The sequence below is a fragment of the Aquamicrobium sp. genome, from assembly GCF_023954335.1.
Taxonomy (GTDB): domain Bacteria; phylum Pseudomonadota; class Alphaproteobacteria; order Rhizobiales; family Rhizobiaceae; genus Aerobium.
Map to the genome: position 1 here is coordinate 220070 of NZ_JAMLIE010000001.1, position 54786 is coordinate 274855.

The window sequence follows — 54786 nt, forward strand, 5'->3', positions numbered from 1 at the left end:
CAGGCCTGATGGCGGTGGGCGAGGCCGGCTGCGCTTCCGTCCACGGCGCCAACCGTCTCGGCTCCAACTCGCTGATCGACCTCGTGGTCTTCGGCCGCGCCGCCGCCATCCGCGCCGGCGAGGTCATCGACCGCGAAAGCGCCATCCCGGCGATCAACGAACAGGCGGTCGAGAAGATCATGGACCGCTTCGACCGGCTGCGCCATGCCGACGGCGGCACGCCGACCGCCAGCTTGCGCGAAAAGATGCAGCGCGCCATGCAGGAGGACGCCGCCGTCTTCCGCACGCAGGATTCGCTCGCGCAGGGCTGCAAGCGCGTCTCCGCCATCTGGGGCGAATTGAAGGACATCAAGGTCCACGACCGCTCGATGATCTGGAACTCCGACCTCGTCGAGACGCTGGAGCTGGAGAACCTGATGGCCTGCGCCATCACCACGGTCCACGGCGCCGAGGCGCGCAAGGAAAGCCGCGGCGCGCACGCGCGCGAGGACTTCTCCGAGCGCGACGACAAGAACTGGCGCAAGCACACGCTGGCCTGGGTCGACGAGGCGGGCAAGGTCACGCTCGACTATCGCCCCGTCCACACCGACACCATGCTGCCGGTGGACGAGGGCGGCATCGATCCGGCCAGGATCGCGCCCAAGAAGCGCGTTTATTGAGGTTGTGGTAGAATGGCGATTAAAGGAACCTCGCCATGAACGTTATGTTTGGTCACAACAGAGGGCGTCGGGGGGCGATGTACGCGATAACGTTCGATCTAGACACTGACACTCTTAAGAAGAGTTACCATAATGCGTCGTGGCAGAATGCCTACAACGACATTGCCAAGTTTCTGCGAAATCACGGGTTTGATAGGCAGCAGGGAAGCGTTTACTTCGGCAACGACGATGTCGACACGGTCCGCTGCCAAATCGCCGTGCAGCGGCTCACTTTAGAGTACGACTGGTTCGCTCCCTCGGTGCGCGACATCCGAATGCTTCGTATCGAGGACAACAACGATCTGACGCCAGCGATAGAACTTGCGTTGGAAGCAAAGAAGATGGCGCGCTAATGGTTGAAATCACCCTTCCCGAGAATTCGCGCATCCACGAGGGCAAGACCTGGCCGAAGCCGGAAGGCGCGACCAATCTGCGCGAGTACCGCATCTATCGCTGGTCGCCCGACGACGACGACAATCCGCGTGTCGACACCTATTACGTCGACAGCGACGATTGCGGGCCGATGGTGCTCGACGGGCTGCTCTACATCAAGAACAAGATCGACCCGACGCTGACGCTGCGCCGCTCCTGCCGCGAGGGCATCTGCGGCTCATGCGCCATGAACATCGACGGCACCAACACGCTGGCCTGCACCAAGGGCACCGACGAGATCAAGGGCGCGGTCCGCGTCTACCCGCTGCCGCACATGCCGGTGGTCAAGGACCTCGTGCCGGACCTGACGGTTCCCTACGCCCAGCTCTCCTCGATCCAGCCCTGGCTCCAGACCGTGTCGCCGGAGCCGGAAAAGGAATGGAAGCAGAGCCACGAGGACCGCGCCAAGCTCGACGGCCTCTACGAGTGCATCCTGTGCTTCTGCTGCCAGACCTCGTGCCCGTCCTACTGGTGGAACGGCGAGCGCTATCTCGGCCCGGCCATCCTGCTGCAAGCCTATCGCTGGCTGATCGATTCCCGCGATGAAGCAACCGGCGAACGCCTCGACAACCTCGAGGACCCGTTCCGCCTCTATCGCTGCCACACCATCATGAACTGCACGCAGGCCTGCCCGAAGGGGCTGAACCCGGCCAAGGCCATCGCCGAGATCAAGAAGATGATGGTGGCGCGCCGGACCTGACGCATTGACTGTCGGCGCCGCATTTATCCCTTCACCCCGCTTGCGGGGGGAAGGAGGCTCGAAGGGTCGGATGAGGGGCGGCCACCGACGGTCGAAAGCCGGGCCTGACGATATCAATCCCTCGGGATTATCGTGACCACGCACTCGTCATTCGTATCGAGCCCAGCCTTGTCGCATTGAGGCGCGGTCAAATTGAAGAAGAATACGTCCGAGCCCTTGCCCCACGGGCGAATGTTTCGCCTGAACGGTCCCGCATCGTTCAATATCACATCGGCAGGAAAGGCGTGCACGCGGCCCACCGCATATTCCGATTTTACGACAACATACCGGGGAAGAAATTCCTCCTTGCGGAGAACCCTCGCGGGGAAGGAGACGGGTGCCTTGTTCATCCGGCCATGTCCTTGCTCATGAAACCCGTCCCGCCGCTCCACTACTCGGCAGGCTTTTCATCCAGCGAATGGCGCATGATCAGCGGCATCTGGGTGAAGGTGAAGAGAATCGTGATCGGCATGATCGCCCAGACCTTGAAAGCCACCCAGAAATCGGTCGAGAAATTGCGCCACACCACCTCGTTGGCGACGGCGAGGAAGAAGAAGAACAGGCCCCAGCGGAAGGTCAGCTTGCGCCACCCTTCGGCGTCGAGCCGGAAGGCGGATTCGAAGACGTAGCCGAGCAGCGCCTTGCCGAAGAACAGGCCGCCGAGCAGCACCGCCCCGAACAGCGAATTGACGATGGTCGGCTTCATCTTGATGAACAGCTCGTCCTGAAGCCACAGCGTCAGCGCGCCGAAGATGAACACGACCACGCCCGAGACGAGCGGCATGATCGGCAGCGTGCGGGTCAGCGCCCACGACACGGAAAGCGCGATGGCCGTGGCGATCATGAACAGGCCCGTGGCGAGGAAGAGCGGCCCGCCGAACGAGCCCAGCGCCGGCCATTTCTCGACCAGCCACTCGCCGCGCGAATTGGCGAAGAAGAAGACGAGCAGCGGCCCGAGCTCCAGCGCCAGCTTGAGCAGCGGCGCGACCTCCTTCTTCTTGGGGTCGGACGGATCGCGCTCGAAGACGGGTTCGCTCATCAATTCACTCCCGCGATGGCTTTCGCGAAATCCTGCGCCGCGAAGGGCTCCAAGTCGTCGACGCCCTCGCCGACGCCGATGAAGTAGACCGGCAGCTTGTGCTTGGCCGCTATGGCGACGAGGATGCCGCCGCGCGCCGTGCCGTCGAGCTTGGTCATCACCAGCCCGTTGACCCCGGCGACGTTGCGGAAGATCTCGACCTGGTTGAGCGCGTTCTGCCCCGTGGTGGCGTCGACCGTCTGGAGGACGGTGTGCGGCGCGTCCGCGTCGTGCTTGCCGAGCACGCGCACGATCTTCTCCAGCTCCGCCATCAGCTCGGTCCGGTTCTGGAGCCGCCCCGCGGTGTCGATGACGAGCACGTCGGAGCCGTTGGCCTTCGCCTTCTCGTAGGCGTCGAAGGCGAGGCCGGCCGCGTCCGCGCCGAGCTTCGAGGCCACAACCTCGGACCCGGTGCGCTCGCCCCAGATCTTCAGCTGCTCGATGGCCGCGGCGCGGAACGTGTCGCCGGCGGCGAGCGTCACCTTCAGCCCGCCCGCCGTCAGCTTGGCGGCGAGCTTGCCGATGGTGGTGGTCTTGCCGGTGCCGTTGACGCCGACGACGAGCACGACATGCGGCTTGTGGGCGAGGTCGAGCTCGAGCGGCAGCGCCACCGGCCGGAGCACCTTCTCGACCTCCTGCGCCATGACGGTGCGCACCTCCTCGTCCGACACCTCCTTGCCGTAGCGGCCGGACGCCAGCGCGTCGGTGATGCGGATCGCCGTCTCCATGCCGAGATCGGCGCGGATCAGCACGTCCTCGAGGTCCTGCAGCGTGTCATCGTCGAGCTTGCGCCTGGTGAAGACGCCGGAGATCGAATCCGTCAGCTCGCGCGACGAGCGCGACAGGCCCTCGCGCAGCCGCTGGAACCATGTCGGACGCGGCGCGGGGGCCGGGGCGGGCGCCGCGACCGGCTCCGCCTTCTTCTCCACCGCCTTCGCCACCGTCACCTTGGAGGGCGGCGGGGCCTTCTCCCCTTCATCCTTGCCCTCTTCGCGTGAAGGAGCGACGGGCGGCGGCGTCACCGCGTCGACCTGCTCCTCGCGCGGCGGGGAGGTATCGGCAGACGGACGATCGGGCTCGGGCTCGGGCTCGGGCTCGGGCTCGGGCTCGGGCTCGGGCTCGGGCTCGGGCTCGGGCTCGGGCTCGGGCTCGGGCTCGGGCTCGGGCTCGGGCTCGGGCTCGGGCTCGGGAAATGGATCGCGCGGCGGCTCCGGGACTTCAAGCGGAACTTCCGGCACCGGGCGCGGCTGCGCGACGGGCGCGCTCGCAAGGTCCGGCGCGGCGGCCGGCGGCTCGGTGGGTTCCGCGACGTCCTCCTCCGGCCGGCGCAGGAAATCCGGGACCGGGCCTTCCACCGGCGGCTCGGGCGACGGGGCCGGCGGCGCCTCGGCAGCGGGCAGGGCGGCGGCATCCGCCGGCGCGTCCTCGGCCGGGCGCTCCCCGGCCTGCCCTTCCTCGACCACCTTCTTGTCGCCGAAGGAGAAGATTTTCTTGATGAAGCCGAAAGCCATGAATTGCCGTTCCTCGCCTCAGGCTGCCCGCACGGCGCTGTCGCCCGCGATCAGCCTGTCGCCGTCATGGCCGGAAACCGTGACATCCACGATCTCGCCCGGCCGCCCCTCACCGAGCGAGGCCATGACAAAGCCTTCGGTGCGGCCGATGCCGTCCTGCTCGACCAGCACGCGCTGGCGGGTGCCGACGAGGCCGTCGAGATGCCGGCGATAGGCGCGCTCGCCCACTGCCCGCAGCCTCGCCGCGCGCGCCTTGACGATGCCGCGGTCGACCTGCGGCATGCGCGCCGCCGGCGTGCCTTCGCGTGGGCTGAACGGGAAGACGTGGAGATGCGTCAGCCCGCACTCCTCGACGATGCGAAGCGAGTTCTGAAACATGCCTTCCGTCTCGGTCGGGAAGCCGGCGATGATGTCGGCTCCGAAGACGATGTCGGGCCGCAGCCGCCGCACCTCGGCGCAGAAGCGGATCGAATCGTCGCGCAAATGCCGGCGCTTCATGCGCTTCAGCACCATGTCGTCGCCGGCCTGCAGCGAAAGGTGAAGATGCGGCATCAGACGCATCTCGGTGGCCAGCGCCTCCATCAGCGCCTCGTCGGCCTCGATCGAATCGATGGAAGACAGGCGCAGGCGGGCCAGATCCGGCACCTGACGCAGGATCGTCTTCACCAGACGCCCGAGTCGCGGGCTTGCGGGCAGGTCGCCGCCATAGCTCGTCAGGTCGACGCCCGTCAGCACCACTTCCCTGTAGCCGTTGCCGACGAGGCGCTTGACCTGCTCGACCACGCCGCCCATCGGCACCGAACGCGAACTGCCGCGGCCGTAGGGGATGATGCAGAAGGTGCAGCGATGGTCGCAGCCGTTCTGCACCTGCACGAAGGCGCGCGCCCGCCCCTCGATGGCGTCGACCATGTGCGAGGCGGTCTCGCGGACCTCCATGATGTCGTTGACGCGCACTTTCTCGTAAAGGTTGACGCCGAAATCGGGCAGCGCCCGGTAGGACTGGCTTTTCAGCTTCTCCTCGTTGCCGAGGACGAGGTCCACCTCGTCCATGGCGGCGAAGCCGGACGGGTCGGTCTGCGCCGCGCAGCCGGTGACGATGATGCGCGCTTCCGGGTTGTCGCGCCGCGCCTTGCGGATCGCCTGCCGCGCCTGCCGCACCGCCTCGCCGGTGACCGCGCAGGTGTTGACGATGATCGCCCCGCCCTCGAGCCCGTCGAGGCCGGCGGCGTGCGCCTCGCGCCGCATCACCTCCGACTCGTAGGCGTTGAGCCGGCAGCCGAAGGTGACGATGTCGATGCCGCTCTTCGCCTCGCCCGCCCCGCTCATGCCGCACCCTCGGTATCACGCTCCCAGGCGCCGGTCTCGGGGTCGAGCCGGCCGGAGAATTCCCATTCGGCCGGCCCGGTCATGATGACATGGTCGTCGGCGCGCCACTCGATGACGAGCCTGCCGCCGCTCGGCGCCGTCACCGTTACGGTGCGGCCGGTACGCCCCGTCCGCGCGGCCGAGACGGCGGCGGCGCAGGCGGCCGAGCCGCAGGCCAGCGTCAGCCCCGCGCCGCGCTCCCAGGTGCGGATGGTCATGGCGTCGCGCGCCGTGACTTGGGCGATCGTGATGTTGGCGCGCTCGGGAAAGATCGGGTGGTTCTCCAGCAGCGGCCCGAACTTTTCGAGGTCGTAGGACCACACGTCGCCGTCGACCCAGAAGATCGCATGCGGGTTGCCCATCGAGGCGACGGAGGGCGAGTGCAGCACCGGCGCGTCGATCGGGCCGATCTGCAGCTCGATGGCGCGCGTGTCGCGGAACTCCTCGGCGAGCGGGATATCCTGCCAGCCGAAGCGCGGCCGGCCGAGATCGACCGAGATCGAGCCGTCCGCGTGCTCGGTGGCGTTGAGGATGCCGGCGACCGTCTCGAAGGCGAATTGCCGCTGGCCCGTCTCGGCGGCGAGCGCCGCGACGACGCAGCGCGTGCCGTTGCCGCAGGCCTGCGCCTGGCTGCCGTCGGAATTGAGGATCTCGATATAGCTGTGCGTGCCCGGCGTTCGCGGGTCGTGGATCGCCATGATCTGGTCGAAGCGCGTCGCCGGATCGGCCGCCAGCGCCAGCGCCGCCGCCGGCGTGACGCGGCCCGCGCGGCCACGCATGTCGGCGACGATGATCTCGTTGCCGATCCCGTTCATGCGGGCGAAGGGAATGCGCTGGCTCATGGCCTGCTATATGGCGGAAACGGCAGGCGATTACCAGTGTCGCCGGCGGCCGGCGAAGGAACGCTTTCTTAACCATGCACGTTGGATTCTCCAAAAGATCGCCACTATTCTGGCGCTTGAAGGGATTCGATCGACCTGTGGGGCACCCCCGCCCCGACGGAGGGACTTTATGGCTTTCAGGACTGGCGGCATCGTCGTCGCAACCTCGTTTCTGGCGCTGGCGCTCGCCGGCTGCCAGAGCGACCGCTTCTCGGGCATCGACTCGCGACCCGCGCCCCTTCCCGCCGCGCCGGCCGGCACCGTGACCGCGGGCCAGCTTCCGCCCCCGGTGCAGCCGGGCACGACCGACCCGTCGCAGTTTCCCGAGGCGCCCGGGGGCGGCAGCGAGCAGCCGGCCGACGGCACGCAGATCGCCGCTCTGGAGCAGAACGCGGCCGACATCTCGGCCGGCAGCGTCGCCGGTGTCTGGAACGCCTCCGTCTCCGGCCAGAGCTGCCGCATCGCCACGCCGCAGACGCGCTTCGGCCAGGGCTTCCGCGCCGGCCCGCTGCGCTGCCCGGCGCCGCTCGCCGGCGTCAAGTCGTGGAACGTGTCGGGCAAGCAGCTCGCGCTCTACGACGAAGGCGGCACCGTGCTGGCCAGGCTCTATTCGTCGGGCGGCAACCGCTTCGACGGCCAGACCAGCTCCGGCCAGCCCGTCTCGCTCTCGCGCTAGCGCCGGCCCCTCAGGATCGATCCACACCCATGTCCTCGCATGACGGGCTGTCGCCCTTTCGCACCGTCCGTCAGGCCTACGACCATCTGGAGGAAACCGGCGCCATCGCCCGCGATCCGGCGCAGATGGCCGTGGTCGAGGCGCTCGACCGGCTGATCGAGGAGCTTTCCGTCAAGCGGATGGCGGCCAAGAAAAGCGCGCTCGGCTGGCTGTTCGCCAAGAAGCGGCCGGCGCACGAGCCGGTGAAGGGCCTTTACGTCCACGGCGAGGTCGGGCGCGGCAAGACCATGCTGATGGACCTGTTCTTCGAGCTGGTCCCGGCGCGGCGCAAACGGCGCGCCCATTTCAACGACTTCATGGCCGACGTCCACGACCGCATCCAGAAGCATCGCGAGAAGCTGAAGCGCGGCGAGACCAAGGAGACGGACCCGATCCCGCCGGTAGCGCGGGCGCTGGCGGAAGAAGCGTGGGTGCTGTGCTTCGACGAGTTCACCGTCACCGACATCGCCGACGCCATGGTGCTGTCGCGGCTGTTCTCGTCGCTGTTCGCGGAGGGCGTCGTCCTCGTCGCCACCTCGAACGTCGCGCCGCGCGACCTCTATCGCGACGGGCTGAACCGCGGCCTGTTCGAGCCGTTCATCGGCATTCTCGAGCGCCATGCGAAGGTGCTCAACCTCGACGGGCCGACCGACCACCGCCGCCGCCGGCTGGAGCGGATGCAGGTCTACATCACGCCGCTCGACGAGGCGGCCGACCGGCTGATGGACGAGGCGTGGAGCGCCGCCACCGCCGGGCGCGGCGTCCATGAGGACCGGATCGCCCTCAAAGGCCGCGAGATCGTGGTGCCGCGCGCCGCCGGCACGGCCGCGCGCTTCGACTTCGCCCAGCTCTGCGGCGCGGCGCTCGCCGCGCGCGACTATCTCGCCCTCGTCGCCCGCTACGACACGCTGTTCCTCGACCATATCCCGGTCATGGGGCAGGACAGGCGCAACGAGGCCAAGCGCTTCATCCTGCTCGTCGACACGCTCTACGACAACCGCGTGCGGCTGGTGGCGAGCGCCGAAGGCGCACCCGAGGCGCTCTATCGCGGCACGGTCGGGGCGGAGGTGTTCGAGTTCGCCCGCACCGCCTCGCGCCTGACCGAGATGCAGAGCCGCGAATGGCTGGAAGGCGCCCGCCGCCGCGACGCCGCCGAATGAGCCCCGGCCCGGCCGAGGCCGCCCTTCTCCTCGCGCTGGCCGCGACAGCGCACAATGTCGAGGAGATGATCTGGCTGCCCGGCTTTGCCCATCCGCCCGCGCTTCGATGGGACGTTCCGCCCCGCGCCTTCCGCTTCGCCGCGACCGTGATCACGCTGGCCTTCTGGGCCGCGGCGCTGGCGCTCGCTTGCGGGGTATCGGCACTGGAGCCGGTCGTCGCCGGCTTCGCGCTGGCGGTGATCGTCAATGCCTTCCTGCCCCACCTCGCGCTCACCCTCATCCTGCGGCGCTATCATCCGGGCACGGCGAGCGGCCTGCTGCTCGTCGTCCCGGCCGCGCTGCTCTATCTGGCGGCCGTCGATGCGACGCGGCGCATCGGCGACCCGGCCTTTCTGGCATGGGCCGCCGCCGGCGCGGCCGGGCTGGCGGCCGCGGTGCCGCTTCTCCTCGCGCTGGGCAGGCGGCTCGGCTGAAAAACTCGCTAGCCGGCCATCAAATTCTTACGTTTACGTAAGACAATATTCGCTTAAACATTTGAAATCGCTATGCCGGTAAGAATGGGTTGAGTTTTTGACCCTATGCGTCTATGCGAAGCCCATCCGGGCGGCCTCCCGTGTCCGGATGAGACGTCTCGGCACCATCTTCTGACATGCCGGCGCGGTGACGGACCGGCACTCGCAAGGGAACCCAAATTCATGGCTCGTAACAAGATCGCCCTCATCGGCTCCGGCATGATCGGCGGCACGCTCGCCCATCTCGTCGGCTTGAAGGAACTCGGCGACGTCGTCCTGTTCGACATCGCGGAAGGCGTGCCCCAGGGCAAGGGCCTCGACATCGCCCAATCCTCGCCGGTCGACGGCTTCGACGCGCGCTACACCGGCGCCAACGACTATTCGGCCATCGAGGGCGCGGACGTGTGCATCGTCACCGCCGGCGTGCCGCGCAAGCCCGGCATGAGCCGCGACGACCTGCTCGGCATCAACCTCAAGGTCATGGAGCAGGTCGGCGCCGGCATCGCGAAATACGCGCCCAACGCCTTCGTCATCTGCATCACCAACCCGCTCGACGCCATGGTCTGGGCGCTGCAGAAGTTCTCCGGCCTGCCGAAGAACAAGGTGGTCGGCATGGCCGGCGTGCTGGATTCGGCACGCTTCCGCCTGTTCCTCGCCGAGGAGTTCAAGGTTTCGGTCGAGGACGTCACCGCCTTCGTGCTCGGCGGCCACGGCGACACGATGGTTCCCCTGACGCGCTATTCGACGGTGGCGGGCATCCCGCTGCCCGACCTCGTCAAGATGGGCTGGACCTCGCAGGAGAAGCTCGACCAGATCGTCCAGCGCACCCGCGACGGCGGCGCCGAGATCGTCGGCCTGCTGAAGACCGGCTCGGCCTATTACGCGCCGGCCGCCTCGGCGATCGCCATGGCCGAGTCCTACCTGAAGGACAAGAAGCGCGTGCTGCCGAGCGCCGCGCACCTGTCCGGCCAGTACGGGCTCAAGGACATCTATGTCGGCGTGCCGACGGTCATCGGCGCCGGCGGCGTCGAGCGCGTCATCGAGATCGCGCTGAACCGGGACGAGCAGGCCATGTTCGACAAGTCCGTCGCCTCGGTCGAGTCGCTGTGCAACGCGTGCGCCGAGATCGCGCCCAGCCTCAAGCAGTAAGCAAGGAAGGTCGCCACGCATGAACATCCATGAATATCAGGCAAAGCAGCTTCTGAAGGGCTACGGCGCGCCGGTCGCAGAAGGCGTCGCCATCTTCGCCGCGAACGAGGCGGAAAAGGCGGCGAAGTCGCTCCCCGGCCCGCTCTATGTGGTCAAGAGCCAGATCCACGCCGGCGGCCGCGGCAAGGGCAAGTTCAGGGAACTGTCGCCCGACGCCAAGGGCGGCGTCCGGCTGGCGAAGACGGTCGACGAGGTCGTCGCCTTCACCAACGAGATGCTGGGCAACACGCTGGTGACCAAGCAGACCGGCGGGGCCGGCAAGCAGGTCAACCGCCTCTACATCGAGGACGGCGCCGACATCTCGCGCGAGCTGTACCTGTCGATCCTCGTCGACCGCTCGGTCGGCCGCGTCGCCTTCGTCGTCTCGACCGAGGGCGGCATGGACATCGAGGCCGTTGCCGAAGCCACCCCGGAAAAGATCGTCACCGTGGCGATCGACCCCGAGGCCGGCGTCACCGACGCCGACGTCGCCAAGCTCAACGAGGCGCTGAAGCTGACCGGCGAGGCCGCGCAGGACGGCAAGACGCTGTTCCCGATCCTCTACAAGGCCTTCACCGAGAAGGACATGAGCCTGCTCGAGGTCAACCCGCTGATCGTGATGGAGAACGGCCGCCTGCGCGTCCTCGACGCCAAGGTGTCGTTCGACAACAACGCGCTGTTCCGCCACGCCGACGTGGTCGAGCTGCGCGACACCACGGAAGAGGACGCCAAGGAGATCGAGGCGTCGAAATACGACCTCGCCTATGTCGCGCTCGACGGCAATATCGGCTGCATGGTCAACGGCGCTGGCCTCGCCATGGCGACCATGGACATCATCAAGCTCTACGGCGCCGAGCCGGCGAACTTCCTCGATGTCGGTGGCGGCGCGAGCAAGGAGAAGGTGACGGCGGCGTTCAAGATCATCACCGCCGACCCGAACGTGAAGGGCATCCTCGTCAACATCTTCGGCGGCATCATGAAGTGCGACGTGATCGCCGAGGGCGTCATCGCGGCGGTCAAGGAAGTGGGGCTGAAGGTTCCGCTGGTCGTCCGCCTCGAAGGCACCAATGTCGAGCTGGGCAAGAAGATCATCAACGAGAGCGGGCTGAACGTCATCTCCGCCGACGATCTCGACGATGCCGCCCAGAAGATCGTCAAGGCCGTGAAGGGGAACTGAACCGCGATGTCAATTCTGATCGACAAGAACACCAAGGTTCTGGTTCAGGGCCTGACCGGCAAGACCGGCACCTTCCACACCGAGCAGGCGCTGGCCTATCACGGCACGCAGATGGTCGGCGGCATCCACCCCGCCAAGGGCGGCGAGACCTGGAAGGGCTCGAAGGGCGAGACGCTGCCGATCTTCGCCTCCGTCGCGGAAGGGCGCGAAAAGACCGGCGCCGACGCCTCCGTGGTCTACGTGCCGCCGGCAGGCGCGGCCGCCGCGATCATCGAGGCGATCGAGGCGGAGGTCCCGCTGATCGTCTGCATCACCGAAGGCATCCCGGTGATGGACATGGTCAAGGTCAAGGCGAGGCTCGAGAAGTCGAAGTCGCGGCTGATCGGCCCGAACTGCCCCGGCATCGTCACCCCCGACGAATGCAAGATCGGCATCATGCCCGGCAACATCTTCCGCAAGGGCTCGGTCGGCGTCGTCTCGCGCTCCGGTACGCTGACCTACGAGGCGGTGTTCCAGACCACCAATGAGGGCCTCGGCCAGACCACCGCGGTCGGCATCGGCGGCGACCCGGTCAAGGGCACCGAGTTCATCGACGTGCTGGAGCTGTTCCTCGCCGACGAGGCCACCCAGTCGATCATCATGATCGGCGAGATCGGCGGCTCGGCCGAGGAGGACGCGGCGCAGTTCCTCAGGGACGAGGCCAAGCGCGGCAGGAAGAAGCCGATGGCCGGCTTCATCGCCGGCCGCACTGCCCCTCCCGGACGCACCATGGGCCATGCCGGTGCGGTGATCTCCGGCGGCAAGGGCGGCGCCGAGGACAAGATCGCGGCGATGGAGGAAGCGGGCATCCGCGTCTCCCCGTCGCCGGCCCGGCTCGGCAAGACGCTGGTCGAGGCGATCCGCGGCTGACGCGCGGATTTTGCGCCGCGATCGGGCGGCGATCACGATCTCGTGCCTGGCGGTCATCCGGCAGGCACATTTTACTGACATGAGGGTGGGCTCAACCGCCCCGTCAGGGAGGGAACACCGGAGCGCAGTGTCGCTCGTATCGCGGCACCGCCGCTTGGGACAACAAGGAGACGGAGCGGAAGCGCTCCGATGATCGCGATGGCGCGGCAAGATCAGGCAAACGACCTTTTTTCGCTCACCTCGTTCCTCTATGGCGGCAATGCCGACTACATCGAAAGGCTGTATGCCGCCTGGCTCGACGATCCGTCGGCGGTCGATCCCGAGTGGCGTGACCTGTTCGAAACCTTGCAGGACAATGCCGGCGACGTGCGCAGGAACGCCGAGGGCGCCTCGTGGAAGAAGCCGAACTGGCCTGTGGCGGCCAATGGCGAGCTCGTCTCCGCTCTCGACGGCGACTGGGGCCCCTCCGAGATCGGCAAGATCGAGAAGCATTTCGAGAAGAAGGTGAAGGAAAAGGCGACCGCGAGCGGCGGCGCGCTGTCCGATGCCGACGTCCTGCGCGCCACGCGCGATTCGGTGCGCGCCATCATGATGATCCGCGCCTTCCGCATGCGTGGCCACCTGCACGCCAATCTCGACCCGCTCGGCCTCGCCGAGCCGGAGGAGGACTACAACGAGCTGTCGCCCGAGGCCTACGGCTTCACCGAGGCCGACTACGACCGGCCGATCTTCATCGACCATGTGCTCGGCCTCGAATATGCCACCGTGCGCCAGATGCTCGACATCCTGAAGCGCACCTACTGCTCGACGCTGGGCGTCGAGTTCATGCACATCTCCAACCCCGAGGAGAAGGCGTGGATCCAGGAGCGCATCGAGGGGCCGGACAAGGGCATCGAGTTCACCGAGAACGGCAAGAAGGCGATCCTGCAGAAGCTGATCGAGGCGGAAGGCTTCGAGCAGTTCATCGACGTCAAGTACAAGGGCACCAAGCGTTTCGGCCTCGACGGCGGCGAATCGCTGATCCCGGCGCTGGAGCAGATCATCAAGCGCGGCGGCGCGCTCGGCCTGAAGGAGATCGTCTTCGGCATGGCCCATCGCGGCCGCCTGAACGTTCTGACCAACGTCATGGCGAAGCCCCATCGCGCCGTCTTCCATGAGTTCAAGGGCGGCTCCTACGCGCCTGATGACGTCGAGGGCTCCGGCGACGTCAAGTACCATCTCGGCGCCTCGTCCGACCGCGAGTTCGACGGCAACAAGGTCCACCTGTCGCTGACGGCGAACCCGTCGCATCTGGAGATCGTCAATCCCGTGGTGATGGGCAAGGCCCGCGCCAAGCAGGACCAGATCTTCGGCCGCACCCGCGAGGAGATCGTCCCGCAGGAGGAGCGCGCCAAGGTGCTGCCGCTCCTGCTGCACGGCGACGCGGCCTTTGCCGGGCAGGGCGTCGTCGCGGAGATCCTCGGTCTTTCCGGCCTGCGCGGCCATCGCGTCGCCGGCACGGTCCACTTCATCATCAACAACCAGATCGGCTTCACCACCAACCCGCGCTTCTCGCGCTCGTCGCCCTATCCGTCGGACGTCGCCAAGATGATCGAGGCGCCGATCTTCCACGTCAACGGCGACGATCCCGAGGCGGTCGTCTACGCCGCCAAGATCGCGACCGAGTTCCGGATGAAGTTCCACAAGCCGGTCGTGGTCGACATGTTCTGCTACCGCCGCTTCGGCCACAACGAGGGCGACGAGCCGGCCTTCACCCAGCCGATGATGTATCGCGCGATCCGTGCCCACAAGACGACGGTGCAGCTCTACGGCGAGAAGCTGATCGCCGAAGGCCTCATCACCGAGGCCGAGATCGACAGGATGCGGGCCGACTGGCGCGCGCATCTGGAGGGCGAGTTCGAGGCCGGCCAGAGCTACAGGCCGAACAAGGCCGACTGGCTCGACGGCGCCTGGTCGGGCCTGCGCACCGCCGACAACCAGGACGAGCAGCGCCGCGGCAAGACCTCCGTGCCGATGAAGACGCTGAAGGAGATCGGCAAGAAGCTGACCGAGGTGCCGGCCGATTTCGAGGTCCACCGCACCATCGGCCGCTTCCTCGAGAACCGGCGCAAGGCGATCGAATCCGGCGAGGGCATCGACTGGGCCACCGCCGAATCGCTCGCCTTCGGCTCGATCCTGCTCGAGGGCAACCCGATCCGCCTGTCCGGCCAGGATTCCGAGCGCGGCACCTTCTCGCAGCGCCACACCGTGCTCTACGACCAGCGCAACGAGGACCGCTACATCCCGCTGAACAATCTCGGGCCGCAGCAAGCCAATTACGAGGTCATCAACTCGATGCTCTCGGAAGAGGCCGTGCTCGGCTTCGAATACGGCTTCTCGCTGGCCGAGCCGCGGGCGCTGACCTTGTGGGAGGCCCAGTTCGGCGATTTCGCCAACGGCGCGCAGGTCGTGTTCGACCAGTTCATCTCGTCGGGCGAGCGCAAGTGGCTGCGCATGTCCGGCCTCGTCTGCCTGCTGCCGCACGGCTATGAGGGGCAGGGGCCGGAGCATTCCTCGGCGCGTCTGGAGCGTTTCCTCCAGATGTGCGCGGAAGACAACATGCAGGTCGCCAACTGCACCACGCCGGCCAACTACTTCCACATCCTGCGCCGGCAGTTGAAGCGCGACTTCCGCAAGCCGCTGATCCTGATGACGCCGAAGTCGCTGCTGCGCCACAAGCGGGCGGTCTCGACGCTGGCCGACCTGTCGGGCGACAGCGCCTTCCACCGCCTGTTGTGGGACGACGCCCAGTATTACGGCAACGAGCCGATCAAGCTCGTCAAGGATTCGAAGATCCGCCGCGTGGTCCTGTGCTCCGGCAAGGTCTATTACGACCTCTACGAGGAGCGCGAGAAGCGCGGCATCGACGACATCTACCTGCTGCGCGTCGAGCAGCTCTACCCGTTCCCGGCCAAGGCGCTGATCAACGAGTTGTCGCGCTTCCGCAACGCGGAAGTGGTCTGGTGCCAGGAAGAGCCGAAGAACATGGGCTCGTGGTCGTTCATCGAGCCCTATCTGGAATGGGTGCTGGCCCATATCGACGCCAAGCACCAGCGCGTGCGCTATGCCGGCCGCCCGGCGGCGGCCTCGCCCGCCACCGGCCTCATGTCCAAGCATCTGGCGCAGCTCGAGGCTTTCCTCGAAGATGCGCTCGGCAAGTAACCAACGGAATCGCTGAAGCGAACCAAGGCAACGGAAGAGAAGAATGGCTACCGAAATCCGCGTCCCCACTCTCGGCGAGTCCGTCACCGAAGCAACGGTCGGCAAGTGGTTCAAGAAGGCCGGCGACGCCATCGCCGCCGACGAGCCGATCGTCGAGCTCGAAACCGACAAGGTGACGGTCGAGGTTCCCGCGCCGGCCGCCGGCGTCCTCGCAGAGATCGCTGTTGCGGAAGGCGAGACCGTCGGCGTCGGCGCGCTGCTCGGCTCCATCGCCGCGGGCGCCGGCGCCGCCGCGCCGAAGAAGGAAGAGCCGAAGGCAGCCGCGCCCGCAGCGCCCGCCAAGGCAGCCGAGCCGGCCAAGCCCGCCGCCGCTGCCGCGCCGGCCGGCAAGACCGAGATGCCGCCTTCGCCCGCCGCCGCCCGCGTCCTCGCCGAGGCCGGCGTCGCCGCCGATCAGGTCGCCGGCTCCGGCAAGCGCGGCCAGGTGCTGAAGTCGGATGCGCTCGACGCGGTCGCCCGCGGCGTCACCACGCCTGCGCCGGCCGCTGCCGCGACCCCCGTTCCGGCCGCCCCGCGCGCGCCCTCCTCGGAGGAGGACGCCGCCCGCGAGGAGCGCGTGCGCATGACCAAGCTGCGCCAGACCATCGCGCGCCGCCTCAAGGACGCCCAGAGCACCGCCGCCATGCTGACCACCTTCAACGAGGTGGACATGAAGCCGGTGATGGACCTGCGCTCGAAGTACAAGGACCTGTTCGAGAAGAAGCACGGCGTCAAGCTCGGCTTCATGGGCTTCTTCACCAAGGCGGTGACGCACGCGCTGAAGGAGATCCCGGCGGTCAACGCCGAGATCGACGGCACGGACATCGTCTACAAGAACTACGCCCATATCGGCGTCGCCGTCGGCACCGACAAGGGCCTCGTCGTGCCGGTGGTGCGCGATGCCGACGCCATGTCGATCTCCGAGATCGAGAAGGAGATCGGCAGGCTCGGCGTGGCGGCTCGCGACGGCAAGCTGTCGGTCGCCGACATGCAGGGCGGCACCTTCACCATCTCGAACGGCGGCGTTTACGGCTCGCTGATGTCGACGCCGATCCTCAACGCGCCGCAGTCGGGCATCCTCGGCATGCACAAGATCCAGGACCGCCCGGTCGTGGTCGGCGGGCAGGTCGTCGTCCGGCCGATGATGTATCTGGCGCTGAGCTACGATCACCGCATCGTCGACGGCAAGGAGGCCGTGACCTTCCTCGTCCGCGTCAAGGAAACGCTGGAAGACCCCGAGCGGCTGGTGCTCGATCTCTAGAGCATTTTGCAACCGGATGGCATCGTCCGGCGTCGCACAAATGCGGCTAAATCAAACAGCCGGAGCAACGGGATTGCATTCGTCAGAATGCCCGTTGCGCTGGCCGACGGTTACGGAGGCGAAACGACGGTGATGCCGCGCAAGCCGAACAGCCTGTCCCGACGGTCCGTCGGCGTCGCCGTGACGCTGGCGACGGCGCTGGCCGGGCAGACGGTTCCGGCCCTCGCCGCCTGCCCGATGGAGCTCGCCGTCTATCGCGAGGCCGGGACCGGGGCAATGATCGACTTCCGTCCCGGCGGCAACGCCACGGTGACCAACGCTTTCCGCATGGTGTTCGACAAGGGCGTCGTGCTCGAGGGCGTGGTGATGTGGGACGCCGACGTGCCGCGCCCGGTCGGCATGCTGGCGCATGACTGCCCGGAAGGCGACGCCACCGGCGAGGAGCTGGCCGCCTGCACGGTCTGGCACGGCGTCGTCTACAGCGCCGACAAGGAAGGCAAGGTCGACCTGATGCCGCCCGAACGCACGGATGCCCCCGAAACGCTGATCCTCGCCGATCTCGGCCGGGCGATCGCGGCCTCGCCGGTCTACGCCGCCGCCGGGCTTTCCGAAGCGCCGTGGGACGCGTTCACGCTTCACGGGTGCCAGGAATGAGCGCGCCCAGGAAGACGGTGCTCGTCACCGGCGGCTCGCGCGGCATCGGCGCGGCGACCGCGCGGTTGGCGAGCGCGAATGGCTGGCGCGTCGCCGTCAACCACGTCGCCAACGCGGCGGCGGCCGAAAACCTCGTCGCGGAGCTCGGCGGCGACGCCTTCGCCGTCAGGGGCGATGTCGGCGAGGAAAGCGACGTCGTCGCCATGTTCGCGGCGGTCGACGCCCGTTTCGGCCGGCTCGACGCGCTGGTCAACAATGCCGGCATCGTCACCCCGCAGGCACGCCTCGACGGCATGGACGCCGGACGCATCCTGCGCGTGATGCGCGTCAACGTCGTCGGCTCGATGCTGTGCGCCCGCGAGGCGGTGCAGCGCATGTCGACGCGGCACGGCGGCAGCGGCGGCGCCATCGTCAACGTGTCCTCGATCGCCGCCACGCTCGGCTCGCCCGGCGAATATGTCGACTATGCCGCATCGAAGGGCGCCATCGACAGCTTTACCGTCGGCCTCGCCCGCGAGGTCGCCGCCGAGGGGATCCGGGTCAACGCCGTGCGCCCCGGCATCATCGACACGGAGATTCACGCCTCCGGCGGCCAGCCCGGCCGCGTGGCGGCCCTGCGCGGCACCGTGCCGATGCAACGGGAAGGAAAGGCCGAGGAGATCGCCCGCGCGATCCTGTGGCTTCTGTCGGATGACGCATCCTACTCAACGGGTGCGATACTGAACGCAAGCGGCGGCCGCTGAGCCGCCCGCACGAAAAGGAAGGGACTTGCCATGAGCTATGACGTCGTCGTGATCGGAGCCGGGCCGGGCGGCTATGTCTGCGCCATCAAGGCCGCGCAACTGGGCCTCAAGACCGCGCTGGTCGAGAAGCGCGACACCTATGGCGGCACCTGCGTCAATGTCGGTTGCATCCCCTCCAAGGCGCTGCTGCACGCCACCGAGATGCTTCTCGAGGCCGAGCATTCCTTCGACGCGCTCGGCATCGAGATCTCGAAGCCGAAGGTGAACCTCAGGAAGCTGATGGCGCACAAGACGAACACCGTCGAGCAGAACACCAAGGGTCTCGTCTTCCTGATGAAGAAGAACAAGATCGACACCTTCCACGGCACCGGCCGCGTCCTCGGCGAGGGCAGGATCACTGTCACCGGCGCGGACGGCGCGAGCCAGGAGATCGCGGCGAAGAACATCGTCATCGCCACAGGCTCCGACGTCGCCGGCATTCCCGGCGTCGACGTCGCCTTCGACGAGAAGGTCATCGTCTCCTCGACCGGCGCGCTCGACTTCGACAAGGTGCCGGACCATCTCGTCGTCGTCGGCGGCGGCGTCATCGGGCTGGAGCTCGGCTCGGTCTGGGCGCGGCTTGGGGCCAAGGTCACGGTGGTCGAATATCTCGACACCATCCTCGGCGGCATGGACGGCGAGGTCGCCAAGCAGTTCCAGCGCATGCTGGCCAAGCAGGGCATGGAATTCAGGCTCGGCGCCAGGGTCACGGCCGTCGCGAAGAAGGGCAAGGGCGCTTCGGTGACCTTCGAGCCGGCGAAGGGCGGCGCGGCCGAGACCATCGAGGCCGACGCCGTGCTGGTCGCCACCGGCCGCAAGCCCTTCACCGACGGTCTCGGGCTCGCCGAGGCGGGCGTGGTGCTGGACGAGCGCGACCGCGTTCGCATCCACGGCCACTTCCTGACCTCCGTTCCCGGCATCTACGCCATCGGCGACGTCGTCGCCGGTCCGATGCTGGCCCACAAGGCCGAGGAGGAGGGTGTCGCCGTCGCCGAGATCATCGCCGGCAAGGCCGGCCACGTGAACTACGACGTGATTCCGGGCGTCGTCTATACCAGCCCCGAGGTCGCCTCGGTCGGCAGGACCGAGGAGGAGCTGAAGAAGGCGGGCGTCGCCTACAATGCCGGCAAGTTCCCCTTCACCGCCAATGGCCGCGCACGCGCCATGCTCCAGACGGAAGGCTTCGTGAAGGTGCTGGCCGACAAGGCCACCGACCGGGTGCTCGGCGTCCACATCGTCGGCTTCGGCGCCGGCGAGATGATCCACGAGGCGGCTGTGCTGATGGAGTTCGGCGGCTCGTCCGAAGATCTTGCCCGCACCTGCCACGCCCACCCGACCATGTCGGAAGCGGTCAAGGAAGCCGCGCTGGCGGCCTTCTCCAAGCCGATCCACATGTAACAGGCGCGAAGCCGGGCAGAATGCGAAGGGCAGGCATAAGCCTGCCCTTTTCTGTTTCGTACGGAGCGCCGTACCCTCACGCCGCGATGCGTCCTTCATAGGCCGCCCGCCACGCGGGGCCTGCGCCGTTGGCCTGTCGCCCGAACCCGCAAACCGGATTCAGGCGACATGCCTCGATTACTGGCGCCGACTACTGGCCCCGATTACTGATTGGCCGGAGGCGTTGCCGGCTCCATCGGCTGGGCGGGGGCCGCCTCGGGAGCAGCGGGAGCAGCCGGCTCGACGGGCGTCACGCCGGGAGCGGTCGGCGCCGGCGCGGTCTCCTGCGTCTGGTCAGGGATCACCGCGGTCGTGCCCGGATCGGTCGTCGTGCCGGAACTGAAGGCGATGACGGCGATGACCAGCAGCACCGCGATGACGCCGGCGGCGACCAGTCCGCTGCGGCCGCTGGTGGCCATCGGCCGCTCGGCCATGAGCGGGTCGTTCACCCGCTGGACGGCGGGATCGAGCGCCGGGTCGGCATGCGAGGGGCGCGCATGCAGCCTGTCGTCGTAAACCGGGTCCGTATAACGCGGATCGGGACGGGGATCGTTGTTGGTAGGCTCTGCCATCTTCTTTCTCCGTAACATGCGTGAAACTTGCCCGGAAAACGCCAAACGATGCCCTGCGGTTCCGCCGTTACGGCCGAAGCGGGCTGCCACAGGCGCGTTCCTGTGCTAGAAACGGCCGGGACGCGAGACGCTTCTTTCGCTATAAATTCAGCGATAACAATATGTTATCCATATTTCGACGAAGGATTGGAATTCGAGCCGATGGCGCAGAAGAAAGCCCATGAAGTCGATTCCTGGCTGCGCAACCCCGACCCCGGCATCGGCATCGTGCTGATCTACGGGCCGGACCGCGGCCTCGTCGCCGAGCGGGCCAAGGCCTTCGTCGCGAAGACCGGCCTCGCCGCCGACGACCCGTTCTCGTCGATCCGCCTCGAGGCGTCCGAACTCGAGGCCGCGCCCGGCCGTCTGCTCGACGAGGCGGCGACCGTGCCGATGTTCTCGGCGCGCCGGCTGATCTGGGTGAAGGGGGCGGGGAGCCAGAAGCAGCTTGCCGAGGACGTGAAGGCGCTGGTGGCCGCGCCGCCGCGCGACAGCGTCGTGCTCATCGAGGCCGGCGACCTGAAGAAGGGCGCGGCACTCAGGAGCACGGTGGAGAACGGCGCGGCGGCCATGGCGCTGCCCTGCTATGTCGACGAGGGCAAGGCCATCGACGCGGTGATCGACGAGATCCTCGGCCGGGAGGGCCTGTCGATCGGGCTGGAGGCGCGGCAGGCGCTGCGCGCCAGCCTCGGCGGCGACCGCCTCGCCAGCCGCAGTGAGGTCGAGAAGCTGGCGCTCTATTGCCGCGGCGGCAGCGAAATCCGGCTGGAGGACGTTCGGACGATGACCGGCGACGTCTCCGGGCTCGGCATCGACGATGCCGTCGACGCGGTGCTTTCCGGCAACGGCAAGGCGTTCGACGCCAGCTTCACCCGGCTGGTCTCGGCGGGAACCCACCCGTTCCTGGTGCTCGCCGCCGCCATGCGGCAGTTCCAGCTTCTCCAGCTCATGCGCGCCGAGATGGATACCGATGCCAAGCCGGCCGCCGCGGTCGTCGCCTCGGCCCGGCCGCCCGTGTTCTTCACCCGCCGCCGGCTGGTCGAGGCCGCGCCCCCGCGCTGGCGCGCCCCCGCCATCGCCCGGGCGCTGGAGCGGCTTCAGGCCACCGTGCTGCTCACCCGGCAGCGCGCCGACCTCGCGGCCGCCACCGCCCGGCAGGCGCTGATCGCGCTGCTGGTCGAATCGGCCCGAGGCGGACGCTAGACGCGGGAGCGCGTCGTGTCTGGTTTGAGGGCCTCACGCACTTGGACTTTCGCCCTGCACCGACACCCGCGCCAAACCGCTTCAGCATTGTACTGAAGCGATCTCTCGCGTCGTAAACGGGAAGGGGAGGCGACGTCCCACTCCCGTCCCAAAACGAGCGATCCATCTCAGGATCGTGCTAACCGACTGATATTATGATCAGGAACCGAGACGGCGGCAGATCTCGTCGAGCTGCTCCAGCGTCCGGTAGGCGATCTTCAGCTCGCCGCCCTTCTGGCCGTGCGAGATCGTCACCTTGAGGCCGGTGGCGTCGGACAGCGCCTTTTCCAGCGCCAGCGTGTCGGCATCCTTCTGCGCCGGGGCGCTGCTGCGCGTGGCCCCGGCCAGCGGTCGCGCCGGCTCCTGCGCCAGCGCCTCGGCCTGCCGCACCGACAGCCCCTCCTCGACGATGCGCCGCGCCAGCGCCGCCGGGTCCTCGGCCGTGACCAGCGTGCGCGCATGCCCCGCCGAGAGCGAGCCGTCGACCAGCATGCCGCGGATCGAATCGGGCAGCTTCAGCAGCCGCAGCGTGTTGGCGACATGGCTGCGGCTCTTGCCGATCACCTGGCCGAGATCGGCCTGCGTGTAGTTGTGCTCATCGATAAGCTGTTGATATCCCTGCGCTTCCTCGACGGGATTCAAATCGGCGCGCTGGACGTTCTCGATGATCGCCAGCTCCAGCGCCACCCGGTCGTCGACGTCGCGGATGATCACCGGCAGCTCGGTCAGGCCGGCGCGCTGCGCCGCCCGCCAGCGCCGCTCGCCGGCGATGATCTCGTAGCGCCCACTGCCTGCGGGGCCGGCAGGGCGCACCACGACCGGCTGAACGATGCCGTGCTCGCGGATCGACTGGGCGAGATCGACCAGATCCGCCTCGGCGAAATGGCGGCGGGGATTGCGCGGATTGGGGCCGACGAACTCGATCGGCACCCTACCGTCGGCGCCGATCCGCGACGCCGCAGTCGCCGGTACCGGCTTGTCCATCTCCCCGATCAGGGCGGCAAGGCCGCGGCCGAGGCGTTTTCTGGAAGGATCGTCGCTCATCAAACCATCCGCATCGTTTCGTCTTCGTATCGATCCATCGGATCGCTCAGGCCGCGCGCAGGCGACGTTCGCGCCGGATCACCTCCGACGCGAGCTGGAGATAGGCCTGGCTGCCGGTGCATTTGAGGTCGTATAGGATCGCCGGCTTGCCGTAGGACGGCGCTTCCGACACCCGCACGTTGCGCGGAATCACCGTCTCGTAGACCGCATCGCCCATATGCGCGCGCACGTCCTCGACCACCTGGTTGGCGAGGTTGTTGCGGCCGTCGAACATCGTCAGCACGATGCCCTGGATGGTGAGGTCGGGATTGATCGAGTTGCGCACCTGCTCGACCGTCTGGAGAAGCTGGCTGAGGCCTTCGAGCGCGAAGAACTCGCATTGCAGCGGCACCAGCACCGAATCCGCCGCCGCCATCGAATTGAGCGTCAGCAGATTGAGCGAGGGCGGGCAATCGATCAGCACATAGCCGAAACTGCCGCCATCGGCCACCGACTGCCGCAGGGCATTGCGCAGGCGCAGCACCCGGTCCAGCGCCGAGGCGATCTCCATCTCGATGCCGAGCAGGTCGAGCGTCGAGGGAATCACGAAAAGCCCGGGCACCGCGGTCGCCATCGCCGCCTCACCGACGCTCGCCTCGCCGGTCAGAAGATCGTAGGACGATACCTTGCGGTCCTGCCGGTCGATGCCGAGGCCGGTGCTGGCGTTACCCTGCGGGTCGAGATCGACGATCAGCACCTTCTCGCCGATGGCGGCGAGGGCGGTGGCGAGGTTGATCGCCGTGGTCGTCTTGCCGACGCCGCCTTTCTGATTGGCGATGGTGATGATGCGGGTCCGCGGGATCATGAGAGCCGGCCTGCCGAGAGAGTCAATCGGAGCGATCAGCCGGCTTTCTGGCCAGCCCCGACACTTCGAGGATGCGGCCTGCCGGATCGATCTTGCTTGCGTGTTCTATCAGATCGAAGCGCCACGCGTCACGGCTTTCCGTCACCTCGGCCGCGTAATCCCGGCCTTTGTGAAAAAGCGCGGTCGCGCCGCGCGCCAGCCACGGCTCGGCGAGATCGAGCAGCCGCGGCAAGGGTGCCAAGGCCCGCGCGGTGACGATCTCCGGCATTTCGACGCGCTTATAAGCATCCTCGATCCGGCTGATATGCACGCGCGCAGGCGCATTCACCGTCCCGAGGATGGATTTCAGGAACGCGGCCTTCTTGTTGTTGCTTTCGACCAGCTCGATCTTTCCGCCCTCTCGCTCGACGAGGAGAATCGCTATGATCGCGCCCGGAAATCCGCCGCCCGAGCCGAGATCGAGCCAGGTCAGGACGCTCGGCTTGAGGGCAAAAAGCTGGGCGCTATCGAGGATATGCCGGCTCCACAACGCCTCCAGTGTCGACGGCGCGGCAAGATTGATTCGCGCCGACCATTTGCGGAACTCTGCCTCAAAGAAGTCGAGTCGCGCCAGCGTTTCACGTGAAACCATTCCGGCGACGTTACGGAGTTCGGTCAGCCTGTCCATCTCACGCCGCGCCCGGCATACGTCGTTCGTGATTCTGGATCCGGGCGAGAATGATCGCCAGCGCTGCCGGCGTCATCCCGTCGATTCGCCCGGCTTCCGCCAGCGAGGAAGGCCGGCGCATGGCCAGCTTGTGCTTCAATTCATTGGACAATCCGGGAATGTCGGCAAATTCGAGATCGGCGGGGATCGTCCGTGCTTCCTCTCGCTTCAGTACCGCGACATCCGCTTGCTGGCGGTCGAGATAGACGGAATAACGTGCTTCGGTCTCCAGCCGCTCGAGCGTCGCTTCTGACACGCCGCCGAGCTGCGGCCATATCGCCCGTAGCCGCTCGACGCCGATATCCGCATAGGACAGCAGATCGTAAGCCGTGCGCCGCTGTCCATCGCGGTTCAGCGCGAGACCGAACCGCGCCGCCTCGTTGGGCGTTACCGACAGCGACCTGAACAGGTCGCGCGCCGCGGCGAAGTCTCGCTCCCGGGCACGAAAGCGATCGATGCGCGCCTGCCCGACCAGACCGAGCGCGATGCCCTGCGGGGTCAGGCGCTCGTCGGCGTTGTCCGCCCGCAGCGACAGGCGGAACTCGGCCCGCGACGTGAACATGCGGTAGGGCTCGCTGACGCCCCGATTGACCAGATCGTCGATCAGGACGCCGATATAGGCATCGCCGCGGCCAAAACGCGCGGGTTCGAGGCCGGCAACCTTGCGCGCCGCGTTGAGGCCGGCGACGAGGCCTTGCGCAGCCGCCTCCTCATAGCCCGTCGTGCCGTTGATCTGTCCGGCGAGGAACAGGCCGGAAACCCGCCGGGTCTCGAGCGAATGATCGAGCTCGCGCGGGTCGATATGATCGTACTCGATGGCGTAGCCGGGCTGGAGGATGCGTGCTTGTTCTAGGCCGGGAATCGACGCCACCAGCGCCGTCTGGACCTCGCGCGGCAATGACGTGGAAATCCCGTTCGGATAAACGGTATCGTCGTCCAGCCCTTCGGGCTCCAGGAATATCTGATGTCCGTCGCGGTCGCCGAACTTGACGATCTTGTCCTCGATCGACGGGCAATAGCGAGGTCCCGTCCCCTCGATAGCGCCGGAATAGACCGCCGAGCGGCCGAGATTGGCGCGGATGATCTCGTGCGACGCCGCGGTCGTGCGCGTCACGCCGCAGGCAATCTGCGGATTGGCGATCCGATCCGTCATCAGCGAGAACGGCACCGGCACATCATCGGCCAGCTGGCAGTCGAGCGAAGCCCAGTCGATGGTACGCCCGTCGAGCCGCGGCGGTGTGCCGGTCTTGAGACGGCCGAGCGCGAAGCCGAGACCGGTCATCGTCGCCGACAGGCCCATCGTCGCGGCCTCGTTCATGCGGCCGGCCGGAAAGCGCTCCTCGCCGATATGGATCAGCCCGCGCAGGAACGTTCCGGTGGTCAGGACCACGGCGCCGCAGCGGTAACGCCGGCCATCGGCAAGGATGACACCGGCGATCCAATTGTTTTCAATCAATAAATCGAAAACCTCGCCCTCGATGACATCAAGTCCCGCCTGGGCCGCGATTGCCGCCTGCATGGCCTGACGATAGAGCTTGCGGTCGGCCTGCGTCCGCGGGCCGCGCACCGCCGGACCCTTGCGGCGATTGAGCAGGCGAAACTGGATGCCGGCCGCGTCGGCGATCCGCCCCATCAGGCCGTCGAGAGCATCGATCTCGCGCACCAGATGGCCCTTGCCCAAGCCACCGATGGCGGGATTGCACGACATGACGCCGATGGTCTCGCGCTTCATCGTCACCAGCGCGGTCGCGGCGCCCGCTCGGGCCGCGGCCGCCGCAGCCTCGCAGCCGGCATGCCCGCCGCCGATGACGATGACATCGTAATTCTTGCTCATCGAACCATTCCAATTCAAGCCTGCCGGAATGTCCGGCGCGGCCGTCCGAGTCAAGTCTGTTTCACGTGAAACGAGAATCTCGACTTATTGCTGTGTTTCACGTGAATCCGTTTGCTCCGCCGATTCGGGTGTTTCACGTGAGTCACTTGCCGATGCAGAACTCGGAGAAGATCACGCCAAGCAGCTCCTCTACGTCGCTCGCGCCGGTGATCCTGCCGAGTGATTCTCCCGCAAGACGCAAATGCTCCGCCCTGAGTTCCAGTTCCGTGCGATTCAACGCATTGCCGATATGTTGCGCCGTCGCTTCCAGTAGACGCACCTGCCGCAATCGGGTCGGGATCACCTGTCCGGTCTTGCCCGTCGCAGCGCGCGCCCTCCTTGCGATTTCCCCTGTCAATTCCGGCAATCCTTCGCCAGTCACCGTCGAAACGGCAAGGGCGAAGCTTCCGGGCCCCGGCGTCGTGAGATCGCATTTCGTCGCCACCGGCAGAACCGGCGCGGCCCATGTCCCCTTGTCGAAACCTGCTTCCACGTCTGCAGGATCGGCCAGATGAAGAACCAGATCGGCCCGGTCGGCGGCCTCCACCGCTTTCCGCACCCCGATGCGCTCGACCACGTCGTCGGTTTCGCGCAGGCCGGCCGTGTCGGTGATCACAATCTTCATGCCGTCGATATCGAGACTCGTCTCAACGAGATCACGGGTCGTTCCGGCGATCTCGGTGACGATGGCCACCTCGCGCCGGGCGAGAGCGTTGAGCAGGCTCGACTTGCCGGCGTTCGGCGCGCCGACCAGCACGACCCGGAAGCCGTCCCGGACGATTTCCGCCGCGCGAAAGCCCTCGACATGGGCGAGGATGTCCTGTCGCAGGCGGGCGAGGTTCGCGACCTCCCGTTCCGACACCGAGCCCGGCACATCGGCCTCGTCGGCAAAATCGAACTCCGCCTCGATCATCGCCCGGGCGTGCAGGAGCCGCTGCCGCCATGCCGCATAGAGATCGCGCTGGCCTCCCTGCGCGTTCTCCACCGCCAGCCGGCGCTGCGCTTCCGTTTCGGCACCGATCAGATCGGCCAGCGCTTCCGCGCCGGTCACGTCGACCTTGCCGTTCAAAAAGGCCCTGTGGGTGAATTCCCCGGCTTCCGCCTGGCGCAGACCCGGCATTTCCCCCAGCCGGCGCAGCAGTGCGGCAACGACGGCCCGCCCGCCATGAATCTGGAACTCGGCACAATCCTCACCCGAGAAGCTGGCGGGCGCGGGAAAGAACAGCACCAGCCCCTCGTCGAGCAGGCCGCCATCACCATCACGCAGGGAAAGAAGCGTCGCGCGCCGGGCCGCCGGCACCCTTCCGGCAACCAGTTGCAGCGCCTCGCGAACATGAGGCCCCGAAAGACGAACGACCGCGACGCCTGAGGGAAGGCCGCCCGACGACAGCGCGAAGATCGTATCCCTGAACACAGGTTGCCCGTTCATGGCCGCCGCCCTAGTTTAAACCGAAAGCAGGGTGATCCATGACCGCGCTTCCTTCCGCAAATCTTCTCGCCGACGCCGCGAGCCCTTATCTGCGCCAGCATGCCGCCAACCCTGTCCACTGGCGGCCGTGGTCTTCGGCTGCCCTGGCCGAGGCCGCCGCCCTTCAGCGCCCGATCCTGCTTTCCGTCGGCTATGCCGCCTGCCACTGGTGTCACGTCATGGCCCATGAAAGCTTCGAGGACGAGGGCGTCGCCGAGGTCATGAACCGCCTGTTCGTCAACATCAAGGTCGATCGCGAGGAAAGGCCGGATATAGACCAGATCTACATGGCAGCGCTCAACGCCATGGGCGAGCAGGGCGGCTGGCCGCTGACTATGTTCCTGACGCCGGAAGGCCGGCCGTTCTGGGGCGGAACCTATTTCCCGAAGGAGGCACGCTATGGCCGGCCGGGCTTTACCGACGTCCTCGAAGCCGTCGCAGCGACATGGCGCAACAAGCGGGCCGAACTCGAAGACTCCGCCGCCGCGCTGACCGGCCATATCGATGCCCAGCTCGCGTCGAGACGCAGCGGAGAGGCAGCCGACCCGATCATCATTCAGGAAAGTTATGCCGGAGCCGTGCATTCGCTGATCGACGCGCGCGACGGCGGCATACGCGGCGCGCCGAAGTTTCCTAACGCGCCTCTGATGAACGTCCTGCGCCTGAGCTGGCAACAGGGTGGGGTGGCCACCCATCGCGACGCCATGATCGACAGCCTGCGCAAGATGCTCGCCGGCGGGATTTACGATCACATCGGCGGCGGGCTGTGCCGCTATTCGACCGACGCGACATGGCTGGTGCCGCATTTCGAGAAGATGCTCTACGACAATGCCCAGCTGATCGATCTCGTCGGCTGGGCCTATGCCGAGACGGGAGACGAACTGTTTCGCTACCGAATCGAGGAGACCGTGGGCTGGCTCGAGCGCGAGATGCAGACCGAAGGCGGCGGCTTCGCATCGAGCCTCGATGCCGACAGCGAGGGTGAGGAGGGACGTTTTTACCTCTGGACCGAGGACGAGATCGGCAACGTATTGGGAAAGGCCGATGCCAGCCGGTTTCTCGCGGCTTACGAGCTGGCACAGCCGGCCGAATGGGAAGGCGATCCTGTTCTCCACCGCCGGTCGAACCCCGATTGCGGCCCGGCCGATACCGGTCCGGACATACAGGCCATGAAACGACGGCTGCTCGATGCCCGCGGCCACCGCATCCGGCCGGGGCGCGACGACAAGGTTCTCGTCGACTGGAATGGAACGACGATCGCCGTGCTTGCCCGCGCCGGGCGGCAGTTTTCCCGGAAAGACTGGATCGAGACGGCGGAATCGGCATTTCGTTTCGTCGCCGAATCGGAGCGGGACGGGCGCCTGCCGCACTCTATTCTCGGAGCCGAGAGGTTGTTTCCCTGCATGTCGGCCGATTACGCCGCCATGATCGAGGCCGCGGTGTCGCTGGCAGAAGCCGTGGCGGACCCCGCGCCCTACATCGCCAGGGCGCGGCGCTGGATGCAGGCGCTGGACGACTGGCACGGCGACGATGAGGGGACCGGACACTACTTCACCGCGTCCGACACCGCCGACGTGCTCATCCGCATCCGTGGCGACAGCGACGACGCCGTGCCTTCGGCGACGGCGCGGATCATCCTTGCCATGACGCGGCTTGCACTGCTCACTGGTGACGACGCGCTCCATCGACGGGCGGTAAACGCCGCGGACGCCGCGCTCGGCAGGACCGCGGACCAGCGTTTCGGGCGCGCCGGCATCATCCATGCCGCGGCCATCGCGCATCGGCCGAAAAAGCTGATCATCGCGGGGCCTGAAAACACCGGCTTCGTTTCGGCTGCGAATCGTTATCCGGATGGCTCGCGGACGGACATCGTCCTTGCCCCGACAGGGCCCGGCAGCGAGATCGTCCTGCCGGACGGCGCGGTCATCGACACGGCCCAGGCAGGTGCGTTCCTCTGCATCGGGCAGCGCTGCCTGCCGCCCGCGCGCAAGGCCGGAGAACTGGAAACGCTGCTGCGATCCGAGCGCTGACGCTCAGGTGTTCATCGAATCGAAGAAGTCCGAATTGGTCTTGGTCTGCTTCAGCTTGTCGATGAGGAACTCGATAGCATCCGTGGTGCCCATCGGGGCGAGGATGCGCCGCAGCACGAAGATCTTCTGCAGGTCCTGGCGCTGGACGAGCAGGTCTTCCTTGCGGGTGCCGGACTTCAGGATATCCATCGCCGGGAAGATGCGCTTGTCGGCCACCTTGCGGTCGAGCACGATCTCCGAGTTGCCGGTGCCCTTGAACTCCTCGAAGATCACCTCGTCCATGCGGCTGCCGGTGTCGATCAGGGCGGTGGCGATGATCGTCAGGGAGCCGCCTTCCTCGATGTTGCGCGCCGCGCCGAAGAACCGCTTCGGGCGCTGGAGCGCGTTGGCGTCGACGCCGCCGGTCAGCACCTTGCCGGAGGACGGCACCACCGTGTTGTAGGCGCGGCCGAGGCGGGTGATCGAATCGAGCAGGATGACGACGTCGCGGCCGTGCTCGACCAGGCGCTTGGCCTTCTCGATGACCATCTCCGCCACCTGGACGTGGCGCACAGCCGGCTCGTCGAAGGTCGAGGACACGACCTCGCCCTTCACCGAGCGCTGCATGTCGGTGACCTCCTCGGGCCGCTCGTCGATCAGCAGGACGATGAGATAGGCTTCCGGGTGGTTGGTGGCGATGGAATGGGCAATGTTCTGGAGCAGCACCGTCTTGCCGGTGCGCGGCGGCGCGACGATCAGCCCGCGCTGGCCCTTGCCGAGCGGCGCGACAAGATCGATAACCCGCGCCGACAGATCCTTGCCCGTCGGGTTGTCCGTCTCCATCCGCAGCCGCTCGTTGGGATAGAGCGGCGTCAGATTGTCGAAGTGGATCTTGTGCCGGATCTTCTCCGGATCGTCGAAATTGATGGTGTTGACCTTGAGCAGGGCGAAATAGCGCTCCCCCTCCTTCGGGCTGCGGATCGGCCCCTCGACCGTGTCGCCGGTCTTCAGCGAGAAACGGCGGAGCTGCGACGGCGAGATGTAGATGTCGTCCGGGCCCGGCAGGTAGTTGGCGTTGGCCGAGCGCAAGAAGCCGAAGCCGTCCTGCAGCACCTCGACCACGCCCTCGCCGATGATCTCGATGTCCTGCGCCGCGAGCTTCTTCAGGATCGCGAACATCAGCTCCTGCTTGCGCATCACGCTGGCATTCTCGACCTCGAGCGATTCGGCGAAGGCGATCAGCTCGGTCGGACCCTTGCTCTTCAGTTCCTGAAGTTTCATTTCCTGCATCGTGCGGACTCTGGGATGGCAAAGACTGTGAAGGCGCGCGGCGACATCGTCTGCGTGGAAGGTCTGCCGGAGGCAGAGATAGATGACGCCATGCGAGGAGGAAGGAAACGACTCTTAACCCCGATGCTCGACGATCGCAAGCCGGGATTTGACGAGGACGCCGGATGCGCCCGAAAGCCGCGCGTCAGAACGGCTTCACCACCACCAGGATGACGATGACGATCATCAGCACCGTCGGTATCTCGTTGACGATTCGCCAGTGACGCGACGGCTTGGTGTTGCGGTCCTCGGCGAACTTGCGCACGGCGCCCGACAGATAGCCGTGAATGCCGGACAGCACGAATACCGCCGCGATCTTGGCGTGCAGCCAGCCGCCGGAGAAGCCGAAGCCCTCCCACGCCAGCCATAGGCCGAGGATCCAGACGACCAGCATCGCCGGGTTGATGATCGCCCGCAGCAGCCGGCGCTCCATCACCTTGAAGGTTTCCGACGTGTCCGAGCCGATCTCGGCCTCGGCGTGATAAACGAACAGCCGCGGCAGATAGAGCATCCCCGCCATCCAGGCGATGACGGCGATGACATGCAGCGCTTTGATCCAGTCATAGTAGGGCGCCGGATCGACCCAGAACAGCAGCGCGGCCAGAGCCGCCGTCAGCCCGATGGCGACGACCGCCCGAATCGCCGCCTTGCGCGCGGTGTCTTCCGTCATTGCTTGGCCTCCCTGACCAGCGCCACCATCTTCTCGACATGGGCGACCGGCGTCTGCGGCGTCACGCCATGGCCGAGATTGAAGATGAACGGCCCGTCCGCCAGCGCGCGCAGGATCGCAGCGACACCATCCTCGAGCGCCGCGCCGCCGGCTTGCAGCCGCAGCGGGTCGAGATTGCCCTGCACCGCGCCCTCGGCTTGCAGGCGCTTCGCCTGCGCGAACGGCACGCTCCAGTCGAGCCCGAGCGCGGTGACGCCCGTTTTCTGGCGATAGCTGTCGTAGAGCCCGCCGGCCCCGCGCGGAAAGCCGATGATCGGCGTCTCGGGAAAGACGGTCCGCACCCGCTTGACCATGCGTCTCACCGGCTCGATGCAGCACAGCTCGAACAGATCCTCGTCGAGCACCCCGGCCCAGGAATCGAAGATCTGGACCGCGTCTGCGCCGGCCTCGATCTGGCGGATCAGATAGTCGGCCGAGCGCTCGGCGAGAATGGCGAGAAGCGTCGCCATCTCCTCGCGGTGGGAAAAGGCGAACAGCCGCGCCGGCGCCTGGTCGGGCGTGCCGTGCCCGGCGATCATGTAGGTCGCGACCGTCCACGGCGCGCCGCAGAAGCCGAGCAGCGTCGTCTCGCCCGGCAATTGCGCCCGCAGCCGCCGCACCGTCTCGTAGACCGGCTCCAGATTCACGTGAAACGACGAAGGGTCGATATCGGAAAGCCGCGCCACCTCGTTCGCCGCGAGCGGCGTCATCAGTGGGCCACGTCCTTCCTCGAAGCGCAAATCGCGGCCGAGCGCATGCGGAACGACGAGGATGTCCGAGAACAGGATCGACGCGTCGAAGCCGAAGCGGCGGATCGGCTGGAGCGTGACCTCGACGGCGAAGTCGGGATTGTAGCACAGGTCGAGAAAGCTGCCCGCCTCGGCCCGTGTCGCCCTGTATTCGGAGAGATAGCGGCCCGCCTGCCGCATCATCCAGATCGGGGGCGGAAAGACGGTTTCGCCTTTCAGGACGTCGAGGACGATGCGTCTTTCAGCCATGCTTCACCTTCTCCGGGCTCGATCCCCTAAATCAAAGAAGAGTCTATTAAAGGAATCTTCTGATTCTACGACTCTGTTGGAATCGGCAATTTCCACTTGTCCTCGTTCGCCCGCCCCAACTCAACAGGCAAAGGGCCGCAGGTGAACGCTCCCGGGAAAGGAGACAATCGGGGAGATCGCGATTTACTCTATGTAAAACAGTAGCTTGCCGAGAATCCCGTTCGGCAGTGCCTGTGGATGACGTCGTGACGAATCCGGTTCTGCGCGTTTTCCTCCACAAGCGGCGGAAATTTTCCGCGGCAGGGTCGATTGTGGACAAGCGGGGGTCTGATACAGTCGCCGTCGTCGCGGGCCGTGATCCGTTCCCGCTTTCCACAGTCGCCAACAGGCCCCCTTCCTTTCTGTGAACAAGCTCCTTCCGTGAACAAGCAGCAGCGTTTCTTCCATCTGCATCTCATCTCCGACGCGACCGGCGAAACGCTGCTCGCGGCCGGCCGCGCCGTCTCCGCCCAGTACAAGGACGCGCGCGCCATCGAGCATATCTACCCGCTGGTGCGGACGGAAAAGCAGCTCCTGAAGGTGCTGGAGGAGATCGACGAGGCCCCCGGCATCGTCCTCTACACCGTCATCGACAAGACGCTCGCCGGCCTGATCGACGAGCGTTGCGCCGCGATGGGCCTGCCTTGCGTGTCGGTGCTCGAGCCGGTGCTGACCGTGTTCCAGTCCTATCTCGGCCAGCCGGCCGGTCGCCGGGTCGGTGCGCAGCACGTGCTCGACGCCGATTACTTCCGCCGCATCGACGCGCTCAACTTCACCATGGACCACGACGACGGCCAGATGCTCGACAGCATCAGCGAGGCCGACGTGATCCTGATCGGCATCTCGCGCACCTCCAAGACGCCGACCAGCTTCTACCTCGCCAATCGCGGCATCAAGACCGCCAACGTGCCCATCGTCCACGGCGTGCCGATCCCGCAAAGCGTGGTCGAGGCTGAAAAGCCGTTGATCGTCGGCCTCGTCGCCACCGCGGAGCGGATCTCGCATGTCCGGCAGAACCGCATCCTCGGCACCTCCGTCGGCTATGACGGGCAAAGTTATGTCGACCGCGGCGTCATCGCCCAGGAGCTGGTCCATGCCCGCCAGATCTGCGCCCGCCACGGCTGGCCGGTCATCGACGTCAGCCGCCGCTCGATCGAGGAAACGGCCGCGGCCATCGTTGCCTTGCGCGGCAAGCCGCGCTAATCCGCCGCCCCAGCACCCGAACCACCACCCGAGGAGGATGCCATGCCTGAAATCGTCGTGCTCGCCTCCGGCAGCCCTTTCCGCAGGACGATGCTGGAAAATGCCGGCGTCGGCGTCGAGGCCATGCCGGCGCAAATCGACGAGCGCGCCGTCGAGGCTGCGGTCGAAGGCTCGGGCGTCACCCCGCAGGAGCTCGCGGCGATCCTCGCCGAGGCCAAGGCGCTCGAAGTGTCCGAGCGGATGCCCGGCCGCCTTGTCATCGGCGCCGACCAGACGCTGTCCCTCGGCGACGAGGTGCTGCACAAGCCGGCCGACATGGAAGCCGCGCGCCGGCGCCTCCTCCTGCTTTCGGGCAAGACCCACGAGCTGAACAGCGCCGTCGTCCTGGCCCGCGACGGCGCGGTGCTGTGGCGCCATGTCGGCGTGGCGCGGCTGACCATGCGCACGCTCGACCCCGGCTTCGTCGGCCGCCATCTGTCGCGGGTCGGCGACAAGGCGCTGTCGAGCGTCGGCGCCTACCAGATCGAGGGCGAGGGCATCCAGCTTTTCGAGGCCGTCGAGGGCGATCATTTCACCATCGTCGGCCTGCCCCTGCTGCCGCTCCTTCATGAGTTGCGCGCCCTCGGAGCCATTGATGGCTGATCGCGGCATTGCCAAAGCCTTCGTCGTCGGCCACCCGATCGCCCATTCGCGCTCGCCGCTGATCCATGGCTACTGGCTGGAGACGCTCGGCATTCCCGGAAGCTACGAGCGGATCGACGTTCATCCGGATTCGATCGGCCGCTTCCTCGCCGAGCTGCCGCGCTCCGGCTTCGCCGGCGGCAACGTCACCATCCCGCACAAGGAGGCGGCCCATCGCGCCGCCGACAGGCTGGACGAGGCGGCCGAGCTGATCGGCGCCGCCAACACGCTGTGGCTGGAGGAGGGGCGGCTCGTCGCCGGCAACACCGACGCCTATGGCTTCGCCGCCAATCTCGACGCCGAGGCGCCGCACTGGAAAAAGGGCCGCACGGCGCTCGTCCTCGGCGCGGGCGGCGCGGCGCGGGCCGTCCTGTTCGCGCTGAACGAGGCCGGCTTCGGCGACATTCGCGTGGTCAACCGCACGCTGTCGCGGGCGCGCGAGCTGGCCGACCGCTTCGGTGCCGGGATTTCCGCCCATGGCTGGGAGGCCGCCGGCGCGCTGGCCGCTGACGCGGACATCCTCGTCAACACCACCTCGCTCGGCATGGGCGGCGCGGGCGGATCGCCTGTCGATGTCTCGCTGCTGCCGGACGGCGCCATCGTCGCCGACATCGTCTACGTGCCGCTGGAGACTCCGCTGCTGGCGGCCGCGCGCGGCAGGGGCCTGCGCACGGTCGACGGCCTCGGCATGTTGCTGCATCAGGCCGCGCCGGGCTTCGAGCGCTGGTTCGGCACCCGCCCCGAGGTGACGCCGGCCCTGCGCGCCCGCATCGTCGCCGATCTGGAGGCGCATAAATGATCGTTCTCGGCCTCACCGGCTCCATCGGCATGGGCAAGTCGACCACGGCGCGCATGTTTCTCGAGGAGGGCGTTCCCGTCCACGATTCCGACGAGGCCGTCCACCGGCTCTATTCCGGCATCGCCGCGCCGCTGATCGAGGCGCGCTTTCCCGGCACGGTCGTCGACGGCACGGTCGACCGCGAGCGGCTCGGCAAGGCGGTGCTCGGCAATCCGGACGCGCTGCGCGATCTGGAAAGAATCGTCCATCCGCTGGTCAGGGCCGATTCGGAAAGCTTCCTTGCCCGTCATCGCGAAGCGGGCGCGCCGCTCGTCGTGCTCGACATCCCGCTGCTGTTCGAGACCGGCGGACGCGAACGCGTCGACAGGATCGTCGTCGTCACCGCTCCCGCCGAGGTCCAGCGCGAGCGCGTGCTGGCGCGTCCCGGCATGACCGAGGAGAAGTTCGCCGCCATCCTCGCCCGCCAGGTGCCAGATGCCGAGAAGCGCAATGCTGCCGACTACGTCATCGACACCGGCGCCGGCATGGACGCGGCGCGGCAGGCGGTGAGAAGCCTGATCGCCGAACTGGCGGGGAAAAGCGGCGGCTGAGCCTTGCCCCGGCGCCCGGCGGTGGGCCATGCTGGGATAGGAGCCGAATCATGCGCGAGATCATCTTCGATACCGAAACCACGGGCCTCGACGCCCGTGAGGACCGGATCATCGAGTTCGGCGGGGTCGAGCTGGTCAACCGCTTCCCCACCGGCCAGACCATCCATTTCTACATCAACCCGCAGGGGCGGCCGGTCCATCCCGACGCGCAGGCGGTCCATGGCATTTCCGACGCCGATCTGGCCGACAAGCCGACCTTTCCGGACTTGGTCGAGAAGCTTCAGGCCTTTCTCGGCGATGCCATGCTGGTGGCGCACAACGCCAATTTCGATATCGGCTTCCTCGATGCCGAGTTCGCCCGGCTCGGCCTGCCCAGGGTCGATCCGGCGCGGGTGGTCGACACGCTGGCCATCGCCCGGCGCAAGCACCCGATGGGCCCGAATTCGCTCGACGCGCTGTGCCGCCGCTACGGCATCGACAACAGCCATCGCACCAAGCACGGCGCGCTGCTCGACTCCGAGCTTCTGGCGGAAGTCTATATCGAGCTGATCGGCGGCCGGCAGGCGGCGTTCAGCCTCGACGTCCAGGTCGAGATCGTCACTGCCGTGGGCGAGGCGGAGGCGGGGCCAGCCACCGCGCGCCAGCGCGAAAGGCCGCTCGGTCCACGCGTCAGCCGGATCGAGCTCGAGGCCCATGCCCGCCTTGTCGCCGGGCTCGGCGACGCCGCGATCTGGCGCGAGGTCGATCCGGCCTACCGGAATGCGGCCGACGAGCAGGCGCAGATGTGAAAAGGTCCGGCGCGGCGGCCGGGCCTTGATCCTTTACGGAAAACCGGAGGCTCAGCTCGGCTGGGCGACCTTGGCCTTCGCCTGTTCCTCGGCCATGCGCTGCTGGAACATCTGCGCGAAGTCGATCGGGTCGATCATCAGCGGCGGGAAGCCGCCGTTGCGGGTCGAATCGGCGATGATCTGGCGCGCGAACGGGAACAGCAGCCGCGGGCACTCGATGAACAGCAGCGGCAGCATGTGCTCCTGCGGGAAGCCGGCGACGCGGAAGACGCCTCCATAGATCAGCTCGACGTTGAACAGCACGTCGTTCTCGGCCGTCGCCTTGGCGGCGAGCGTCAGCGTCACGTCGTATTCCGTCTGCGACAGCGGATTGGCGTTGACGTTGACGGTGATGTTGATGCCGGGCGCCTTGTCGCGCGCGCGCAGCGAGTTGGGCGCGCCAGGGCTTTCGAAGGACAGGTCCTTCACATATTGCGCCAGCACGTTGAGGGCGGGCGGCGTGCCGTTGCCATTGCCGGTCGCGGCTGCGCCGGCCGGCGCGTTGGTCTTGTCTTCGGGTTGCTTGGCCATCGGCCGAAATCCTCCTGTTTCAGCCAGAATTGGCCGGGATCAGATCGCCGGGTTGGCTAGCATGGTGCGCCCGGCCTGACAAGCGCGGCCTCGCCTTCGCCTCGACGCGGGTTTCAGGCCCCGTCGTCGGGCGGCAACCGCCGCCGGTCGCTCTCGTCGCGGCGGGAAAAATCGTCGCTGTCGAGGTCGATGGTCCGCGGCCCGCGGGGGCGGAAGCCGGCGCTTGCCGCACCGACGACGACGATGCGGCTTTTCAGGAAGCGCCACACCAGCTCGCGCAGCGGCGGAATGAACAGGGCGAGGCCGAATATGTCGGTGAAGAAGCCGGGAATGACGAGCAGCAGGCCGGCGATGGCGATCATCAGCCCGTGCACCAGCTCGTGATCCACGGGAGCGCCGGTTTCCATCGCCGCGCGGATGCGGCCGACGACGCCGATGCCCTGGATCCGCAGCAGCGCCGCGCCGAGGATGGTGGTGGCGATGACGAGCGCCACGGTCGGCAGCACCCCGATCAGGCTGCCGACGAAGGCGAAGCCGGCGATCTCGATGAGCGGCAGGGCGATGAGAAGGAGGGGAAGGAGCGGCAAGATGGCGTTTCCGGCTGGTCGAGGGAGCGGTCGGGTTGGCATTCGCCCATTCCAGATAGGGTGCCGTCGCTTTGATTTGAATGATGGCCGGATGCGTTCTATATGCAAAAGAACCGCCGACGAAGCGAAGCGTACGTCGGATGACAGGGATTTGGCGGAAACGATGGAATTTTTCGACTTCGGCACGATTTTCTTTCTGGTCGCGGCAATCGTGATCTTCGTCCAGCTGCGCAACGTTCTGGGCCGGCGCACCGGCAACGAGCGGCCGCCCTTCGATCCCTATTCGCGCCGCGTCGAAGCCAAGGACGAGGCCGCGCAGGGCGAGAACGTGGTGTCGCTGCCGCGCCGCAAGGGCGAGGAGGCGGAAAACGCCTACGCCGCCATCGACGCCGCTGCCAAGCCGGGCACCGCGCTGAACCGCGGCATGCGCGCGATCCGCGACGCCGATCCGTCCTTCGAGCCGAAGACCTTCGTCGAAGGGGCACGGATGGCCTACGAGATGATCGTCATGGCCTATGCCGACGGCGACCGCCGCACGCTGAAGAACCTTCTGTCGCGCGAGGTCTATGACGGCTTCGTCGCCGCGATCTCCGAGCGCGAGAGCCGGTCGGAGAAGGTGCAGTCCTCCTTCGTCGGCATCGACAAGGCCGAGATCGCCCATGCCGAGATGAAGGGCACGGAGGCGCATGTCACGCTGCGCGTCGTCAGCCAGCTCGTCTCCGCCACCCGCAACGCGGCCGGCGAGGTGATCGACGGCGACCCCGAAACCGTCGCCGAGGTCAAGGACGTGTGGACCTTCGCTCGCGACACCCGCTCCCGCGATCCGAACTGGAAGCTGGTCGCGACCGAAGCCGACGACTGAACGTTTCGTTGCGCCATGCCCCTCGCCCCGCTTTTCCGCGCCGTATCGTTCGGCGACATTCCGGGCTGGGCGCGGGACGATCATGACGCGGCGTTCGCCGCCTTCCGCCGCAGCGCGCGCTACGGGCTGGAAACGCCCTACCGCACCGGCTCCCTCGGGGTGAATGCCGATGCGTTCGGCGCAGCCTTCGAGGCGGCGGAACGCGCCCCGCGAGCCAGCGGCGGCCGCGCCTTCTTCGAGCGCCATTTCCGGCCGTTCATCGTCGCTCCGGACGGGGATGAGAAAGGTTTCGTCACCGGCTTCTACGAGCCTGAGGTCGAGGCCTCGCCGGTTCGCACCGCCCGTTTCACGGTGCCGCTTCTCGCCGTCCCCGACGATCTGGTGAAGGTGGACGACGACAACCGCCCCGCCGGCCTCGATCCGGCCTTCGCCTTCGGGCGCGGGACGCCGGGCGGCGTTGCCGAATATTTTGACCGCGCCGCCATCGAAGGCGGGGCGCTCGGCGCGCGGGCGCGGCCGCTGGCGTGGCTCGCGGACAGGGTCGACGCCTTCTTCATCCATGTCCAGGGCGCGGCGCGCCTCGTCTTTCCGGACGGGTCGGTCCGGCGCGTCACCTATGCCGCCAAGTCCGGCCACCCCTTCACCGGGCCGGGCCGGGTGCTGGCGGAAATCGGCGAGATCCGGCGAGAGGACGTGACGATGCAGTCGATCCGAGCCTGGTTCCGGGAGAACCCCGGGCGGATCGACGAGATCCTGCACCGCAACCGCTCCTACATCTTCTTCCGCGAGGCCGGGGTCTGCGATCCCGCGCTCGGGCCGGTCGCGGCGGCCAAGGTGCCGCTGACCGCCGGCCGCTCGCTGGCCGTCGACCGGCTGCTCCACACCTTCGCCACGCCCTTCTTCATCGACGCGCCGTCGCTCACCGCCTTCGGCGGCACGCCGTTCCGGCGCCTGATGGTGGCACAGGATACCGGCTCGGCCATCGTCGGCCCGGCGCGCGGCGACCTCTTCGCCGGGTCCGGCGATGCCGCGGGCGAGATCGCCGGCGTGGTGCGCCATCCGGCCCGCTTCTTCGCGCTGCTGCCCCGTCCTCTCGTCGATGCGGAAGCCATGGCATGAGCGGCGGCCGCGACAGGAAGCTGACGCATGAGGACCGCATCCTGTGGGGCCGGGTCGCGAAATCGGTGACGCCGATGCCGGGCAAGTCGGCCGGTCACGACGAGCCGGAAGCCGAGGACTTTTCCGTCCTGCTCGACCCGCCGCCCCCGGTGAAGCCGGAGAAGAGGCCGAAACCGCCGATGCCGTCCTACACGCCGGTGCGGCAGGCCCCGCCGCCCGCCCACGGCATCGACCGGCCGACGCGCGCCCGGCTCGCCAAGGGGCGCCTCGCCATCGAGGGGAAGGTCGATCTTCACGACCTGACGCAGAGCGAGGCGCATGCACTGCTCCTTTCCTTCCTGCACCGGGCCTATGCGGACGGGCGCCGCCACGTGCTCGTCGTCACCGGTAAGGGTGCCTCCCTCGGTAGCGAGGGCGTGCTGCGCCGTGCCGTGCCCGGCTGGCTGGCGACCCCGCCCTTCAGGGCGCTGGTCAGCGCGCACGAGCCGGCCGCCTCGCGCCATGGCGGCGCGGGCGCGCTCTATGTGCGGCTGCGCCGCAGGGACGGCATATGACTCCCTTCGGCGAGCGGATGCGCCGGATGCGCGCGAGAAAAGGCGTCTCCCAAAAGGAGATGGCCGCGGCGCTCGGCGTCAGCGCCGCCTATCTGTCGGCGCTCGAGCATGGCAGGCGCGGCATGCCGAGCTGGCCGCTGATCCAGAAGATCGTCGGCTATTTCAACGTCATCTGGGACGATGCCGAGGAGCTGGAGCGTCTCGCGGCGCTGTCGCATCCGCGCGTCACCGTCGACACGGCCGGGCTGTCGGCGGCGGCGACGCTGCTCGCCAACCGCTTGGCCGAGCGCATCGGCCGGCTGGCGGAAGGCGATGTCGAGGAGCTGCTCGCCCGGCTGGACGCGATGGACCGGCAGGGCCGCTGACCTGTGGATCGGGTGGCGCTTCCGCGCGTCAGAACAGCGTCTTCAGCTCGTCCAGCTTGTCGTTGACGAACCAGCCGTAATAGTTCTCCTGCGGCAGGCGGGGAGGCTTTCCGGCGGCGGCCAGCTTGCGGTTTTCCGCCTTCAGCGCCCGGGCGCGCGCTTCCGGGTTGCCGACATTGTAGAGTGTCGCCGTCACGCCGGGGTTCTGCGAGATGTCGAAGCCAGCGATGTCGCGATAGGCGTCGATGGATTTCCTGATCGTCGCCGCGACATAGGCCAGCGTCAGGTCGGGGTCCATGATGGTCTGGTAGACCTGCTGCGGGTCGTTGTGGTTGAGCTTCGGCAGGCCCGAGACCTTGGCCACGATGTCGCTCATCTGCAAGGCGGTCAGCGGGTTGAGCTGGCCGATGCCGAAGGTCTGCCCGGCGTAGAAGGGCTGGAAGAACACGGCGCTGAAGCGGTTGTTGGGGAATGTCTTGCCGTCCACCGTCTTGCCGCGGAACTCCTTGTCCCACACCGCCTCGCGGCACGACCACTGCTCGTAGCTGCCGCCCTTGCCGTCGCAGGCGGAAAACTGCGGCCGCTGGATGAACTCGCCGATCGTCTCGCCGCCATGGGCGAAGCTGAAGTCCGACTGGAGGTAGGAGACGGCCTTGATGTAGTAGGTCTGGAGCCGGTCGTAGGCGTCGACATTGTAGGTGTGCTCGCCGACGATGGCGCCGACCATGTGCATCGGGTCGACGCCGTACCTGGCCGAGGTCGAGACGATCTTGTCGCGCAGCGCCTTGTCGTTCTTCAGAAGGGCGAAGACCTTGCGGTACTTGACCTCGTAGGTCGATTTCAGCGCGCTGGTGCGGATCGACGAGGCGGCGGGCACGTCCGGCTGCGTGGCGGCGCGGTTTCCGGGCGGAACGAGGGTCGCGGCGCCCGCGGGAAGGGCCGTCGCCGCGATGCACAAGAATGCAAACAGCCGGGTCGCAAACGTCATTTGGGCTTTCCGAAGATCAGTCGGACGGGACGGGCAAGATAAGAGGAGCCGGAGCCCAAGTCGAGACATGCACGTTCACTTGCGTGTCAGAACCCGTCCGCCGGCCCGCCGACCGTTGCCTTTATGTCGCTCCTTAGAGCAATTCCAGCAAAAGTGCGAAGCGGCTTTGCGTCCGGAATTGCGAAAAACAGGGAGATAGATCGTTCCACCGTTTCCGTGAAACTGTGAAACGGTCTAGAGGATGAATCGGGACAAATCCGTATTCCTGGCCAGATTCCCGACATTCTTATCGACGAAATCGGCGTCGATGGTCACTTCCGAGCCGGCCTTGTCCGGCGCGGTGAAGGAGATCTCGTCGAGCACCCGCTCCATCACCGTCTGCAGCCGCCTTGCGCCGATGTTCTCGATGCTGGCGTTGAGGTCGACGGCGACGCCGGCCAGCCGGTCGATGGCGTCGTCGGTGAAGGAGAGCGTAACGCCCTCGGTTCCCATCAGCGCTACATACTGCTTGATCAGGCTTGCCTCCGTCTCGGTCAGGATGCGGCGGAAATCCTCCTTGTCGAGCGCGCGCAATTCGACGCGGATCGGCAGGCGGCCCTGCAATTCGGGCAACAGGTCCGACGGCTTCGAGACGTGGAACGCGCCCGAGGCGATGAACAGGATGTGGTCGGTCTTCACCGGCCCGTATTTGGTGGCGACGGTGGTGCCCTCGACGAGCGGCAGCAAGTCGCGCTGCACGCCCTCGCGCGAGGGGCCGCCGGAAATGTCGCTGCGGGCCGCGACCTTGTCGATCTCGTCGAGGAAGACGATGCCGTCGTTCTGGGTCGCGGCGAGCGCGCGGGCCACCACCTCGTCCTGGTCGAGCAGCTTGTCGGACTCGTCGTTGATCAGCAGGCCGTAGGATTCCTTGACCGTGGTCTTGCGGGTCCGGGTCCGCTGGCCGCCCATCGCCTTTTGCAGCATGTCGCCGATATTGATCATGCCGACGCCGCCCGGCATGCCGGGAATCTCGAAGCCGGGCATGCCGCCGGTGCCGGTGTCGGCCACCTCGACCTCGATCTCGCGGTCGTCGAGCTCGCCGTCGCGCAGCTTCCTGCGGAACGAATCGCGCGTCGCCGGGCTCGCGGTCTTGCCGACGAGGGCCTCCAGCACGCGCTCCTCGGCGTTGAGATGCGCGCGCGCCTTCACGTCCTCGCGCATCTTCTCGCGCGTCAGGCCGATGGCGACCTCGACCAGGTCGCGGATGATCTGCTCGACGTCGCGGCCGACATAGCCGACCTCGGTGAACTTGGTGGCCTCGACCTTGATGAAGGGCGCGCCGGCGAGCTTGGCGAGGCGGCGCGAGATCTCGGTCTTGCCGACGCCGGTCGGGCCGATCATCAGGATGTTCTTCGGCATCACCTCCTCGCGCATCTGGCCTTCGAGCTGCTGGCGGCGCCAGCGGTTGCGCAGCGCGATGGCGACGGCGCGCTTGGCGTCCTTCTGGCCGATGATGTAGCGGTCGAGTTCGGAAACGATCTCGCGGGGGGAGAAACTGGTCATCTGAAGAGGTACGCCTTAAGCCTTTATGGGTGGAAGCCTGTCGAGCACGGATGTGGGGAGCGTCGAGCCGACGATCAAGCGGCGGATGCGCTGCCAGCCGGCCCCGAAGAAGATGATCAGCGCGCCGACGGCCAAGAGGATGAGCGCGAAGGGCGGGATCCCGGTGGTGTTGGCGGCGGTGTTGACGAGGTAGTAGATGCCGAGCGAGCCGAAATAGGCCAGCGTCGGCACCAGCAGCGAGCGGCGGTCGATGGCGAGCGCGACATAGACGAAGCCGAGGATGAGCGCGGCCAGCATCACCGTCGCCCCCGTGCCCGGCTCGATCCGGCCGAACGCCACGTCCTGCCCGGTCGACAGGATGAACAGCGGATGCACCAGCATCGGCGCCGACACGACATGCAGCCAGAACGCGCAGTCCGACCAGATGGTGCGCCGCTCGCGGTCGTGGATGTCGAGCGCGACGGCGACGGCGAAGACGACGAGGCCGCAGACCAGCGGCATGTAGAGCGAGGCGCGCAGGAGCTGCGGCATCTCCTCCATCGCCGGCATGGTGACGGAACCGCTCGACACGCCGTCGTAAAGCAGGACCGCCGTTTGCAGGAAGGCGAGCAGCGTCGCCGCGATGGCGATCACGCCGGCGAGCACCGGCACGCGGAATCGCAGGAAATAGACGATCACCGCGGCGATGATGCCGCCGAGGAAGAGATAGCCCGCCCAGGCGAGGGTGCTGCGGAGCGCCAGAAGCTGCCAGATCGTCTCCGGCATGCGGATCGGGTAGCGCTCCAGCGCCGTGAGCCCGAGCACGACGGCCACGGCCGTGACGAAGGCGAGGCTGAGCACGGTCGAGGACAGCTTCATCCGGTGCTGGCGGGTGACGATCTCCGCCACCGCCCAGGAGAAGGCGGCGACGAGGCCGGCGATCCACAGCGTCTGCCCCGGCATCAGCGTCGTCAGCACGAAGTAGAAGCCGGCGGTCACGAGCACGGTGCCGACAGTGACGAAGAGGTCGTTGCCGCCGCCGATCAGCCGCAGATTTTCCTCGCTGCCGTCCGCGTCCTCGTCCGGCGGCAGCGCCGCCGTCCGCTCCATGGCATAAAGCCGCTCGCGCTGGGCGGCGGAGATCACCCCGCCCGCCACGGCGCGCTCAAGCGTTTCGCTGCTGATCACCCGCGCCTCCGCTGCCGCCGATCCGGCCGCACTATGGTTCGCGTGCGCGCCGCTGTCATCATGCCTCCGGCTCGAACCGCATCAGGAGCACGTTTGCGCCGGTGCGCCCGACAAGGTCGGGGATGACCCGGAAGCCGGCCTTCTCATAGGCGCGCACAGCGCGGCCGTTCGCCGGGTCGGGGTCGATGACGATGGTCCGGCGGCCTTCCTCGCGCAGGACGCGCACGAAGGCCGACAGGGCTGCCGACCCGATGCCCTGCGACAGCCGGTCGGGATCGCCGATCGAAAGATCGACGCCGACGGCGTCAGTGGGCAGGTCGAGAAGCCAGGGATGGTCCGTCGCCCACTGCCCGCTCTGGTGCTCGCCGACGGACCAGCACTGGATATAGCCGACCGGCTCGCCGTCGAGCAGGATGACGAAGGGGCGGGTGGTGTCGCGGCCCTCGACCATGTCGCGGATGGAGCCGAATTCCTCGTCGGGATCGCCCCACCATTGACGCATGTGCGGCCGTCCGAGCCAGTCGCGCAGCAGCGCATAGTGGTCCGGCGTCACCGGGGCGAAGCCGATATGGCCTTCTCCGCCGTTCGGCCCGCTATCCGGCCCCCTATCCGGCATCGAGCGTTTCGACGATGACGTTGCCGTTGGTGTAGACGCAGATGTCGGCGGCGATCTCCATCGCCTTGCGGGCGATCTCCTCGGCGCTCTTGTCGGTGTCGGCGAGCGCCCGCGCCGCCGCCAGCGCGTAGTTGCCGCCCGAGCCGATGGCCATCACGCCGTGCTCGGGCTCGAGCACGTCGCCGGTGCCGGTCAGCGCCAGCGTTACGCTTTTGTCGGCCACCAGCATCATGGCTTCCAGCCGGCGCAGGTAGCGGTCGGTGCGCCAGTCCTTGGCCAGCTCGACCGCGGCCCGCATCAGCTGGTCGGGATATTGCTCCAGCTTGGCCTCCAGCCGCTCCAGCAGGGTGAAGGCGTCGGCGGTCGCGCCGGCGAAGCCGGCGATGACGTCGCCCTTGCTGCCGATGCGGCGCACCTTGCGGGCGTTGCCCTTCATCACCGTCTGGCCGAGGCTGACCTGGCCGTCGCCGGCGATCACCACCTTGCCGCCCTTGCGCACGGTGACGATGGTGGTCCCGTGCATGATTATCTCGTTCGACATATCAGCTCCGATCCTCTCCGGCCGGCCATGGGAGGATGCGCCGGCCGCATGGAGGCTTATGTATGCGCCGGGGGGCGGAATGCAAAGCCTCGCGCCCCGAGGCGCTTTCCATCGCCCGGCCATGCTGTTAAGACGCGTTCGCCTTTTGGCGCTTTCTCGGAAGGAAGGGACCGCGATCATGACCGGCCGCAGGGCGAGCGTTTCGCGCAGCACCAAGGAAACCTCGATTGCCGTTTCCGTCGATCTCGACGGCAAGGGCGTGTCGACGATCTCGACCGGCGTCGGCTTCTTCGACCACATGCTCGAGCAGCTTTGCCGCCATTCGCTGATCGACATGGAGATAAAGGCCAAGGGCGACCTCCACATCGACGACCACCACACGGTCGAGGACACGGGCATCGCGCTCGGCCAGGCCATCGCGAAGGCGCTCGGCGAGCGGCGCGGTATCTGCCGCTACGCCTCGATCGACCTCGCCATGGACGAGACGCTGACGCGCGCCGCGCTCGACGTCTCCGGCCGGCCGTTCCTCGTCTGGCAGGTGGAATTCTCCGCGCCGAAGATCGGCACCTTCGACACCGAGCTGGTGCGCGAGTTCTTCCAGGCTCTGGCCCAGAACGCCGGCATCACCCTGCACATCGCCAACCATTACGGCGCCAACAACCACCATATCGCCGAGACCTGCTTCAAGGCGGTGGCGCGCGCGCTGCGCGCAGCAGTCGAGCACGATCCGCGTCAGGAAGGCGCGATCCCGTCCACCAAGGGAACGCTCAACGGTTAGAGCGTGGATAGGGCGAAAGCCATGTCAAGCTATGTGGTGATGGAGCCACCGGTCGCAGACGCCGACGCCGGCCGCGAAAGGGCCGTGCTGGTGCGCGACGGCTTTCATGTCCTCGCCTTCCTCGTGCCGGCGCTCTGGCTGCTGTGGCACCGGCTGTGGATCGAGGCGCTGGCCGTCATTGCCGTGACGATGGCGCTTTCCGGTTTCGGCTCGGTCCTCGGGCTGGGCAATGCCGCCCCGGCGTTCGCCTTCCTCGTCTCGCTCTATGTCGGGCTGGAAGGCCCGGCGCTGCGGCTTGCCGCCTTGCGCCGGCGCGGCTGGCGCGCGTGGGGCATGGTCGAGGCCGGCGATGCCGCCGAGGCGGAAATCCGCTACCTGAACGAGGTGGAAGGCGAGGCGGGCGAGCCTGCTGCAGCCGGGCCTTCCCCCGTTTCCGCCCCGCCTGTCGCCGCGCCGCGCCCGCTTGCTGCGCCGGCGCTCGGCCTGTTCGCCTATCCCGGAAAGAGCTGACCATATGCGCGTCGCCATCATCGACTACGGCTCCGGCAACCTGCGCTCAGCGACCAAGGCGTTCGAGCGCGCGGCGCGCGAGGCGGGCATCGCCGCCGAGATCGACCTGACCTCGGACGCCGCCCGCGTGGCGGGCGCCGACCGCATCGTCCTGCCCGGCGTCGGTGCCTATGCCGACTGCCGCGCCGGCCTCGACGCCGTCCCCGGCATGGTCGAGGCGATCGAGGAGGCCGCCACCGTCAGGGGCCGGCCGTTCCTCGGCATCTGCGTCGGCATGCAGCTGATGTCCGAACGCGGGCTGGAGAAGACGGTGACGAAGGGTCTCGGCTGGATCGCCGGCGACGTCAAGGAGATCACGCCCTCCGACCCGTCGCTGAAAATCCCGCAGATCGGCTGGAACACGATTCACGTGAAACATTCCCATCCGCTGTTCGCCGGCATCCCCACCGGCGAGAGCGGGCTGCACGCCTATTTCGTCCATTCCTACCATCTCGACGCCGCGCACGACGATGAGGTCGTCGCCGTCGCCGACTATGGCGGGCCGGTGACGGCCGCCGTCGCGAAGGACAACAAGGCCGGCACCCAGTTCCACCCCGAGAAGAGCCAGGCGCTCGGCCTCGCCCTGATCGCCAACTTTCTGCGCTGGAAGCCTTAGCTAGGAAACAGAAGAGGAAGAACGCCAATACTTGTGGAGCCAATCTATTGTAGAGGTAGATAGCCCCCAAGAAGCCCAGTCATCGCCGACTTCATTTATGAAGAGCTTGTCGCCATTATCTAAATTATCTCCGATCACATCTCGAATCTCTGATGCAGACAGCGATGAGTTAACGATCCACTGGCTTTCGGTCGGTCGACAATATCCATTCGCGATCTGCCTTATAGCCTCGGCTACACTCCCATAGGCGCGCCCCGGGTTGCCGAGGTCATAAGTGATGCTGTATGTTTTCATGGTGCTGATCCTGTTGGCATATATTGAGTGGGTCCACCCTTCCGACTGCTAAATCTAGAGGGTGGACCCCATCGATTCCTGATTCCAGCGCGCGAGTCCATACCTTGAGCATCGAAATGTTCGGGGAATGTTCTTGTTTGAGTAAGATGACCGATTACAAAGAAAGAAGACTATGAGCAAAAAGGGCTACTGGATCGCGCTGGTCGATGTGACCGACCCGGAGGCGTACAAGGATTACGTTGCCGCCAACGCCGTCGCCTTCGGGAAATACGGCGCGAAGTTCGTCGTCCGCGCCGGCCGCAACGAGCAGCCGGAGGAGCCGGCCGGCACCCGCCACGTCGTCATCGAGTTCGACAGCTACGACAAGGCGGTGGAATGCTACCACTCGCCCGAATACAAGGCGGCGGTGGAGTTCAGGAAGAACGCCGCGAAGGCGCGGCTCGTCATAGTCGAGGGTGTGTGACGCGATGATCCTTTGCCCGGCCATCGACCTGAAGGGCGGCCAGTGCGTGCGCCTGAAGCTCGGCGAGATGGCGAGCGCCACCGTCTATAACGAGGATCCGGCCGCGCAGGCGAGGAGCTTCGAGGAACAGGGCTTCGAATGGCTGCACGTCGTCGACCTCGACGGCGCCTTCGCCGGCGAGAGCCGCAACGGCGCGGCCGTCGAGGCTATCCTCAAGGCGACGAAGAACCCGGTGCAGCTCGGCGGCGGCATCCGCACCATGGCCCATATCGAGGCATGGCTGGAAAAGGGCCTCGCTCGCGTCATCCTCGGCACGGTCGCGGTGCGCGACCCCGCGCTGGTCGTAGAGGCATGCAAGGCGTTTCCGGGCAGGATCGCCGTCGGCATCGACGCGCGCGGCGGCAAGGTCGCGGTCGAGGGCTGGGCCGAGGCGTCTGAGTTGGGCGCGATCGAGCTGGCGCGGAAGTTCGAGGGCGCGGGCGTCGCCGCCATCGTCTACACCGACATCGACCGCGACGGCGTGCTCGCCGGCATCAACTGGAACGCCACCATCGACATGGCCGAGGCCGTCTCGATCCCCGTCATCGCCTCGGGCGGCCTCGCCTCGATGGCCGACATCGTGCGCATGACCATGCCGGATGCCCGCCGCCTCGAAGGCGCGATCTCCGGCCGCGCCCTCTATGACGGCCGCATCGACCCGCAAGAGGCGCTGGCGGTGCTGAAAAAGCAGAATCGATAGAATCACTTAGGCCGATTTCGAGGTATTTCGGAGAGTCAATGCCTTTTTCTTGATTTTCTGCTCGAAAATCGCTATGTTTAAGCAAATGGATTGGGGGTTCCCGGTCGGCGTTGGACCTCGGAGTATTCCGAGGTCTTTCGCTTTTATGGGGCATAGATTCCTCGGCTAGGTCGGGAAAATCGCTTATAATTATGAAGTTTCGCGGCTATAGCCTCGTATGATCGATTAGCTTGTGAAGGGCGGACAATTCTCAATCCGATGGGGCGAGCAGTCAGGTCGGCGATCTGCATGCCTGTCGAATTTGTTCGTTTGTCGGAAAAGTGGATATGGAAATTAGGGAACTCGATTTTTAGATCATTTTCGCCGTCAATAATTCTACGAAACTCAAGTTCCAGTTCCTGATCTTCTTTTATCCCTCGTTTCTCGAAAATAAAATGATGTACGAGCCCTATCTCGTTGCGCTTTTCGAGATATTTGAACGCGGACTGCAAGCAGATACGGAGAGAGATTCCATATGGATTGCTCGGAAAGAGGTCCAGTTTCAAATCATGCTTGTCGATGACTGAGGCGAAAATAGCGAAGCGGGAATCCCGGACCAGTGCAGTGAGGTCCTCCATAAAGGCTCCCCGGGCCCTTATATCCGTAAGGAACGTAAAGGCACCGATTTGCTTGCGTATCTCCCGTTCATGGAGAACGACTGCGTCATGACCGAAGTACTTGAACTTGAAGCGCAGGAAGCCGGGAATTATCCGCGAGCAGTAGTCGATCTTTCGAAAAGCGCAGAGCGACAGAGAAAATGCTGGATAGGCCGGATCAACAGACGTAAGCGAGTGATCGCCACTTTCGTCGGCATAGAAAATGTAGTTTCCGTGCGCTGCCATATCCGCCTCCCCTTGAGAGATACGCTACTCGATGCTGAATATCCGTACTACCCCTTGCCTTGATGTCGAGGCCGCGCAAACGAACAGGAAGACCGTCCGTTGACCCTCAAAGCCCGCATCATCCCGTGCCTCGACGTGAAGGACGGCCGCGTCGTCAAGGGGGTCAATTTCGTCGACCTAATCGACGCCGGCGATCCGGTCGAGGCCGCGCGCGCCTATGACGCGGCCGGGGCCGACGAATTGTGCTTCCTCGACATCACCGCCTCGTCCGACAACCGCGAGACCATCTTCGACGTCGTCGCCCGCACCGCCGAGCGCTGCTTCATGCCGGTGACGGTCGGCGGCGGCGTGCGCCAGGTCGCCGACATCCGCAAGCTGCTGCTCGCCGGGGCCGACAAGGTCTCGATCAACACGGCGGCGGTCAACAACCCGGATTTCGTCGCCGAGGCCGCCGACAAGTTCGGCAACCAGTGCATCGTCGTCGCCATCGACGCCAAGAAGGTGTCGGGCGAGGGCCAGACGCCGCGCTGGGAGATCTTCACCCATGGCGGGCGCAACCCGACCGGCCTCGACGCGGTCGAGTTCGCCGCCGCCATGGTCGAGCGCGGCGCGGGCGAGATTCTGCTCACCTCGATGGACCGCGATGGCACCAAGGCCGGCTACGACATCCCGCTCACCCGCGCTGTCGCCGACGCGGTGCGCGCGCCGGTGATCGCCTCGGGCGGCGTCGGCACCCTCGATCATCTGGTCGAGGGCATCCGCGACGGCCATGCGACGGCGGTTCTCGCCGCCTCGATCTTCCATTTCGGCACCTACACCATTGCGCAGGCCAAGGAACACATGGCAAAAGCCGGCATAGCGGTCCGGCTCGACGCCGAAAACTGAAGACAGGGACCTAAGAGTGGAGGGGCGCTTGGCCGGTTTCACGCTGGAAGAGCTCGAAAGCATCGTCGCCGAGCGCGGCCGCTCGGGCGCCGCCGATTCCTGGACCGCGAAGCTGTTCGCCAAGGGCATCGACAAGGCGGCGCAGAAGCTGGGCGAGGAAGCGACCGAGACGGTGATCGCCGCCGTAAAGGGCGACCGCGCCGGCGTCGTCGCCGAGAGCGCCGACCTTCTCTATCACTGGCTCGTCGTGCTCGCGCTTTCGGGCGTGTCGCTTGCCGAGGTGCTGGCCGAGCTCGAGGCGCGTACCGGGCGATCCGGCCTCGCCGAGAAGGCCTCGCGGCCGGCCGGCTGATCCAGCGGAGCATGGCCATGCCGATCGACCGCGCCGCAATCGAGAAATACTCGCCCTACCGAGTGTTCACGGCGGAGCGCTGGGCGCAGTTCCGCGACGACACGCCGCTGACCCTCAACGAGGACGAGGTCCGGCGGCTGCGCTCGCTGAACGACCCGATCGACCTCGACGAGGTGCGCAAGATCTACCTGTCACTGTCGCGGCTGCTTTCGGCTCATGTCGAGGCGAGCCAGCTGCTGTTTCGCCAGCGGCAGGTGTTCTTCAACGGCGGCGACGTGGTCAAGACCCCGTTCATCATCGGCATCGCCGGCTCGGTGGCGGTCGGCAAGTCGACCACCGCGCGCGTCCTGAAGGAGCTGCTGCAGCGCTGGCCGTCGAGCCCGCGCGTCGCGCTCGTCACCACCGACGGCTTCCTGTTCCCCAACGAGGTGCTGCGCAACCAGAACCTGATGGAGCGCAAGGGCTTTCCCGAGAGCTACGACGTCGGCGCGCTGCTGCGCTTCCTGTCGGCCATCAAGTCGGGCGAGCCGCAGGTGCAGGCGCCGCTCTATTCGCACCTGACCTACGACGTGCTGCCGGACGGGTTCGTCACCATCGACCGGCCCGACATCCTGATCTTCGAGGGCATCAACGTCCTCCAGACGCGCGACCTGCCCAAGGACGGCAAGATCGTGCCGTTCATCTCCGACTTCTTCGACTTCTCGATCTATGTCGATGCCGAGGAGGCGCTGATCCACCAGTGGTATATCGACCGCTTCATGCGGCTTCGCGAGACCGCGTTCCGCAACCCCGAATCGTTCTTCCATCGCTATTCGCAGCTTTCGGAAGACGCCGCGCGCGCCATCGCCGAAGGCCTGTGGGCCAACATCAACCTCAGGAACCTGCACGAGAACATCCTGCCGACGCGGCCGCGCGCCGACCTCATCCTGCGCAAGGGCGCCGACCATCTGGTCGAGCAGGTCTCGCTCAGGAAGCTGTAGCCTCGTCGGAAACCGGCGAGACCCGGCGCAGGGTCAAATTGATGCGTCCGCCGTTCCTGAGCAGCGTCGAGCTGCCGGGATAGATGCGGTCGACGCCGTGGAACGCGAGGCGGGAGGCTCCGCCGAGCACGAAGACGTCGCCGCTTTCGAGCCGGAGCGAGCGCGTCGGGTCAGTGCGCTTCAGTCCGCCGATGCGGAACAGGCAGGCATCGCCCAGCGAGACGGAAACCACCGGCGCCTCGAAATCGCGCTCGTCGCGATCCTGGTGCAGGCCCATCTTCGCCGTGGCCTCGTAGAAATTGACGAGGCAGGCCTCGGGCGTCGCGGCATAGGCTGCCACCTCGCCCCACAGGTCGAGGAGGCGCGTCGGGATCGGCGGCCACGGCCTTCCCGTTTCGGGGTGGGTCGGCTGGTAGCGGTAGCCGCGCTCCTTGTCCGTCACCCAGCCGAGCGCGCCGAGATTGATCATCCGCACGCTCATCGGCTTGCCGGTGCGCGGCATCGCCGGCACGAAGAGCGGCGCGGCCGCGACCGCGGCGCGGATGTCGTCGAGCAGCGCCCGCTGCGCCGCGTCGTCGAGAAAGCCGGGATAATGCCGCATGCCGGGCGGCAAATCGTCTTGCATGTCGCTCCTTGGGCCTTGCACGGTCGTGGGGCCGGATCGTCTACGGCCATGGCAAAGGGCGCAACCCGGTTTCGTGCGTCGCAAACGAAACCGGCGGCTTGCGCCGCCGGAAACCACGCCGAACCGCCGGTTCGGTGCGATGGGAACGCTTCTTGTTCCCCGACGGGGAAGGGCCGTTCCCGCAGACCCTGAAGCGGCCTAGGCCTGGTCGAGCGCGGGGATGCGCAGCACCTGGCCCGGATAGATCTTGTCCGGGTGGGTCAGCATCGGCTTGTTGGCCTCGAAGATGACCGTGTGCTTGGCGCCCTTGCCCTTGCCGTAATGGGCTTCGGCGATCTTCCAGAGGTTGTCGCCCTTCTTGACGGTGTAGAACACCGGCTCCTTCTCGCCGCCACCGGTCTCGTCGACGGTGAGCTGGGTTTCGACCTTGGACACGCCGAGCGTGTTGCCGACCGCGATCACCGCCTTCTCGAAGGCAGTCTGGTCCGCGACCGAGCCCTTCAGGATCGCCTTGTCGCCGACGACCTCGATCTCGACCTTGTCGGTGCCGAGATTGTGCTTGTCGAGCTCCTTCTTCAGTTCCTCGACCTTCGGAGCCTCGTCCGAACCGCCGATGCCGAGCTTCTCGCCCACCGATTTGACGAAATCGAAAAGTCCCATGCCGCAGTCTCCATTCTCGCTGCTGAAAATCGATTGTCCCTCTGGCGCGAATGTGGCGCAGCAGGGGCGAAATTGAAAGAACAAAAAGCCCCCGATTCGCGAACCGCGCGCGAACTATTCGCCGTCGACCTTGCCGCGCATGCGCTTGATTCCGGCGCGGCCGGCTTTTTCCTTGAGCCGGCGCTCGACCGCGCCCCTGGACGGCTTCGTCTTCTTGCGCGGCTTGGGCGGCGGCTCGGCCGCCTTCGCCAGCAGCGCGACCAGCCGCTCGCGCGCGTCAGTGCGGTTGCGCTCCTGGGTGCGGAAGCGCGCCGCCTCGATGACGATGACGCCGTCCTTGGTGGCGCGCTGGCCGGCGAGTTTCAGCGCGTTGTCGCGCACGCGCTCGGGCAGGCCGGGCGAGCTCGCGGCGTCGAAGCGAAGCTGCACGGCCGCCGCCACCTTGTTGACGTTCTGCCCGCCGGGGCCGGACGCACGGATGAAGCTCTCCTCGAGCTCGTCCTCGCGGATCTCGATGCCGGGCGCGATATGAAGCCGGTCGGCGGCAGCCATCGGTTTTCCTTCCTTTGTCCGGCGCCGACCATCGTCCGGTTGCGGCCAAAAGAAAAGGCCCGGCGCACGGCCGGGCCTTTTCCGTAAGGATGGCGGCGCGGCTTACGCGGCCGCGTCGCGGATGCGGGGCGCGGCGTCGAGCGTGTTGGTGTCGACATGGGCCTCGAACTTGGCGAAATTGTCGACGAACATGCCGACGAGCTTCTTCGCCTGCGCGTCGTAGGCGTCCTTGTCGGCCCAGGTGGAGCGCGGGTCGAGGATGGCGCCGTCGACGCCCGGCACCGCCACCGGAACCTCGAAGCCGAAGCTCGGGTCGGTGCGGAACGCGGCATTGTTGAGCGAGCCGTCGAGCGCGGCCGAAAGCAGCGCCCGCGTCGCCTTGATCGGCATGCGGCTGCCGGTGCCGTAGGCGCCGCCGGTCCAGCCGGTGTTGACCAGCCAGCAGGTGGCGCCGTGGCGCGCGATCAGCTCGCGCAGCAGATTGCCGTATTCCGACGGGTGGCGCGGCATGAACGGCGCGCCGAAGCATGTCGAGAACGTCGCTTCCGGCTCGGTCACGCCGCGCTCGGTGCCTGCGACCTTGGCGGTGTAGCCGGACAGGAAGTGGTACATCGCCTGCGCCGGGGTCATGCGCGCGATGGGCGGCATCACGCCGAAGGCGTCGGCCGTCAGCATGATGACGTTCTTCGGATGGCCGGCGCGGCCCGTCGCCGAGGCGTTGGGGATGAAGTCGAGCGGATAGGCGCAGCGTGTGTTCTCGGTGAGCCGGCCGTCGTTGAAGTCGGGCACGCGGGTATCGTCGAGCACGACGTTTTCCAGCACGGTGCCG

The 54786-nt window shown here is 66.9% G+C and carries 60 protein-coding genes (2 of these 60 only partly in view); 33 read left to right on the forward strand and 27 right to left on the reverse strand.

Features of this window, described 5'->3' with window-relative positions:
- The 3 genes in view from sdhA to M9945_RS01140 are tightly spaced (at most 35 nt apart) and all read left to right on the forward strand, a layout consistent with a single transcriptional unit that may run on beyond the window.
- Window positions 1-659 carry the 3' portion of a succinate dehydrogenase flavoprotein subunit gene (sdhA, locus tag M9945_RS01130; protein ID WP_367943078.1) on the forward strand. 1189 nt of this gene lie to the left of the window's left edge, so the window shows 659 of its 1848 coding nt (coding positions 1190-1848); the start codon falls outside the window, past its left edge; the stop codon is at window positions 657-659.
- A 35-nt stretch (window positions 660-694) separates the two neighbouring features.
- Window positions 695-1051: a virulence factor gene (locus M9945_RS01135; RefSeq protein ID WP_367943079.1), complete on the forward strand. Its 357-nt coding sequence runs from the start codon at window positions 695-697 to the stop codon at window positions 1049-1051.
- Window positions 1051-1830 carry a succinate dehydrogenase iron-sulfur subunit gene (locus M9945_RS01140; RefSeq protein WP_367931613.1) on the forward strand — a complete coding sequence of 260 codons (780 nt, stop codon included), beginning with the start codon at window positions 1051-1053 and terminating at the stop codon, window positions 1828-1830. Before M9945_RS01135 ends, M9945_RS01140 begins: the two co-directional genes overlap by 1 nt.
- 113 nt (window positions 1831-1943) lie before the next feature.
- Here the strand turns inward: M9945_RS01140 and M9945_RS01145 are convergent, their stop codons facing one another.
- The 5 genes from M9945_RS01145 to dapF are packed head-to-tail and all read right to left on the reverse strand — an operon-like array spanning window position 1944 to window position 6665.
- Window positions 1944-2219, reverse strand: coding sequence for a hypothetical protein (locus M9945_RS01145; protein WP_367943080.1), 276 nt, complete (start codon window positions 2217-2219; stop codon window positions 1944-1946).
- Between the two features lie 41 nt (window positions 2220-2260).
- Window positions 2261-2908, reverse strand: coding sequence for a septation protein A (locus tag M9945_RS01150; RefSeq protein ID WP_367943081.1), 648 nt, complete (start codon window positions 2906-2908; stop codon window positions 2261-2263).
- A complete protein-coding gene (ftsY, locus tag M9945_RS01155; protein ID WP_367943082.1) occupies window positions 2908-4458 on the reverse strand; it encodes a signal recognition particle-docking protein FtsY in 1551 nt (516 codons plus the stop codon). The genes M9945_RS01150 and ftsY overlap by 1 nt, the downstream gene beginning before the upstream one ends.
- Window positions 4459-4476: 18 nt before the next feature.
- On the reverse strand, window positions 4477-5784 hold the full coding sequence (gene mtaB / locus M9945_RS01160; RefSeq protein WP_367943083.1) for a tRNA (N(6)-L-threonylcarbamoyladenosine(37)-C(2))-methylthiotransferase MtaB: 1308 nt from the start codon (window positions 5782-5784) through the stop codon (window positions 4477-4479).
- Complete coding sequence (gene dapF, locus M9945_RS01165) at window positions 5781-6665, reverse strand: diaminopimelate epimerase (RefSeq protein ID WP_367943084.1); 885 nt, start codon at window positions 6663-6665, stop codon at window positions 5781-5783. The genes mtaB and dapF overlap by 4 nt, the downstream gene beginning before the upstream one ends.
- 169 nt (window positions 6666-6834) lie before the next feature.
- Between dapF and M9945_RS01170 the strand changes: the two genes are divergently transcribed.
- From M9945_RS01170 to lpdA, 11 genes are all read left to right on the forward strand, one after another.
- Window positions 6835-7380 carry a protease inhibitor Inh/omp19 family protein gene (locus M9945_RS01170; RefSeq protein WP_367931798.1) on the forward strand — a complete coding sequence of 182 codons (546 nt, stop codon included), beginning with the start codon at window positions 6835-6837 and terminating at the stop codon, window positions 7378-7380.
- A 29-nt stretch (window positions 7381-7409) separates the two neighbouring features.
- On the forward strand, window positions 7410-8579 hold the full coding sequence (gene zapE, locus M9945_RS01175) for a cell division protein ZapE (protein ID WP_367943085.1): 1170 nt from the start codon (window positions 7410-7412) through the stop codon (window positions 8577-8579).
- Entirely contained in the window at window positions 8576-9052 is a 477-nt protein-coding gene (locus tag M9945_RS01180) for an HXXEE domain-containing protein (RefSeq protein WP_367931796.1), read from the forward strand. Before zapE ends, M9945_RS01180 begins: the two co-directional genes overlap by 4 nt.
- A 222-nt stretch (window positions 9053-9274) precedes the next feature.
- A complete protein-coding gene (mdh, locus tag M9945_RS01185) occupies window positions 9275-10240 on the forward strand; it encodes a malate dehydrogenase (protein ID WP_367943086.1) in 966 nt (321 codons plus the stop codon).
- A 19-nt stretch (window positions 10241-10259) separates the two neighbouring features.
- Window positions 10260-11456: an ADP-forming succinate--CoA ligase subunit beta gene (gene sucC / locus M9945_RS01190; protein ID WP_367943087.1), complete on the forward strand. Its 1197-nt coding sequence runs from the start codon at window positions 10260-10262 to the stop codon at window positions 11454-11456.
- 6 nt (window positions 11457-11462) lie between these two features.
- Window positions 11463-12365 carry a succinate--CoA ligase subunit alpha gene (gene sucD / locus M9945_RS01195; protein ID WP_367943088.1) on the forward strand — a complete coding sequence of 301 codons (903 nt, stop codon included), beginning with the start codon at window positions 11463-11465 and terminating at the stop codon, window positions 12363-12365.
- A gap of 198 nt (window positions 12366-12563) precedes the next feature.
- Complete coding sequence (locus tag M9945_RS01200; RefSeq protein ID WP_367944738.1) at window positions 12564-15566, forward strand: 2-oxoglutarate dehydrogenase E1 component; 3003 nt, start codon at window positions 12564-12566, stop codon at window positions 15564-15566.
- Between the two features lie 43 nt (window positions 15567-15609).
- On the forward strand, window positions 15610-16866 hold the full coding sequence (gene odhB / locus M9945_RS01205) for a 2-oxoglutarate dehydrogenase complex dihydrolipoyllysine-residue succinyltransferase (RefSeq protein ID WP_367943089.1): 1257 nt from the start codon (window positions 15610-15612) through the stop codon (window positions 16864-16866).
- Window positions 16867-16953: 87 nt separating this feature from the next.
- Window positions 16954-17520, forward strand: a complete 567-nt coding sequence (locus M9945_RS01210) for a hypothetical protein (protein WP_367943090.1) — start codon at window positions 16954-16956, stop codon at window positions 17518-17520.
- On the forward strand, window positions 17517-18263 hold the full coding sequence (locus tag M9945_RS01215; RefSeq protein ID WP_367943091.1) for an SDR family oxidoreductase: 747 nt from the start codon (window positions 17517-17519) through the stop codon (window positions 18261-18263). Before M9945_RS01210 ends, M9945_RS01215 begins: the two co-directional genes overlap by 4 nt.
- A 30-nt stretch (window positions 18264-18293) precedes the next feature.
- The gene (lpdA, locus tag M9945_RS01220) at window positions 18294-19700 is read left to right on the forward strand and encodes a dihydrolipoyl dehydrogenase (protein WP_367943092.1); all 1407 of its coding nucleotides are present in this window, start codon (window positions 18294-18296) and stop codon (window positions 19698-19700) included.
- Between the two features lie 203 nt (window positions 19701-19903).
- On the opposite strand, the gene M9945_RS01225 is transcribed toward lpdA, so the two are convergent.
- Complete coding sequence (locus M9945_RS01225) at window positions 19904-20311, reverse strand: hypothetical protein (RefSeq protein ID WP_367943093.1); 408 nt, start codon at window positions 20309-20311, stop codon at window positions 19904-19906.
- 201 nt (window positions 20312-20512) lie between these two features.
- Between M9945_RS01225 and holA the strand changes: the two genes are divergently transcribed.
- Window positions 20513-21553 carry a DNA polymerase III subunit delta gene (gene holA, locus M9945_RS01230; protein WP_367943094.1) on the forward strand — a complete coding sequence of 347 codons (1041 nt, stop codon included), beginning with the start codon at window positions 20513-20515 and terminating at the stop codon, window positions 21551-21553.
- 198 nt (window positions 21554-21751) lie between these two features.
- Here the strand turns inward: holA and M9945_RS01235 are convergent, their stop codons facing one another.
- The 5 genes from M9945_RS01235 to mnmE all read right to left on the reverse strand — a co-directional run bounded on the left by M9945_RS01235 (window position 21752) and on the right by mnmE (window position 27488).
- Window positions 21752-22636, reverse strand: a complete 885-nt coding sequence (locus tag M9945_RS01235) for a ParB/RepB/Spo0J family partition protein (protein ID WP_367943095.1) — start codon at window positions 22634-22636, stop codon at window positions 21752-21754.
- A 46-nt stretch (window positions 22637-22682) separates the two neighbouring features.
- The gene (locus M9945_RS01240) at window positions 22683-23480 is read right to left on the reverse strand and encodes a ParA family protein (protein ID WP_367943096.1); all 798 of its coding nucleotides are present in this window, start codon (window positions 23478-23480) and stop codon (window positions 22683-22685) included.
- A 22-nt stretch (window positions 23481-23502) separates the two neighbouring features.
- Window positions 23503-24147 (reverse strand): 16S rRNA (guanine(527)-N(7))-methyltransferase RsmG, encoded by a 645-nt coding sequence (gene rsmG / locus M9945_RS01245; protein WP_367943097.1) that lies wholly within the window; start codon window positions 24145-24147, stop codon window positions 23503-23505.
- A 1-nt stretch (window position 24148) separates the two neighbouring features.
- Window positions 24149-26020 carry a tRNA uridine-5-carboxymethylaminomethyl(34) synthesis enzyme MnmG gene (gene mnmG, locus M9945_RS01250; RefSeq protein WP_367943098.1) on the reverse strand — a complete coding sequence of 624 codons (1872 nt, stop codon included), beginning with the start codon at window positions 26018-26020 and terminating at the stop codon, window positions 24149-24151.
- A 142-nt stretch (window positions 26021-26162) separates the two neighbouring features.
- Window positions 26163-27488, reverse strand: a complete 1326-nt coding sequence (mnmE, locus tag M9945_RS01255; RefSeq protein ID WP_367943099.1) for a tRNA uridine-5-carboxymethylaminomethyl(34) synthesis GTPase MnmE — start codon at window positions 27486-27488, stop codon at window positions 26163-26165.
- Between the two features lie 38 nt (window positions 27489-27526).
- Here mnmE and M9945_RS01260 point away from each other — a divergent pair, with 38 nt between their 5' ends.
- On the forward strand, window positions 27527-29557 hold the full coding sequence (locus tag M9945_RS01260; protein WP_367943100.1) for a thioredoxin domain-containing protein: 2031 nt from the start codon (window positions 27527-27529) through the stop codon (window positions 29555-29557).
- Between the two features lie 3 nt (window positions 29558-29560).
- Here the strand turns inward: M9945_RS01260 and rho are convergent, their stop codons facing one another.
- From rho to hemE, 3 genes are all read right to left on the reverse strand, one after another.
- Window positions 29561-30826, reverse strand: a complete 1266-nt coding sequence (rho, locus tag M9945_RS01265; protein ID WP_367930387.1) for a transcription termination factor Rho — start codon at window positions 30824-30826, stop codon at window positions 29561-29563.
- Window positions 30827-31010: 184 nt separating this feature from the next.
- Window positions 31011-31535 carry a protoporphyrinogen oxidase HemJ gene (gene hemJ / locus M9945_RS01270; protein WP_367943101.1) on the reverse strand — a complete coding sequence of 175 codons (525 nt, stop codon included), beginning with the start codon at window positions 31533-31535 and terminating at the stop codon, window positions 31011-31013.
- A complete protein-coding gene (hemE, locus tag M9945_RS01275; RefSeq protein WP_367943102.1) occupies window positions 31532-32572 on the reverse strand; it encodes a uroporphyrinogen decarboxylase in 1041 nt (346 codons plus the stop codon). Before hemE ends, hemJ begins: the two co-directional genes overlap by 4 nt.
- A gap of 420 nt (window positions 32573-32992) precedes the next feature.
- On the opposite strand from hemE, the gene M9945_RS01280 reads away from it, so the two are divergent.
- The 5 genes from M9945_RS01280 to dnaQ are packed head-to-tail and all read left to right on the forward strand — an operon-like array spanning window position 32993 to window position 36672.
- Window positions 32993-33814 carry a pyruvate, water dikinase regulatory protein gene (locus M9945_RS01280; RefSeq protein WP_367930390.1) on the forward strand — a complete coding sequence of 274 codons (822 nt, stop codon included), beginning with the start codon at window positions 32993-32995 and terminating at the stop codon, window positions 33812-33814.
- 42 nt (window positions 33815-33856) lie between these two features.
- A complete protein-coding gene (locus M9945_RS01285) occupies window positions 33857-34456 on the forward strand; it encodes a Maf-like protein (RefSeq protein WP_367930391.1) in 600 nt (199 codons plus the stop codon).
- Window positions 34449-35294, forward strand: coding sequence for a shikimate dehydrogenase (locus M9945_RS01290; RefSeq protein WP_367943103.1), 846 nt, complete (start codon window positions 34449-34451; stop codon window positions 35292-35294). The genes M9945_RS01285 and M9945_RS01290 overlap by 8 nt, the downstream gene beginning before the upstream one ends.
- A complete protein-coding gene (gene coaE, locus M9945_RS01295; RefSeq protein WP_367943104.1) occupies window positions 35291-35884 on the forward strand; it encodes a dephospho-CoA kinase in 594 nt (197 codons plus the stop codon). Before M9945_RS01290 ends, coaE begins: the two co-directional genes overlap by 4 nt.
- A gap of 50 nt (window positions 35885-35934) precedes the next feature.
- Complete coding sequence (gene dnaQ, locus M9945_RS01300; protein WP_367943105.1) at window positions 35935-36672, forward strand: DNA polymerase III subunit epsilon; 738 nt, start codon at window positions 35935-35937, stop codon at window positions 36670-36672.
- Window positions 36673-36723: 51 nt separating this feature from the next.
- Here the strand turns inward: dnaQ and secB are convergent, their stop codons facing one another.
- Window positions 36724-37242, reverse strand: coding sequence for a protein-export chaperone SecB (gene secB / locus M9945_RS01305; RefSeq protein WP_367943106.1), 519 nt, complete (start codon window positions 37240-37242; stop codon window positions 36724-36726).
- 113 nt (window positions 37243-37355) lie between these two features.
- On the reverse strand, window positions 37356-37829 hold the full coding sequence (locus M9945_RS01310) for an FxsA family protein (protein WP_367943107.1): 474 nt from the start codon (window positions 37827-37829) through the stop codon (window positions 37356-37358).
- Between the two features lie 163 nt (window positions 37830-37992).
- On the opposite strand from M9945_RS01310, the gene M9945_RS01315 reads away from it, so the two are divergent.
- From M9945_RS01315 to M9945_RS01330, 4 genes are read left to right on the forward strand one after another with little or no spacing between them, the layout of a single operon-like run.
- Entirely contained in the window at window positions 37993-38691 is a 699-nt protein-coding gene (locus M9945_RS01315; protein WP_367930397.1) for a Tim44/TimA family putative adaptor protein, read from the forward strand.
- A gap of 15 nt (window positions 38692-38706) precedes the next feature.
- The gene (locus M9945_RS01320; protein WP_367943108.1) at window positions 38707-39810 is read left to right on the forward strand and encodes a murein transglycosylase A; all 1104 of its coding nucleotides are present in this window, start codon (window positions 38707-38709) and stop codon (window positions 39808-39810) included.
- Window positions 39807-40364: a Smr/MutS family protein gene (locus M9945_RS01325; protein ID WP_367943109.1), complete on the forward strand. Its 558-nt coding sequence runs from the start codon at window positions 39807-39809 to the stop codon at window positions 40362-40364. The genes M9945_RS01320 and M9945_RS01325 overlap by 4 nt, the downstream gene beginning before the upstream one ends.
- Complete coding sequence (locus M9945_RS01330; RefSeq protein WP_367943110.1) at window positions 40361-40729, forward strand: helix-turn-helix domain-containing protein; 369 nt, start codon at window positions 40361-40363, stop codon at window positions 40727-40729. The genes M9945_RS01325 and M9945_RS01330 overlap by 4 nt, the downstream gene beginning before the upstream one ends.
- A 28-nt stretch (window positions 40730-40757) precedes the next feature.
- On the opposite strand, the gene M9945_RS01335 is transcribed toward M9945_RS01330, so the two are convergent.
- The 5 genes from M9945_RS01335 to hslV form a co-directional block, all read right to left on the reverse strand.
- Window positions 40758-41717: a DUF1402 family protein gene (locus tag M9945_RS01335; protein WP_367943111.1), complete on the reverse strand. Its 960-nt coding sequence runs from the start codon at window positions 41715-41717 to the stop codon at window positions 40758-40760.
- 234 nt (window positions 41718-41951) lie between these two features.
- Window positions 41952-43259, reverse strand: coding sequence for an ATP-dependent protease ATPase subunit HslU (gene hslU / locus M9945_RS01340; protein ID WP_367943112.1), 1308 nt, complete (start codon window positions 43257-43259; stop codon window positions 41952-41954).
- A 15-nt stretch (window positions 43260-43274) separates the two neighbouring features.
- Window positions 43275-44426, reverse strand: a complete 1152-nt coding sequence (locus M9945_RS01345) for a hypothetical protein (RefSeq protein ID WP_367943113.1) — start codon at window positions 44424-44426, stop codon at window positions 43275-43277.
- Window positions 44427-44484: 58 nt separating this feature from the next.
- Entirely contained in the window at window positions 44485-45042 is a 558-nt protein-coding gene (locus M9945_RS01350) for a GNAT family N-acetyltransferase (RefSeq protein WP_367943114.1), read from the reverse strand.
- Window positions 45032-45583: an ATP-dependent protease subunit HslV gene (gene hslV / locus M9945_RS01355; RefSeq protein ID WP_367943115.1), complete on the reverse strand. Its 552-nt coding sequence runs from the start codon at window positions 45581-45583 to the stop codon at window positions 45032-45034. The genes M9945_RS01350 and hslV overlap by 11 nt, the downstream gene beginning before the upstream one ends.
- A 178-nt stretch (window positions 45584-45761) precedes the next feature.
- Between hslV and hisB the strand changes: the two genes are divergently transcribed.
- The 3 genes from hisB to hisH are packed head-to-tail and all read left to right on the forward strand — an operon-like array spanning window position 45762 to window position 47526.
- Window positions 45762-46361: an imidazoleglycerol-phosphate dehydratase HisB gene (hisB, locus tag M9945_RS01360; RefSeq protein ID WP_367943116.1), complete on the forward strand. Its 600-nt coding sequence runs from the start codon at window positions 45762-45764 to the stop codon at window positions 46359-46361.
- 21 nt (window positions 46362-46382) lie between these two features.
- Complete coding sequence (locus M9945_RS01365; protein WP_367943117.1) at window positions 46383-46871, forward strand: DUF2628 domain-containing protein; 489 nt, start codon at window positions 46383-46385, stop codon at window positions 46869-46871.
- Window positions 46872-46875: 4 nt separating this feature from the next.
- On the forward strand, window positions 46876-47526 hold the full coding sequence (gene hisH, locus M9945_RS01370) for an imidazole glycerol phosphate synthase subunit HisH (RefSeq protein ID WP_367930408.1): 651 nt from the start codon (window positions 46876-46878) through the stop codon (window positions 47524-47526).
- Here hisH and M9945_RS01375 read toward each other — a convergent pair whose 3' ends face one another.
- The gene (locus M9945_RS01375) at window positions 47527-47820 is read right to left on the reverse strand and encodes a hypothetical protein (RefSeq protein ID WP_367943118.1); all 294 of its coding nucleotides are present in this window, start codon (window positions 47818-47820) and stop codon (window positions 47527-47529) included.
- A gap of 172 nt (window positions 47821-47992) precedes the next feature.
- Here M9945_RS01375 and M9945_RS01380 point away from each other — a divergent pair, with 172 nt between their 5' ends.
- Window positions 47993-48283, forward strand: coding sequence for a DUF1330 domain-containing protein (locus M9945_RS01380; protein ID WP_367943119.1), 291 nt, complete (start codon window positions 47993-47995; stop codon window positions 48281-48283).
- Between the two features lie 4 nt (window positions 48284-48287).
- The gene (gene hisA / locus M9945_RS01385; protein ID WP_367943120.1) at window positions 48288-49022 is read left to right on the forward strand and encodes a 1-(5-phosphoribosyl)-5-[(5-phosphoribosylamino)methylideneamino]imidazole-4-carboxamide isomerase; all 735 of its coding nucleotides are present in this window, start codon (window positions 48288-48290) and stop codon (window positions 49020-49022) included.
- 143 nt (window positions 49023-49165) lie between these two features.
- On the opposite strand, the gene M9945_RS01390 is transcribed toward hisA, so the two are convergent.
- Entirely contained in the window at window positions 49166-49903 is a 738-nt protein-coding gene (locus M9945_RS01390) for a DUF3800 domain-containing protein (protein WP_367931202.1), read from the reverse strand.
- Window positions 49904-50002: 99 nt separating this feature from the next.
- Here M9945_RS01390 and hisF point away from each other — a divergent pair, with 99 nt between their 5' ends.
- From hisF to coaA, 3 genes are read left to right on the forward strand one after another with little or no spacing between them, the layout of a single operon-like run.
- Window positions 50003-50788 (forward strand): imidazole glycerol phosphate synthase subunit HisF, encoded by a 786-nt coding sequence (hisF, locus tag M9945_RS01395; protein WP_367931201.1) that lies wholly within the window; start codon window positions 50003-50005, stop codon window positions 50786-50788.
- Between the two features lie 28 nt (window positions 50789-50816).
- A complete protein-coding gene (locus M9945_RS01400; protein WP_367931200.1) occupies window positions 50817-51140 on the forward strand; it encodes a phosphoribosyl-ATP diphosphatase in 324 nt (107 codons plus the stop codon).
- A 17-nt stretch (window positions 51141-51157) separates the two neighbouring features.
- Window positions 51158-52120, forward strand: coding sequence for a type I pantothenate kinase (gene coaA, locus M9945_RS01405; RefSeq protein ID WP_367943121.1), 963 nt, complete (start codon window positions 51158-51160; stop codon window positions 52118-52120).
- Here coaA and M9945_RS01410 read toward each other — a convergent pair.
- The 4 genes from M9945_RS01410 to M9945_RS01425 form a co-directional block, all read right to left on the reverse strand.
- Window positions 52107-52745, reverse strand: coding sequence for an alpha-ketoglutarate-dependent dioxygenase AlkB (locus tag M9945_RS01410; RefSeq protein ID WP_367943122.1), 639 nt, complete (start codon window positions 52743-52745; stop codon window positions 52107-52109). The genes coaA and M9945_RS01410 overlap by 14 nt on opposite strands.
- A gap of 198 nt (window positions 52746-52943) precedes the next feature.
- Window positions 52944-53405, reverse strand: a complete 462-nt coding sequence (gene lysM, locus M9945_RS01415; RefSeq protein ID WP_367931198.1) for a peptidoglycan-binding protein LysM — start codon at window positions 53403-53405, stop codon at window positions 52944-52946.
- A gap of 114 nt (window positions 53406-53519) precedes the next feature.
- Window positions 53520-53957, reverse strand: a complete 438-nt coding sequence (gene arfB / locus M9945_RS01420) for an alternative ribosome rescue aminoacyl-tRNA hydrolase ArfB (RefSeq protein ID WP_367943123.1) — start codon at window positions 53955-53957, stop codon at window positions 53520-53522.
- A gap of 102 nt (window positions 53958-54059) precedes the next feature.
- A protein-coding gene (locus M9945_RS01425; RefSeq protein ID WP_367943124.1) for a phosphoenolpyruvate carboxykinase crosses the window boundary here: on the reverse strand, window positions 54060-54786 show its 3' end. Its footprint extends 884 nt past the window's final position; 727 of the gene's 1611 nt are visible here — the last part of the coding sequence; its start codon lies off the right edge, out of view; it ends in the stop codon at window positions 54060-54062.

Bases quoted from the DNA above. Each gene is read 5' to 3' on its own strand.
- M9945_RS01375 (WP_367943118.1), bottom strand. From the start codon at position 47,820: ATGAAAACATACAGCATCACTTATGACCTCGGCAACCCGGGGCGCGCC.
- hslV (WP_367943115.1), bottom strand. From the start codon at position 45,583: ATGTCGAACGAGATAATCATGCACGGGACCACCATCGTCACCGTGCGC.
- M9945_RS01365 (WP_367943117.1), top strand. From the start codon at position 46,383: ATGTCAAGCTATGTGGTGATGGAGCCACCGGTCGCAGACGCCGACGCC.
- dnaQ (WP_367943105.1), top strand. From the start codon at position 35,935: ATGCGCGAGATCATCTTCGATACCGAAACCACGGGCCTCGACGCCCGT.
- M9945_RS01410 (WP_367943122.1), bottom strand. From the start codon at position 52,745: ATGCAAGACGATTTGCCGCCCGGCATGCGGCATTATCCCGGCTTTCTC.
- hisA (WP_367943120.1), top strand. From the start codon at position 48,288: ATGATCCTTTGCCCGGCCATCGACCTGAAGGGCGGCCAGTGCGTGCGC.
- mnmG (WP_367943098.1), bottom strand. From the start codon at position 26,020: ATGAGCAAGAATTACGATGTCATCGTCATCGGCGGCGGGCATGCCGGC.
- hemJ (WP_367943101.1), bottom strand. From the start codon at position 31,535: ATGACGGAAGACACCGCGCGCAAGGCGGCGATTCGGGCGGTCGTCGCC.
- M9945_RS01315 (WP_367930397.1), top strand. From the start codon at position 37,993: ATGGAATTTTTCGACTTCGGCACGATTTTCTTTCTGGTCGCGGCAATC.
- lpdA (WP_367943092.1), top strand. From the start codon at position 18,294: ATGAGCTATGACGTCGTCGTGATCGGAGCCGGGCCGGGCGGCTATGTC.
- holA (WP_367943094.1), top strand. From the start codon at position 20,513: ATGGCGCAGAAGAAAGCCCATGAAGTCGATTCCTGGCTGCGCAACCCC.
- hisH (WP_367930408.1), top strand. From the start codon at position 46,876: ATGCGCGTCGCCATCATCGACTACGGCTCCGGCAACCTGCGCTCAGCG.
- sucD (WP_367943088.1), top strand. From the start codon at position 11,463: ATGTCAATTCTGATCGACAAGAACACCAAGGTTCTGGTTCAGGGCCTG.
- mnmE (WP_367943099.1), bottom strand. From the start codon at position 27,488: ATGAACGGGCAACCTGTGTTCAGGGATACGATCTTCGCGCTGTCGTCG.
- hisB (WP_367943116.1), top strand. From the start codon at position 45,762: ATGACCGGCCGCAGGGCGAGCGTTTCGCGCAGCACCAAGGAAACCTCG.
- M9945_RS01200 (WP_367944738.1), top strand. From the start codon at position 12,564: ATGGCGCGGCAAGATCAGGCAAACGACCTTTTTTCGCTCACCTCGTTC.
- M9945_RS01260 (WP_367943100.1), top strand. From the start codon at position 27,527: ATGACCGCGCTTCCTTCCGCAAATCTTCTCGCCGACGCCGCGAGCCCT.
- sucC (WP_367943087.1), top strand. From the start codon at position 10,260: ATGAACATCCATGAATATCAGGCAAAGCAGCTTCTGAAGGGCTACGGC.
- M9945_RS01380 (WP_367943119.1), top strand. From the start codon at position 47,993: ATGAGCAAAAAGGGCTACTGGATCGCGCTGGTCGATGTGACCGACCCG.
- coaE (WP_367943104.1), top strand. From the start codon at position 35,291: ATGATCGTTCTCGGCCTCACCGGCTCCATCGGCATGGGCAAGTCGACC.
- coaA (WP_367943121.1), top strand. From the start codon at position 51,158: ATGCCGATCGACCGCGCCGCAATCGAGAAATACTCGCCCTACCGAGTG.
- rsmG (WP_367943097.1), bottom strand. From the start codon at position 24,147: ATGGACAGGCTGACCGAACTCCGTAACGTCGCCGGAATGGTTTCACGT.
- M9945_RS01290 (WP_367943103.1), top strand. From the start codon at position 34,449: ATGGCTGATCGCGGCATTGCCAAAGCCTTCGTCGTCGGCCACCCGATC.
- M9945_RS01180 (WP_367931796.1), top strand. From the start codon at position 8,576: ATGAGCCCCGGCCCGGCCGAGGCCGCCCTTCTCCTCGCGCTGGCCGCG.
- M9945_RS01350 (WP_367943114.1), bottom strand. From the start codon at position 45,042: ATGCCGGATAGGGGGCCGGATAGCGGGCCGAACGGCGGAGAAGGCCAT.
- M9945_RS01285 (WP_367930391.1), top strand. From the start codon at position 33,857: ATGCCTGAAATCGTCGTGCTCGCCTCCGGCAGCCCTTTCCGCAGGACG.
- M9945_RS01330 (WP_367943110.1), top strand. From the start codon at position 40,361: ATGACTCCCTTCGGCGAGCGGATGCGCCGGATGCGCGCGAGAAAAGGC.
- lysM (WP_367931198.1), bottom strand. From the start codon at position 53,405: ATGGGACTTTTCGATTTCGTCAAATCGGTGGGCGAGAAGCTCGGCATC.
- M9945_RS01150 (WP_367943081.1), bottom strand. From the start codon at position 2,908: ATGAGCGAACCCGTCTTCGAGCGCGATCCGTCCGACCCCAAGAAGAAG.
- M9945_RS01325 (WP_367943109.1), top strand. From the start codon at position 39,807: ATGAGCGGCGGCCGCGACAGGAAGCTGACGCATGAGGACCGCATCCTG.
- M9945_RS01210 (WP_367943090.1), top strand. From the start codon at position 16,954: ATGCCCGTTGCGCTGGCCGACGGTTACGGAGGCGAAACGACGGTGATG.
- hslU (WP_367943112.1), bottom strand. From the start codon at position 43,259: ATGACCAGTTTCTCCCCCCGCGAGATCGTTTCCGAACTCGACCGCTAC.
- M9945_RS01140 (WP_367931613.1), top strand. From the start codon at position 1,051: ATGGTTGAAATCACCCTTCCCGAGAATTCGCGCATCCACGAGGGCAAG.
- M9945_RS01145 (WP_367943080.1), bottom strand. From the start codon at position 2,219: ATGAACAAGGCACCCGTCTCCTTCCCCGCGAGGGTTCTCCGCAAGGAG.
- mtaB (WP_367943083.1), bottom strand. From the start codon at position 5,784: ATGAGCGGGGCGGGCGAGGCGAAGAGCGGCATCGACATCGTCACCTTC.
- M9945_RS01235 (WP_367943095.1), bottom strand. From the start codon at position 22,636: ATGAGCGACGATCCTTCCAGAAAACGCCTCGGCCGCGGCCTTGCCGCC.
- ftsY (WP_367943082.1), bottom strand. From the start codon at position 4,458: ATGGCTTTCGGCTTCATCAAGAAAATCTTCTCCTTCGGCGACAAGAAG.
- rho (WP_367930387.1), bottom strand. From the start codon at position 30,826: ATGCAGGAAATGAAACTTCAGGAACTGAAGAGCAAGGGTCCGACCGAG.
- arfB (WP_367943123.1), bottom strand. From the start codon at position 53,957: ATGGCTGCCGCCGACCGGCTTCATATCGCGCCCGGCATCGAGATCCGC.
- zapE (WP_367943085.1), top strand. From the start codon at position 7,410: ATGTCCTCGCATGACGGGCTGTCGCCCTTTCGCACCGTCCGTCAGGCC.
- odhB (WP_367943089.1), top strand. From the start codon at position 15,610: ATGGCTACCGAAATCCGCGTCCCCACTCTCGGCGAGTCCGTCACCGAA.
- M9945_RS01215 (WP_367943091.1), top strand. From the start codon at position 17,517: ATGAGCGCGCCCAGGAAGACGGTGCTCGTCACCGGCGGCTCGCGCGGC.
- M9945_RS01335 (WP_367943111.1), bottom strand. From the start codon at position 41,717: ATGACGTTTGCGACCCGGCTGTTTGCATTCTTGTGCATCGCGGCGACG.
- dapF (WP_367943084.1), bottom strand. From the start codon at position 6,665: ATGAGCCAGCGCATTCCCTTCGCCCGCATGAACGGGATCGGCAACGAG.
- M9945_RS01390 (WP_367931202.1), bottom strand. From the start codon at position 49,903: ATGGCAGCGCACGGAAACTACATTTTCTATGCCGACGAAAGTGGCGAT.
- hemE (WP_367943102.1), bottom strand. From the start codon at position 32,572: ATGGCTGAAAGACGCATCGTCCTCGACGTCCTGAAAGGCGAAACCGTC.
- secB (WP_367943106.1), bottom strand. From the start codon at position 37,242: ATGGCCAAGCAACCCGAAGACAAGACCAACGCGCCGGCCGGCGCAGCC.
- M9945_RS01225 (WP_367943093.1), bottom strand. From the start codon at position 20,311: ATGGCAGAGCCTACCAACAACGATCCCCGTCCCGATCCGCGTTATACG.
- M9945_RS01240 (WP_367943096.1), bottom strand. From the start codon at position 23,480: ATGATCCCGCGGACCCGCATCATCACCATCGCCAATCAGAAAGGCGGC.
- M9945_RS01320 (WP_367943108.1), top strand. From the start codon at position 38,707: ATGCCCCTCGCCCCGCTTTTCCGCGCCGTATCGTTCGGCGACATTCCG.
- mdh (WP_367943086.1), top strand. From the start codon at position 9,275: ATGGCTCGTAACAAGATCGCCCTCATCGGCTCCGGCATGATCGGCGGC.
- M9945_RS01135 (WP_367943079.1), top strand. From the start codon at position 695: ATGAACGTTATGTTTGGTCACAACAGAGGGCGTCGGGGGGCGATGTAC.
- M9945_RS01170 (WP_367931798.1), top strand. From the start codon at position 6,835: ATGGCTTTCAGGACTGGCGGCATCGTCGTCGCAACCTCGTTTCTGGCG.